Source organism: Corallococcus sp. AB018 (assembly GCF_003986945.1).
Lineage (GTDB): Bacteria > Myxococcota > Myxococcia > Myxococcales > Myxococcaceae > Corallococcus > Corallococcus exiguus.
In genome coordinates this window covers 1-49,835 of sequence record NZ_RAWR01000043.1, presented here as the reverse complement: position 1 = coordinate 49,835, position 49,835 = coordinate 1, and the positions used below count along the sequence as shown (strand labels likewise).

Genomic DNA, 49,835 nt, shown 5'->3' with positions numbered 1-49,835 from the left:
CCCCTGCCCTGACCCTCACCCCCCGCGGAGAAGACACGCCATGCAACGCACCAACCTCCAACTGGCCTCGCAGCACCCGTCGCTGGTCCCGCAGTCCCAGTCGCTTCCGGTGGTCTCCTCGCACACCGAATGGGATCCGCTCGAGGAGGTCATCGTCGGCGTCGCGGACGGCGCCACGGTGCCCTCGTGGCACGTGACCCTCAAGTCGACCATGCCCCGCAAGCACTGGGGCTTCTTCCAGGAGCACGGCGGCAAGCCCTTCCCCCAGGACATGGTGGACGCGGCCAACCGGGACCTGGACGAGTTCGCCCACATCCTGGAGGCCGAGGGCATCCGCGTCCGCCGCCCCGAGCGCGTCTCGCACACGAAGCCCTTCTCCACGCCGGACTGGCAGTCGCCGGGCGGCCTCTACACGGCCATGCCCCGGGACCTGCTGCTCGTCGTGGGCGACCAGCTCATCGAGACGCCCATGCCGTGGCGCTCCCGCTATTTCGAAGTACATCCCTACCGGAAGCTATTGAAAGAGTACTTCCACGCGGGCGCGCGGTGGACCTCCGCGCCCAAGCCGCAGCTGACGGACGAGTCGTTCGACGACACCTGGGAGGTGCCGGGTGACGACGAGCCCATGCGCTACGCCCTCACGGAGTTCGAGCCGCTCTTCGACGCGGCGGACTTCGTGCGCTGCGGCCGGGACCTCTTCTACATCCGCAGCCACGTGACGAACGCGTTCGGCGTGGAGTGGCTGCGGCGGCACCTGGGCAGCGAGTACCGCATCCACGAGCTGAAGTGCCGGGACACCAAGCCCATGCACATCGACACGACGTTCATGCCGCTGGCGCCCGGCAAGCTGCTGGTGAACCCGGAGCGCGTGGACGAGCTGCCGCGGATGTTCAAGTCGTGGGACATCCTCCGCGCGCCGCCGCCCTGCGCCTCGGACGACCTCATCCTCTACTTCAGCGGCAAGTGGCTGAGCATGAACATCCTCATGCTCGATGAGCAGCGCCTCGTCGTGGACAAGAACGAGCACACGCTGATCCGCGCGTTCAAGGACTGGGGCTTCAAGCCCATCACCTGCAACTTCACGAACTTCTACCGGCTGGGAGGTTCGTTCCACTGCGCCACGCTCGACGTGCGCCGCCGTGGCGTCCTCCAGTCCTACTTCTGAGCCAAGGCTGCGCGCCGCAGTCCCTCCTTCCGCCGACCATCCTCCCGAGGACCGCTCCAACATGTCGTCCACGCACCCCCGGCTCTCCGAATCCCCTTCCGAACAGCGTGAACCGCCGGCCCGAAACCTGACGCGGGAGGACGCCCCCGCCGCGTCCTCCCGGGAGCTGGTGGCCTACGTCGTCCCGCGCCAGGGCCAGACGGCGCCCACCGTCGAGGAGCTGCGCGGCTTCCTCAAGGAGCGGCTGCCGGAGTCGCTCATCCCCCAGGCGTGGATGCTGCTGGAGTCGCTGCCCCTCACCCTCAACGGCAAGGTGGACCTGCGCGCGCTGCCCGCGCCCCTGCGCCCCCAGGCGGCGCAGGCCTTCCTGCCGCCCCAGGGCGCGACGGAGGAGCTCATCGCCGGCACCTGGGCGAGCCTGCTGCGCGTGCCCCGCGTGGGACGGCACGACAACTTCTTCGAGCTGGGCGGCCACTCGCTCCTGGCCACCCAGGTGATGTCCCGCCTCAACTCCGCGCTGGGCACCGAGCTGCCGCTGCGCATCCTCTTCGAGTCGGCCACGGTGGCGGGGCTCGCCACCCGCGTGGACAGCGCGCGCGCCGAGGCTTCGGGGGACGCCCTGCCGCCGCTGGTCCCCGCGCCGCGGGACGCGGCCCTGCCGCTGTCCTTCGCCCAGCAGCGGCTGTGGTTCCTCGACCAGTTGGAGCCCGGCCTCACCGCCTACAACGTCGCGGGCGCGGTGCGGCTGTTGGGGCCGCTGGACGTCCAGGCCATGGCGAAGAGCCTCCAGGCGCTCGTGCAGCGCCACGAAACGCTGCGCACCACCTTCGCGCTGGTGGACGGACAGCCCGTGCAGCGGGTGCACCCCACGGTGGAGGTGCCGGTGCACGTGGAGGCCCTGTCCGGCGCCAGCGAGGACGCCGTGCGCCAGCGCGTGGAGGAGGAGGCGCGCAGGCCCTTCGACCTGGCCACGGGTCCGCTCCTGCGCGCGCGCCTGCTGGACCTGGGCGGCATGGAGCACGTGCTGCTCGTCACGATGCACCACATCATCTCCGACGGCTGGTCCATCAGCGTCTTCGTGCGCGAGCTGGCCGCCTTCTACGGCGCCTTCACCTCCGGGCAGGCCGCCGCGCTTCCGCCCCTGGCCGTGCAGTACGGGGACTTCTCCGTGTGGCAGCGCCAGTGGATGCGCGGCGAGCGGCTGGACGCGCAGCTGGCGTACTGGAAGCAGCAGCTGACCGGAGCGCCGCCCTCGCTGGAGCTGCCCACGGACCGGCCCCGCCCGGCCGCGCAGCGCTACCGGGGCGCACGCCACGCCTGGAAGCTGGGCAGGGCGCTGACGGACGCGCTCCAGCAGCTGTCGCGCCGCCAGGACGTGACCCTCTTCATGACGCTGCTGGCGGGCTTCAACGTGCTGTTGGGCCGCTACGCGCGCACGGAGGACGTCGTCATCGGCAGCGCCATCGCCAACCGCGGCCACGTGGAGACCGAAGGGCTCATCGGCTTCTTCGTCAACACGCTGGCCCTGCGCACGGACCTCTCCGGCGACCCGCGCTTCGTGGAGCTGCTGGGCCGCGTGCGCCAGACGACGCTGGGCGCCTACGCCCACCAGGACGTCCCCTTCGAAAAACTGGTGGAGGCGCTGCAACTGCCGCGCGACCTGAGCCGCCCGCCCCTCTTCCAGGTCATGTTCGCGCTGCAGAACATGCCCCCACCCCGCCTGGAGCTGGACGGCCTGACGCTGACGCCGGTGGACGTGGAGACGGGCTCCGCGCAGTTCGACCTGACCCTGAGCCTCACCGAGGACAAGGACGGCCTGGTCGCCTGGTTCGAGTACAACACCGACCTCTTCGAAGCGGCCACCGTCCAGCGGCTCGCGGGCCACTACCAGACGCTGCTGGAGGGCGCCGCGAGAGACCCGCGCCAGCGCCTCTCCCGGCTGCCGCTGCTCACCCCCGCGGAACACCAGCGCCAGCTGCTGGACTGGAACCGTACGGACGTGCCCTGGCGGCGCGACGAGTGCTTCCACCAGGTCTTCGAGGCCCAGGTGGACCGCACGCCGGACGCGCTCGCCGCCGTGTGTGAAGGCCGCTCCCTCACGTACCGGGAGCTGGACGCGCGGGCCAACCGGCTGGCGCACCACCTGCTGGCCTCGGGCGTGTCCACGGACCGCATCGTCGCGCTCTTCCTGGACCGGGAGCTGGAGTTCCTCATCGCCATGCTCGCCGTCTGGAAGGCGGGCGGGGCGTACGTGCCCATCGACCCGGCCCTGCCCCGGCACCGGCTGCGCTCCGTCGTGGAGCAGAGCCAGTGCGTGCTGCTGCTCACGGAGGAGCGCCACCTCGCGGACGCCCGGGACATCGCCTCCGGCCGCCCCGTGGCGCGGGTGACGGAGCTGCTGGAACAGGACGCCCCCTGGACGCGTCCGGACGTGCACGTGCCGCCGGAGGCGCTCGCGTACGTCATCTTCACGTCGGGCTCCACCGGCATGCCCAAGGGCGTGATGATTGAACACGTCGGCATGCTCAACCACCTGCGTGCGAAGCAGGACACGCTGGGCATCACCGCCCGGGACGTGGTGGCCGAAATCGCCACGCCCAGCTTCGACGTGTCGGTGTGGCAGTTCGTCTGCGCGCTGCTCGTGGGCGCGCGCACCGCCATCTTCAAGGACGAGTCCGCGTGGGAGCCCGTCCAGCTGCTGGCGAAGATGCGGGACGAACGGGTCACCGTCCTGGAGACGGTGCCCACGCACATGCGCATCATGCTGGAGGAGATGGAGGCCAACCCCGGCCGCTACGACCTCTCCGCCATGCGCTGGTTCATCGTGAACGGGGAGCCGCTCCTCCCGGAGCTGTGCGCGCGCTGGTTCAAGCTCTGGCCGGGCGTGCCCATGGTGAACGCCTACGGCGCCACGGAGGTCTCCGACGACAGCGCGCACTACCCCATGCGGTCCGCGCCCTCCATGCACTGGGCCAGCCTGCCCATCAACGGCACGCTGCCCAACCTCCAGGCGTACATCCTGGACACCTTCCTGCAGCCGGTGCCCATCGGCGTCGCGGGGGAGATGTACATCGGCGGCGTCGGCGTGGGGCGCGGCTACCTGGGGGACCCCCTCAAGACGGCCCGCTCGTTCGTGCCGGATCCGTTCGCCACGGAGCCCGGCCAGCGGCTGTACCGCACCGGAGACCTGGTGCGCTTCCTGGAGGACGGCAGCATCGAGGTGCTGGGCCGCATCGACCACCAGGTGAAGGTCCGCGGCTTCCGCATCGAGATTGGCGAAGTGGAGTCCGCGCTCGCCCAGCACCCGGACCTGCGGGACTCGGTCGTCATCGCTCGCGGGGACAAGGGGCACGCGAAGCGGCTGGTGGCCTACGCCGTCCTCAAGGAGGCGGAGGCCGTCACCCCGGCCGCGCTCGCGGAGTACCTGTCCAGCCGGCTGGCGGACTACATGGTGCCGTCCGCCTTCGTGCTGATGGACGCGCTGCCGCTCCTGCCCAACGGCAAGGTGGACCGCAACGCGCTCCCCGCGCCGGGAGAGGGTGACCTCGGGTCGCTCACCGCCTACGTGGCGCCCCGCACGCCGCTGGAGCAGCGGGTCGCGGACGTCTGGGCGGACCTGCTGGGCCTGCCCCGCGTCGGCGCGGAGGACAACTTCTTCGCGCTCGGCGGGCACTCGCTGGTGGCCATCCAGTCCAACGCGAAGCTGCGCGCCCTCACCGGCGTGGAGCTGTCCGTGCGCGACCTCTTCGAGGGCCAGACGGTGGCGCGCATCGCGCAGCGCATCGAGGCCTTGCGGAGCGTCCCCGTTGACGGTGCCGCGCCGGCGGTGGCGCTGCCGCCCCTGCGCAGGCTGGAGCCCCGGGCGCACTATCCGCTGGCCACGTACCAGTTCCCCGAGTGGTACATGCACGAGCTGGAGCCGGACAGCCCGTTCTACAACGTGTGCATCGGCGACCTGGTGCTCACCGGCGACCTGGACCTGGACGCCTTCACCCGCGCCTGGCAGGCGCTGGTGGACCGCCACGACATCTTCCGGCTGCACTTCGGCTACGTGGACGGCCAGCCCGTGCAGCGCGTCCGCCCGCACGTGGCCGTCACCCGCGAGTCGCTGTACCTGGACCGGCGCGACGTCCCGGATGCGGACTTCCACGCGGAGGTGCAGCGGCTGGCGCGGCGGCACAGCGGCATGTCGCTCGACTTCGAGAACGGCCCGATGTTCCACGTGAAGCTCGCGCACTTCTCCGGCGGCCGCTTCCTCGTCCTCTTCCTCGTCCACCACATCATCTGGGACGAGACCTCCACCATGAACCTGGCGCGGGAGCTGAGCGAGTTCTACAACGCCTTCCGCGCGGCGCGCGCCCCACGCCTGCCGGAGCTGCGGCTGGGCTACGTGGACTACGCCGCGTGGATCCACGACGCCGTGGCCTCTGGCGGCCTGGAGCCCCAGCGCCGCTACTGGCTCCAGAAGTTCGCCACGCTCCCGCCGCCCCTGGAGTTGCCGCTCGACTTCCCGCGCCCCGCCTTCCAGACGTTCAACGGCGCGGAGGTCCACCGGGTCATCCCGAAGGAGCGGAGCGCCGCCATTGACGCCTTCGCCCGCCGGCACCACACCACGCTCAACATCGTCTTCCTCTCCGCGCTGCACGCGCAGCTGCACCGGCTGAGTGGACAGCGGGACTTCGTGGTGGGCACGCCCATCGCCAACCGCGACGACGAGCGCGTGGCGCCGCTCCTGGGCCTCTTCGCCACCGCGCTGCCCATGCGCTGCACCGTGCGGCCGGGCATGACCTTCCAGCACCTGTTGGAGGACACGCGCCAGACGGCGGCGGAGGCGTATGACCACCACGTCTACCCCAGCGTGCTGGCCATCCAGGAGCTGAACCCGGACACGGACCTGTCCCGCAACCGCCTCTTCTCCGTGATGTACGGGTTGCAGAACAACAAGCTGCGGCTCGCCGACGAGGTCCGCTTCGACGGGCTCCAGCTGGAGTTCCTGCGCGGCATCGAGGTCGCCGAGAGCGAGACGTCCAAGTTCGACCTCACCTACATCGTGGACCACGTCGCCAGCGGCGTCATCGTCCGGCTCAACTACAACACCGACCTGTTCAAGGCCGCGACCGCGGAGCGGATGCTGGAGCAGTACCTCTCGCTCGTCGAACAGCTGGTGGCGGACCCCACCCGCGCGCTCGCGGACTACCGGATGCTGTCCACGACGTCGGAGCAGCGGCTGCTGCACGCGTTCAACGACACGGCCCTGCCCTTCGACGCGGACACCGGCGTGCACCGCCTGGTGGAAGCGCAGGTGGAGCGCACGCCGGACGCGGTGGCGCTCTCGTGGGAAGGCGGACACCTCACGTACCGGCAGCTGGACCGCGAGGCCAACCGCTGGGCCCACCACCTGCTGGCGCACGGCGTGGGCCCGGAGGACCGGGTCGGCGTGCGCCTGGAGCCATCACCGGAGCTGGTGCTCGCGCTGCTGGCCGTGCTCAAGGCGGGCGCCGCGTACGTGCCCGTCAGCCCGGAGCATCCCGAGGAGCGCCAGGCACAGGTGCTGGACGCCGCCGGAGCCCGGCTGCTCATCACCGCGGGGCCGCTGGCCCAGAGCCTCCAGCGCCCGGGGCTGACGGTGCTCTCCATGGACGCGGAGCGCGCTGGCGTGGCGTCCCGGCCCTCCACCACCCCGGCGGGCTCACCGGGGGGCCGGGCCCTGGCCTACGTGCTGTTCACGTCGGGCACCACGGGCGTACCGAAGGGCATCGAAATCGAGCACCGGGGCATCGCCAACGTCGTCGCCTCCACCCAGCGGGACTACGCGCTGGACGCGAGCGACGCGGTGCTGCTGCTCACCTCGTTCACGTTCGACCCGTTCGTGCTGGACCTCTACTGGCCGCTGACCGTGGGCGCGCGCGTGGTGATTCCGCCGCACGCCGCGGCCCGCTCGCCCCAGCACCTGGCGGAGGTCGTGCGCCGCGAAGCCATCACCCTGTTCCAGTGCGTGCCCCTGATGCTGGGGGAGCTGGTGGACGCGCGGCGTGCAGGGCGCATCCCGGAGCTGCCGTCGCTGCGGCGGGTCCTCTCCGGAGGCGCGTACCTGCCGCGCGAGCTGCGCGACGCGTTCCTCGCGACGTTCCCCACCCGCCTGGCGAACCACTACGGCCCCACGGAGGTCACCGTGGATGCCAGCCGCTTCGACTGCGCGCGGCCGGTGGAGGGCGACATCGTTCCGCTGGGCCGGCCCATCGCCAACACGCGCCTCTACCTGTTGGATGAAGCGCTGCGCCCCGTGCCCTTCGGCGTCACCGGCGAGCTGTACGTGAGCACGCCGGGGCTCGCGCGAGGCTACCTGGGCGACCCGGCGCGCACCGCTCGCGCCTTCCTGCCGGACCCCTTCCACCAGGAGCCGGGCACGCGGATGTACCGCACCGGGGACCTGGGCCGGTACACCGAGGCGGGCGACGTCGAGTTCATCGGCCGCGTGGACAAGCAGGTAAAGGTCCGCGGCAACCGCGTGGAGTTGGAGGAGATTGAATCCCGGCTCGCCGCGCACCCGGCGGTGGCCGGCTGCATCGTGCGGCACGCGAAGAAGCCCGGCGGCGGCGATGGCCTGGTGGCCACCGTGGAGCTGCACGAGGCCGCGATCACGCTCCAGGGGGAGGGCCTGCGCTACCGGATGTTCACGCTCGCCCAGCGCCCGGAGCTGAAGCGGGCCATGGACGACCTGCACGTGGGCGCGTGGCCGGACTTCTTCGCGGGGGACACCGTCCTGCGCGAGTTCTGGCCGCGGCTCGCGGAGGAGTTCGCCGCGCACCAGTTCGCGCTCGTCGACGAGGACGACGCGGTGGTGGCCGCCGGCAACGCGCTGCCCATCCGTTGGGACGGCACGCGCGAGGGCCTGCCCGCGGGCTGGGACGCGGGGCTGCGGCAGGGCTTCGAGGACGCGGCGCGCGGCGTGCCCGCCGACACGCTGATGATCCTCACCGGCGTGGTGGCCGAGGACGCCCTGGGCCGGGGGCTCGCCACGCTCATCCTGCGGGGCTTCAAGGCCCTGGCGCGCGCGCACGGGCTGGGGCGGGTGGTCGTCCCGGTGCGGCCCACCGGCAAGGCGTCGCGTCCCGACCTGTCCTTCGAACAGTGGTGCCACGCGCGCCGCGAGGACGGACAGCTCCAGGACCCATGGCTGCGCATCCACGAGCGCGTGGGCGGCCGGATGCTCCACGTGGAGTCGCGCTCGCAGTACATCCGCGCGGACCTGGCTTCGTGGGAACAGTGGAGCGGCCAGCGGCTCACCGCGTCCGGCGAGTACGCGCTCCCGGGCACCATGCAGCCGGTGACGGTGGACGTGGAGCGGGGCTTCGCCGAGTACCACGACCCGAGCGTGTGGATGGAGCACCCGCACGCGGAAGGCGAGCCCTCCGCCTGGCGACTCCTGGACGGCGCACGGCTCCAGGACTTCCTCGCGAAGACGCTGCCGGACTACATGCTGCCGGAGCGCTACCAGTTCGTCTCGCGCCTGCGCCGCAATCTCAGCGGCAAGGTGGATGAGCGCGCCCTGCCCCCGGCCTTTGGTGACGAAGGGCCCGCCGCGCCGCCTGTCGCGCCCCAGACGCCGCTCCAGGAGCGGCTGGCGGAGCTCTGGAAGGACGTGCTGGGCCTGCCCAACGTGGGCATCCACGCGGACTTCTTCGAGTTGGGAGGGCACTCCATGCGCGCCCTCCAGCTGCTGGCGCGCATGACCGATCAGTTCGGCGTGACGCTGGGCCTGCGGCAACTGCTCAAGCACCGCACCATCCACCGCCTGGAGAAGCTCGTCGGCGAGGCCCTGGCCACCCGGGCCCCCACGCCAGACACAGCGCTGGCCCTGTCTCACGAAGCCTCCATCACGGCCGTGCCCGTGGTGGAAGCGGCCCCTGCGCTCTCCCCCGAGGGCCGGGGTGACGCCGTGGGCCACCACGGGGAGCTGCTCCAGGGCGTGTTCCGCGACGCGGACGGGCGCCTGCACCGGGGGCTGCTGTCGCTGCCCTGCGGCATGCTTCGCTCGGACGCGCGCTTCCAGCTCACGTCCGGCGCGGGGCTCACCGTGGAGCCCGCGTGGAAGACCAAGGCGGCCCGGGCCGCGGCGCTCACCCTGGAATGGGCGGGCGTGGAGCCGCGCGGCGCGCACCTGGTGGTGCACAGCAACATCCCCGTGGGCTGGGGGCTGGGCTCCTCCACGAGCGACGTGGTGGCCACCATCCGCGCCGTGTCCGCGGCGCTGGGCCGGCCGCTGACGCCGGAGGACACCGCGCGGCTGGCGGTGAAGGCGGAGACGGCGTCGGACTCCACCATCTTCGGCAACAGCGCGCTGATCTTCGGTCATCGCGAGGGCGTGGTGCTCCACCGCTTCAGCGGCGAGGTGCTCGACCTGCGGGTGGTGAGCATCAACCTGGACCCCGGCGGCAAGGGCGTCGACACCCTGGCCCACGCGCCCGCTCGCTACGACAGCGAGGAGATCGAGGAGTTCCAGCGCCTGCGCGCATCGCTGGAGCGGGCGCTCGCGACAGGGGACTACCGGCTGTTGGGCGAGGTGGCCACGGCCAGCGCGCGCATCAACCAGCGCTTCCTGCCCAAGCCCCACTTCGAGCTGCTGCTGGAGGTGATGGAGGCCTCCGGCGCGGTGGGACTCCAGGTGGCGCACAGCGGAACGGTGGCGGGGCTGCTCTTCGACCCGCGCACGTCCGACGTGGAGGCGCGGCTGTCGAAGTGCCAGGCGCTCCTCGCGGAGCGGGGCTTCCCCAGCACGTGGCGCTTCTCCAGCCACGACCGGAGCCGGCCCGCCTCCGCCTGACGCGTGCTACGCGGGAGGCCGGTGCGCGGCGGCATGGCCGCGCATCACCTCCTGGAAGAAGCGCCGTCCGACGAAGAAGCCGCCCAGCGGAGCACCGGACCAGAGCGCTCCAGTGGACGGGTCGAGGATCCACGGCGTGATGTCGATGCCCTCCGCGCCCGAGGCCCTGCGCAGCGGTCCCAGCCGCGCCCGGTCCTCGGGCGTGGGCGGACTGCCCAGCTCGAACACCTCGATGGACGCGTGCCGCGCTGGGGAGCGCGCCGCGCCAGCATCCAGGCAGCGCGAAGCCAGCGCCGTCACCTCTTCGCGCGTCAGGGCGAAGCGCCGCTCCGGGTCGCGCGCGCGGTCCACCATGCACGCCAGCTTCAGCCCGCGTGCGTCCCACCGGTGCACCACCACGTCCGCGGCGCCCGCCAGGGCCTGGGCTCCGTCGGGGGCGCCCCACACGAAGCCGCGCTCGGCGACGGCGCGGTGGGCGAAATAGGAAGCGAAGGACGCGGCATCACCGCGCTGTTCAGGAGAGGTCGTCATGTGAGGCAGCACACGCCGCCTCGATTCTGTTTCCAACAGCCCCCCACGTCGGCCGAGCGAAGCCCACCCCTCTCGTCCCATCCGACGCTTGGATTCCGGCCGCATCACGCACCGACACCAGGCCCCAGGAGGCCCGCGCATGATGGACGACGCATCCCGGCTGTGGACCCGCAGGCGCATGCTGGAGGCCACGGGGGGACTCCTCACCGCGAGCGCGTGGATGCCCCCGGTGCTCGCCGCCGCGCCGCAGGTGAAGCTGCCGGACACCTTCGCCAAGACGGAGCGCGAGCGTCCCGGTCCACCCAACCCACAGCCTGAATCCGAGCGCGTGGGCTGGGCCGTGGTGGGCCTGGGCCACCTGTCGCTCGAGGAAATCCTCCCCGCCTTCGGACAGATGAAGCGCGGCAGAGTGGTGGCGCTGGTGAGCGGCGACCGAGCGAAGGCGCAGGCCATCGCGAAGCAGTACGGCGTGCCGGACAAAGGCCTCTACGACTACAAGTCGTTTGATCAGCTCAAGGACAACCCAGAGGTGCAGGCCGTCTACATCGTCCTGCCCAACAGCATGCACGCGGAGTTCACCGTGCGCGCGGCGCAGGCGGGCAAGCACGTGTTCTGCGAGAAGCCCATGGCCAGCACCTCGGCCGAGTGCCAGCAGATGATCGACGCGTGCAAGAAGGCGGACCGCAAGCTGGGCATCGCCTACCGCCTCCAGTACGAGCCGCACCACCGCGCGGTCATCCAGATGGCACGCAACAAGGAACTGGGCACGCTCAAGCTCTTCACCGCGAACAACGGCCAGAACCAGGGCGAACCCAACCAGTGGCGCCACAAGAAGGCACTGGCGGGCGGCGGCGCGCTGCCGGACGTGGGCATCTATTGCCTCTCCGCCGCGCGCTACTTCAGCGGCGAGGAGCCCACGGAGGTGCAGGGCTTCAGCCAAAGCACGCCCAACGACCCGCGCTTCAAGGAGGTGGAGGAGTCCTTTGCCTTCCACCTGCGCTTCCCCTCCGGCTTCCAGGCGCACTGCACCAGCCACTACGGCGCGCACGAGACCAAGGACCTGCGGCTGATGGGCACGGACGGCTGGGCGTCCATGGACCCTGGCTTCGCCTACAGCGGACTGCGCCTGCGCGTGGGAATGAAGTCCAAGACGTTCCCCAAGGCAGATGACACGGTGGAGCGAAGCTTCAGCCAGCCGAGCCAGTTCGCCCGGGAGATGGACCACTTCTCTCGCTGCGTGCAGGAGAACACCGTCCCGCACACGCCGGGCGAGGAGGGCCTCGCGGACGTGCGCATCATCGAAGCGCTCTACCGCTCCGCGCAGGAGGGCAAGGTGGTGAAGCTGGAGGCCGCGAAGAAGCTGGATGCCTTCCGCGGTCCGCCGCCCAAAGAAGAAGGCTGAGCCCCATGCAGGCCACCAGTAGTCCGTGACCAGGCCCTGCGCCCCGAAGTTCTCCGCGAGGACGCACGCCTCACGGAACGCTGCGATGGGGTGCGTGCACGGACGGCAAGTCGGGAAACGGGCAGAGGCATCTGCCCGGGCACCGCTGCCTCAAAACCTGCCCGACTGTCGGACAGATTTCCGCGGCGTGGGGCCTGTGGCCGCGCTGGTTCGTTCGGCAGGGCGCGACGTCGTGCGTGCGCGAACGCCAACATGGGTCACGGATGGAGGCGCCCGCCCGGGGCCGGTTGCCTCAAAACCTGTCCGACAGTCGGACAGGTTTTTCTCCGACCGGGCCCGGAGGGTGCCCCCTGGCTGGCAATGAGAAGGGTGGGCTCGCACGTCCATGTCAGACCCCTGTGGTTGGATGGCGATGCTGGGACGAGGAGGGGGAGTGGGGATGGAACGGCGAGGACTCGTGGCCTATGTGGAGGCGCAAATCGAGCGCGATATCGCGCTGGGGCGTCTGCACCCGAGCGGACAATTCGGCTCCGAAGCGAAGCTGGCGCGCCGCTATGAGGTGTGTCGGGGCACCATCCGTGAGGCGCTGCGGCGGCTGGCGGCACGAGGCCTGGTGGTTCAGCGTCCCGGACGCAAGACGCGCGCGGTGGCGTTGGATGAGTCGCTGACGCTGGAGAATCTGGGGCTGGCGCTGCATGACGCGAGCAACCCGGATGCCCGGTGGCTGCTGGAGGGCTACTTCAGCCTCAAGCGTCAGGTGCTGGTGGAGCTTCTGGCCGACTGCTGCGCGAGGGCCTCGGACCTCGACTTGGACCGGCTGGGGAGCACGTGCTACCAGCTCCAGGACGCGGCGCGCTGGGAGTCGGGCGAAGTCTGCGCGTGGGCGGAATTCGAGTTGCTGCGGCATGCGGCGCGGGTGGCGGCGCGTCCCGGGCACGTCCTCCTCGTTCAGTCCCTGCAGCGGGCCTTCCTGGGAGGAGCCGCCCAACTGCTGCCGCTCATGGGCGGAGAGGCGCTGCGCGAGTGGGCCTTCCGCGTGATGGCGATTCTGAACGAGCGCGACGTGCAGGCACTTCAGCATGAGCTGCCAGCGCTGCTGAAGGTGCGCGATGAGCGCGTACTGAATGCCTTTGCCCCTGCTTCCCAGGAGAAGGCTTCACCTGAAGCCCACGTTCCCCCCGTGACATCAGCCACGCAGGACTCTGCGCCAAAGACACACCCCTGCACGGAAGAGCGTGACCCCGGCGCTCCTACGTCAGCCCCTGGGCAGAACGCGTCGCAGACACACCACTGCGTGGAGGAGCATCGATTCGACGACCTCGTGTCGACCGCGGAGCAGGACACGGCACCCGAGGACCGCCTCGTGAAGCCGAACAGCGGGCAACCACCGCCTCCAGCCGCTCCGGGATGCTCCACCTGCGAGTTCCGAGGGGAATGCACTGAGAAGAGCGTGGCCGATGCGGCCTTGGAAGACCCGTTCGACTGTCGGTCAGGTTGAGGCATCGCGCCTCCAACGGACCGCTCACTCCCTACTCACGCCCGGCGGTGGCTGCGCCGATACGCGCCGGGAGCGGTCCCGTCCCAACGCTTGAAGGCCCGGTTGAAGGACGCCTCGCTCTGGTAGCCGATGGCGGGAGCGACCTCGCTCAAAGGCAGCTCGCTTTCGCGCAGGAGCTGGGCGGCCTTGATCATCCGCCATCCCACCAGGTACTCCAGCGGCGGTTCCCCCACGAGCTCGCTGAAGCGCGCGGCGAACCCGGACCGCGACAGGGCTACGGCGGACGCGAGGCTCTCCACCGTCCAGGGCTCCTCGGGGCGCTCGTGGATGAGCGCGAGCGCCTTGCCAATCTGCGGATCCGCCAACGCCCGCAGCCCGCTCTCCCGGCACGACACCTCCGACTTCATGATGTGCGCCCGCAGAGCCTGCACCAGCAGGATGTCCGCGAGCCGGCTCATGATGACGGTGGCGCCCGGGTGCGACGACGCGCTCTCCGTCAGCAGCAACTGCACCGTGGACGCCAGTGACGGCGCCGTCGCCGCGTCGTCCGCGGCCAGGTGGATGACGCGGGGAAGCTCCTTGAAGAGGAGCGTGCGCGGCGCGACGCCCAGCTGGAACGACGCCGCGACCAGCGTCGTCCGCTCGCCGTCGCCCCCCAACCGGATGGAACCCTTTCCTCGGGCGTTCGCGCAGGCCCCATGCGCCAGGACATGAACGGGGCTGCCTTCCGCGTCGCGCAGCGTGTGCCCTCCGCCATGCGGCAGCACCGCCAGGTCTCCCGCGCACAGCACCAGGGCCCCCGGAACACCCTCCACCTCCAAACGGGCCCCGCCGCGCGCGACAAGGATGATGTGCGCACCCGGGGACGTCCCGAACTGGAGCCCCCACGGGGCGAACAGCTCGAAGCGGCCGTGCATCCGGGTGGACAGGCGCAGGGTGTCCAGGACGTCCGCCAGGACATCCGCCCCCTGAGCCTCCAGCGAGTCTGGACGATCGGTCAATTTATTTGGACTGGATGCCATGGCACGTCCATAGCGCCTGGAGCATTCAACGGCCATGGCAAATACACTCAAGCTCCTCTCCCCTCTCCGCCTGGGCCGGCTCGAACTGAAGAACCGGCTGGTGATGGCCCCCATGACCCGCAGCCGGGCGCTGGTGGACGGCAACGTCCCCAACCCGCTGGCGGTGACCTATTACGAGCAGCGGGCGTCCGCGGGCCTCATCGTCACCGAGGGCACCCAGGTCAGCCCCCAGGGCGTCGGGTACATCCGCACGCCGGGCATCCACTCGCCAGAGCAGGTGGCGGGCTGGAAGAAGGTGACGGACGCGGTCCACGCGGCGGGCGGGCTCATCTTCGCGCAGCTGTGGCACGTGGGGCGCGTCTCGCACCCGGACTTCCACGGGGGCGAATTGCCGGTGGCGCCCTCCGCGATTCCGGTTGAGCAGGAGGTCTTCACGTTCCAGGGCAAGAAGCGCGCGGTGACGCCCCGGGCCCTGGAGACGCATGAGATTCCCGGCGTCGTCGAGCAGTTCCGCCAGGCCGCTCGCAACGCGAAGGAGGCCGGCTTCGACGGCGCGGAGCTGCACGGCAGCAACGGCTACCTGTTGGACCAGTTCCTGCGGGACGGCTCCAACCAGCGCACGGACGCGTACGGCGGCAGCATCGAGAACCGGGCGCGCCTCCCGCTGGAGGCGGCGCGGGCGGTGGCGGAGGTGTTCGGCGCGGACCGCGTGGGCTACCGGCTCTTCCCGCAGAACTTCCCGTACACGGGCATGCACGACTCCACGCCCACGGAGACCTTCACGTATCTGGCCCGCGAGTTGGGCAAGCTGGGCCTGGGCTACCTGCACGTGACCGAGCTCGTCACGGGCCCCGCCGCTCCGGCGCCCGAGCAGCGCATCACTCCGGCGATCCGCAAGGCCTTCCCGGGCGTCATCATCGCCAACGGGGGCTACGACGCGCAGGCCGGTGAAGCGGTCATCGAGCGCGGCGAGGCGGACCTCGTGGCGTACGGCGTGCCGTTCCTCGCGAACCCGGACCTGCCGGAGCGCTTCCGCCGGTCCGCCCCGCTCAACACGCCGGACGCGTCGACCTTCTTCCAGGGCGAGGAGCAGGGCTTCACGAGCTACCCGGCGCTGAGCTGAACCGAAAGGAGGGAACCGTCATGAGCACGCAGCGAATGGATGTCCTGGAGCGAAGGCTGGCGCGGATCATCGACCTGCCCGAGCCCACACAGGGGCAGTTCGGGCCCGCGCACACGGTGGTGCCGGTCATCTCACCGGAGGACTACGCGCGGTCGGATCCGTTCATCCTGTTGATGGATGACCGCATCGACGGCAAGCCCATTGGCGGGCCGCATCCGCACGCGGGCTTCGAGACGGTGACCCTCGTGGTGAAGGGCGGGATGACCCACGACAGCGGCAGCCTGGGCGAAGGCGACGTGCAGTGGATGACGGCCGGCAGTGGCGTCATCCACGGCGAGGGCCTGGAGGGCGACCTGGGCCAGGCTCGCATCCTCCAGCTCTGGCTCACCCTGCCCAAGGCGCAGCGCTGGGTGCCCGCGGGCTACCAGGACCTGCCGTACGCGGAGCTTCCGGTGCGGCGCGAGCCGGGCGTGGAGGTGCGGCTGTACAGCGGCACGTCGGGGACGGTGCGGTCAGCGACGAAGAACTATGTGCCCGTCACGCTGGCGGAGCTCCAGTTGGAGCCGGGTGCGTCCATCGCGCAGGACCTGCCCGCTTCGTACAACGGCTTCTTCTACGTGCTGGAGGGTGAGGTCGCGGTGGGGCCGGACCGCCAGGCGCTGAAGCCCGGGCAGGTGGGCTGGCTGGACCGGCCGGTGTCGAGCGGAGACAGCACGGTCCACGTCACCGGGACGACGCGGGCGCGAGTGCTGCTGTACGCCGGTCAACCGCAGCGCGAGCCGCTGGTGAGCCACGGGCCGTTCATCGGGGACACCCAGGAGGACATCATGAGGTCCTTCGCGGGGTACCGCGCGGGCCGCTTCGGTCCTCCACCGCAGAGGTAGTGGACCGAGGCTTCGCGAACGTCAGCGGCTTTCGACGGGGGCCGGCGCCAGGGTGGCGGCGGCCGTCACGCCAGAGTTCGCGCGCTCCAGGTGCGGACCCAGCTGGCCCATCAGCATCAGCCCGGCCATGCGGAAGTCGGAGATGAACGACCAGAGCGGGTACTTGAAGGTCGCGGGGCGGTTGTGCTCGATCTTGAAGTGGCTGGCCCACGCGAAGCCGTAGGCGCACACCAGGGCGGCGGGAATCAGCGCGCCGCGTCCGGTGACGGCGGCGGTGATACCCAGGCCCACGCCCAGGCTGGTGCCGGCGAGGTGCAGCCAGCGTGTCGACGCATGCGAATGCTCGCGCAGGTAGAACGGCCAGAACTCGGCATAGGTCTGGATGCGGTCGGACATGAAGTGAAGTTGTGTCCAGCTGCCCGCCTCTCGTCAACCCATGCGGGCCACCTTCGTGCCTGCACCGACGCAACCCGGACGGGGCCGAGGGCAGGAGAGCAGCCAGGCGGTCCCCGACGCGGCCCGTCGTTTTCGGACGGACCGGGAACAATCCGGTGAGGACGGCCCTGACGGAGGGAGGCGCGAACCGCGCGTGTCGTGAAAGACTCGGGGGCGCGCATGAGTGACTGGACGCCCAAGCTGAACCCGACGGTGGACCTGCGGCGGCTCCCGCTGAACGCGGAGGAGGGCTTCGTGCTGTCGCGGCTGGATGGCCACACGCGCGAGAAGGACCTGCCCGCCCTGACAGGGTTCCCGCCAGACAAGCTGCGGGACATCCTCGCGAGGCTGGTGTCCCAGGGAGCGCTGCTGCCGGGCACGGAGGTCGCGAGTCCCGTGAACACGGTGCGACCGCCGGAAGCTCCGGCCCCGTTCACGGATCATCCCGCGCCGTCGCTCGACGCGAGCGACACGGAGCCGCTGCCGGAAGCGGAGTCCTCGGACGGCGCCGACGACGATGACGCCGGTGCCACGGACGACGTGCCGGAGACGGTGCAGGGCGACTACCGCAAGCTCTTCGAGACGCGGCTGCACGCGCTGCCGGAAGACCAGCGGGTGGCGCTCGCGCATGGGGCGGAGGACCCGGAGCTGTCCGCGCTGTGCTTCGACCCGGTGCCCGCCGTCATCAAGGCCGTGCTGGAGAACTCGCGAGTGGGCCTCGCGCACGCACGGCTCATCGCGAGGCACCACCGCAACCCCGTGGGCCTGGAGGCGCTGGTGGCCCGAGCCGCCTTCGCCGCGGACACAGGCGTGCGCCGCTTCCTCGTGCGCAACCCACAGCTGCCGGCCGCCCTCTTCCGCCGCCTGTGGGCGATGCGCCGCCTGATGGAGCACCACAAGCTCACGGTGGACCGGGACGTACCGGAGCAGACCCGCCGCACCGCGCGCGAGCTCCTGCGCCAGCGCTTCTCCACCGGCCCGTCCGAGGAGAAGGTGGAGCTCATCCTCAACACGGAAGGCCGGGCCCTGGGCGCGCTCGTGGGCATGCCGGTGGACGGCAAGACGACGTCGCTCTTGTGCGGACGCACGTACCGCTCGCCCATGCTGGTGCAGAACATCGCGCGCTGGAGCGCCGCGCCGCCCGCGCTCATCGCACACCTGCTCAAGCAGGAGCTGGTCCGCCGTCAGCCCCAGCTGCGCATGATGCTCGCGCGCCACCCCAACGCCCCCGCGGACGCGAAGCGCGCCTGAGCCTCATGCCCCACGCCGAAGCCAGGGTCGTCCGCGAGTTGAAGCACCACCTGCTCAAGCACGGGCTGCGCAGGTCGCGCGTCCTGCACCTGCTGGTGGATGCGCATCCTTCGTATGTCCGCAGCCCGTTCGCCCGGGAGCTGGAGCCCATGACGCGGCTCACGCTGGAGGGCACCCGGCCGGACATCCTGTGCAGCGTGGCGCGGCCCGAGGGCGTCCTCGTCACGGGCATCGAGGTGAAGGCCTCTGAAAGGGATTGGGTCCAGGGCCTGGGCCTGGCGCACAGCTACCGCGCGGGCGTCCATCACGCGTACCTCGCGCTGCCGGCCTCCGCCGCCGACCTCCGCGCCCCCACCCTGGCGCAGGCGCGGAGCATCGGGGTCGGCATCCTCGCCCGGGACGCGAAGCACTGGGTAGAGGTCATTCCCCCCGCGGACCCCACCCCACTGCCTCGCGCCGTCAGCCAGGCCTCGTCGCTGCTCGAAGGCGTCCCCGCCGCGCGCAGCCTCCAGCTCAACCATCCCCTCAACTACCTCGCGGCCGCGTTCCTCGCGGACCGGGGTGCTCCTTCCGGAGCGCTGCTGAAGTCGCTCGCCGCGCACTGGAAGGACCTGGGGAGCGACAGCTCCCGGCGCCACGCGGCCACGGGCGCCAACACGCTCGGGCTGCTGGACCTGGACTGGAAGCCCACGCTCGAAGGCCGCACCGTGGCGGACCTCCTGTCCGCGCTCCAGTTCGACCCCGACACCCGCTACGACAAGCGCAAGCGCCTGCTGGACGTGCACGCGGCCTTCGCCGCCGTGGCGCGCTTCGTCCTCATCCGGCAGCCCGCGGTGCGCCTCATCCACCGGACCCTCACGGACCACGGCGGAAGCCTCACGCTGCCGGAGCTGGCCGTGGCGGCGGGCCATGACGACCCGGCGCTGGCGACAGCCCTCTTCCTCGCGGACCCCTCCGGAACGCTGAAGCCCGGGCTCCGGGGGCCGGACATCAACCCGTCCACCGTCTTCAAACTCAAACAGAACCTCTGGCACGCGGGCCTGCTCGACACCAAGGCCCACGGCACCGCCGGAAAGGACGCCCGCGCCTACCGGCCCGCTGAAGACATCTGGGCCCTGCCTCGCGACAAGGCCTCTTGACTACAACTGTAGCCATGGCATACCGCTCCTGACTACAACTGTCGTCACGAGGGATGCCATGGACAGGTCGTCAGCTCCGCCCCAGGAGTCGAAGCCGCTCCCGTCGTTCGCCCGGGAAGGGCTGGGCTGGCTGTTAGCCCTGCACCTCCTGCTCGCGTTGATGCCGTCCCTGCACCTGATGGAGACGCTGCAAGCCGGGGCACACAAGGCCCGCGTGTGGTGGAAGGTCGCGGACACCGTGCGCCGTCACGGGGCGCCGCTCCTCCCTGTCATGCTCAGGGCTTCCGCGCGGTGATGAGCGGCTGGTTGAAGCCCGTCTCCTCCGGCGTGTACCAGCGCGGATCCACCAGGCCCGCACGGGTGAGCGCCTGCTCCAGCTCCACGGGTTGCAGCAGGCGGTAGACGCCGGTGTGCTCGGTGGTGTGCCAGATGCCGGACTCCTGGCGCAGGATGAACTGGCGCACCGTGTACTGCCTTTCATCCACCGCCCAATCCCAGACCTGGAAGAGCACGCGGCGGCCCAGCGGCGTGTCCAGCACGCGCTCCGCCGTGAAGCGCGGCCGCTTCTCCAGCAGCGCCGAGTGGTCGCGCAGACTCGCCACCAGCAGACCTCCAGGCACCAGGCGTGACGCCATCGCGGTCGCGGCGTCGTCCAGGTCCGAGTCCTCCAACAGGTGCGCCATCGCGTTGTCGCACGACATCACCACGTGGAAGGTGCCCGGCACCTGCCAGTCCAGCATCCGCATGTCCGCCACGCCGGTGGTGATGCTCACGTGCATGGCGCGCGCTTCCCGCTCCGCGCGCGCCACCGCGGAGGGACTCAGGTCCGTGGCGTGCACGGAATAACCCCGCGCCGCCAGCCCCAGCGCCTGCGTGCCGATGCCGCACGCGCAGTCCAGCACCCGGCGCGGCGGCGGCGCCCCCGAGCGGCGCAGGAGCGCGTCCAGCACCGCGCCCTGCCGGTCCACCGACTGCTCCCAGTCCGCGAAGAGCAGGTGGTACTCCTCGGCCAGCCCTTCGTAGAAGTCCAGGACGCTGTCAGACATGACTGCCTTCCCTTTAACACCCCCATGCGGGCCGTCACGCGCATGGACGCCGGACGTCGCCTGTCCGTCATGTCGGAGCCACGTTGGGGCCGGGAGGTCTTCTCTTCTGGGAGCTGTTACCCGGAAGACGGGGCTCGGGAGGCCCGCGCGGGCAGGGGCGGACACCGGGCAGGATGCACCGTCATTCCCCGCGTGAAGCTCGCGCGCACCCGAGGCAAGGAGCACCGATGCTGTCGCTGACGCCGTCACAGGTCCGCCTGGGATGGTCCGCCACGAACAAGGCGGAGGCCATCCGCCTGGTCGGACAGGTGATGGTGGAGTCCGGCTTCATCTCGCCCGGCTACGTCGACAGCATGCTCAAGCGCGAGCAGGTGTCCGCCACGTTCCTCGGCCACGGCATCGCCATTCCGCACGGCCTGCCGGAGGCGCGCCACCTCGTGCTCCAGACGGGCGTCGTCGTGGTGCAGTTCCCCTCCGGCGTCGTCTGGAGCGAGGACGCCCATGCGCACCTCGTGGTGGGCATCGCGGCGAGGTCCGACGAACACCTCCAGGTGCTCGCCAACCTCACCGGCGTGCTGGACGACGAGGCCCGGGCCGTGGCCCTGGCCTCCACCCTGGACGCGGCCGCCATCATCCAGGCGCTCCAAGGCCCCGTCGCTCCGCTGGAGCAGCCAGCGGCTCCCGTGTTCGAGGGCCTCTCGCTCCAGGTCCTGTCCCCGTCACCGCACGGCCTGCACGCGCGTCCCGCCACCATGGTGGTGGAGGTGGTGCGCCGCTTCCATGCGGACGTCACCGTCCACCACGAGGGGCGGCAGGCGAACGCCCGCAGCCTCCTGTCGTTGCTGCGCCTGGGCGCCCGGGGCGGCTCGACGCTGACGCTCACCTCGGCGGGGGACGACGCGGCGGCGGTGCTCCTCGCCTTGCAGGAGGCCTTCGACGTCGGCCTGGGCGAGGGCCCGCTCGCCGCTCGCGCGCTGGCACCGGAGCCCGTGCCCTCCGCCGTGCTCGACTACGAGGGGACGCTGGTCGCGGGCCTGTCCGCGTCGCCGGGCATCACGGCCGGGCCCGTGTGGGCCTTCCAACGCGAACGGCTGGAGGTGGAGGAGCGGGCCGCCGACGCCGCGCGGGAACACCAGTTGCTGGAGGCGGCCCTGGCCGGAGCGGCGGCGGAGTTGCGCCAGCTGCACGAAGGCTTCCTCCAGAAGGCCGGAGCGCAGCGGGCCGCCATCTTCAAGGCGCACCTGGAGCTGCTCGACGACCCGGAGATGCTGAGCGAGTCGCACGGCCTCATCGACACCGGCCTGAGCGCGGGCGAGTCCTGGCGCCGCGTCTTCGAGAACCGCGCGGAGGCGCTGGCCGCTCTGGAGGAACCGGTGCTGGCCGCGCGGGCCGCCGACCTGCGGGACGTGGGCCGGCGCGTGCTGCGGCCCCTGGCCCGGGTGCTGGAGGGCGAGCCCACCTTCCCGGAGCATCCGGTGGTGCTGCTGGCGGAGGACCTGGCGCCGTCTGACACCGCGAAGCTGGACCCCGCCATGGTGCTGGGCCTGTGCACGGCGGGCGGCGGCACCACGTCGCACACGGCCATCATCGCGCGCTCGTTGGACCTGCCGGCGGTGGTGGCGGTGGGGCCGTCGGTGCTGGACCTGCGCAACGGGCAACACTGCATCCTGGACGGCGACGCGGGCGTGCTCGTCGTGGGCCCTTCGGCGCGGGACCGGGCCAGGGCCGCGCACCAGCGCGAGCGGATCCGCACACGGCGCGAGGCGGAGAAGCTGGAGCGCTACCGGCCCGCCATCACGCTCGACGGAAGGCGCGTGGAGGTGGCCGCGAACATCAGCGAGGCCGCGGACGCGGGCAAGGCCGTGAACGCGGGCGGCGAGGGCGTGGGCCTGATGCGCACGGAGTTCCTCTTCCTCGACCGTGACGAACCGCCCGGAGAGGAGGAGCAGCTCCACGCGTATCTCACGATGGTGCGCGCGCTGAACGGCCTGCCGCTCATCCTGCGCACGCTGGACATCGGCGGGGACAAGCACGTGCCATATCTGTCGCTGCCGGCGGAGGCGAACCCGTTCCTGGGCGTGCGCGGCATCCGGCTGTGCTTCGAACGGGAGGACCTGTTCCGCACACAGCTGCGCGCCATCCTGCGCGCGTCGATGGAGGGCCCGGTCCGCATCATGTATCCCATGGTGGCGATGCCCGAGGAGCTGGCGAAGGCGCGCGCCATCACCGAGTCCGTGCGCCGCGAAGTGGGCGCGGATCCGGTGGAGACGGGCATCATGGTGGAAGTGCCTTCGGCGGTGATGATGGCGGAGCAGCTGGCGCGGGACGTGTCGTTCTTCTCCATCGGGACCAACGACCTGACGCAATACCTGCTGGCCATGGACCGGCAGCACCCGGTGCTCGCGTCCCAGGCGGACGGCCTGCACCCGGCGGTGTTGCGCATGGTGGACCTCACGGTGAAGGCGGCGAAGAAGGCGGGCATCTGGGTGGGCGCGTGCGGCGGCATCGCGGGAGACCCGTCCGGCGCGGTGGTGCTGTCCGGCCTGGGCGTCACGGAGTTGAGCGTGGCCATCCCCAGCATCCCGGCGGTGAAGGCGCTGCTGAGGGGCATCTCCATGGCGGACGCGGAAGACGTGGCCCGGGCCGCGCTGGAGTGCGGCAACGTCGCCGAGGTGCGGGGGCTGGTGCGCGGCCTGCTGGCCCGGAAGGGAGCGAAGGCGTGAGGCCGACGAAGCCGGGCGTGGTGACGGTCACGTTGAACGCGGCCATCGACCAGACGCTGGAGTGTCCGGGGTTCACGGCGGGCGCGGTGAACCGCGTGGTGGCGGAGACGCGCACGCCGGGAGGCAAGGGCATCAACGTGGCGGCGTTCCTCGCGGGAGGCACGCGTCCGGTGACGGCCACGGGCTTCCTGGGCGAGGACACGGTGCCGTTGTTCGAGACGCTGTTCCGCGAGCGAGGCATCCAGGACCGCTGCCTCCGGCTGCCGGGCTCCAGCCGCGTGAACATCAAGGTCGTGGACCGCACGAGCGGCGCGGTGACGGACCTCAACCTGCCGGGCCTGCGCGTGCCGGAGGAGGCATTGGCCGCGCTGCTGGAGACGCTGGATGCGCTCGCGGAGGACAACGGCTGCTTCGTGCTGTCCGGCAGCGTGCCCGCGGGAGTGCCCGCGTCCATCTACGCCACGCTGACGGAGCGCCTGCGAGCGAAGGGCGCGGTGGTGGCGGTGGACACGAGCGGAGCACCGCTGCGCCACGCGGTGGCCGCGAAGCCGGACGTCGTGAAGCCGAACGCGCGCGAACTGGAAGAACTGGTCGAACGCCCCCTGAGGAACGCGGGCGACATCGCTCGAGCCGCACGCGAGCTGCACGCGACAGGCATCGGGTTGGTGGTGGTGTCGCTGGGAGCGGACGGCGCCCTGTTCGTGTCGGACGACGGCGCCTGGCGGGCCCTGCCGCCCCCCGTGGAGGTGGCGAGCACGGTGGGCGCGGGCGACGCGCTGCTCGCAGGAGTCCTGGCGGCGAGGCTGGACGGCCACGACCTGGAGACCTGCGCCCGGAGGAGCACGGCCTTCGCGGCGGGGAAGCTCGCGAAGGTGGGCCCGGTGCCACCCGCACCCGAGCGCGTGGCGGCGCTGCTCTGCGCGGTGCGGATGCACCCGCTGGGCACGGGCTGATCAACAGCCGCGAGGCCGGTGCACCCGGAAGGTGGTGCCCGCTTCCTCGGTGGACACCCCGACCACCGCACCGCCGTGCGCGCGGAAGGTCACGCTGTTGGACTCGGGGACGGGCCCGACGACCGCCCCTCCGCACGCTCAGTCCAACCGTCCCTCCAGCTTCTCGATGGCCGCCCGCACCCCGGGAGGAACCGGGACCTTCTCATGCGTGGCGTAGCGCAGCGTCACGACGATGGAACCGCCGCGCGTGTAGAGCACCCCGTCGTCCGCGCCCGCCACCACGTGCTCGAAGGTGATGGAGGAATTGCCCACGCGCGTGACGCGCGCGCCCGCCACCAGGTTCACCGGGAACACCACCGGCTTGAGGTAGTCCGCGTGCGTGTTCGCCAGGATGGGCCCCACCCCGTCCGCGGTCGTCGTGTCCGCGCCCGCGGCGGACGGCCCCACCAATCCAACGCGAGCCATGTACGCGATGCGCGCGGACTCGAACCAGGTGAACGTGCGGGCGTTGTTGACGTGCCCGTACGCGTCCATCTCGCTCCAGTGCACGGGGAAGGGCACGACGACGGGGAAGTCCTTCAGGGCGGCGCTCGACATGGCCCCCAGGGTCGCAGGGACCATCCCGCCAGGGAACGGAAACCACGCCTGCCTGCCCTCCAGGAGTCCCGTACAGGCATGCTAAGCCAGGGGTCCATGGCTCTCCGGTCCACGCTGGCGCCGCCCGCCGCCCCGTCCCCTTCCTCCGCCGTCCCGGGTCCTCGCGATGGCCGGTGAGCCCACGCGGCCCGAGGAGGACAGCCGCTACGACCCGCCCGAGCCCTGGGAAGAGCCGGGCCCCACGCCCCCGCCGCACCTGGTGCGCGAGCGGGGCACCGCCACCGCCACCCGGCCCCAGAAGCACGCGGACATGGTGCGCTGGCTGCACCCCGGGCAGGTGCTGCGCACGGGCCTGGACGCGGTGGTGGCCACGGTGTTCGGCGCGCGCGCGGACCACCGGCTCATCGAAGCGGTGGTGCGGCCGCAGCAGCCCTACTTCGACTATTCGGAGGAGTCCGGCGCGGACGGCGACTTCTGGCTCGACTACGTCTCCGACATCGGCGACGGCTGGGACTCCACCTACGCGGTGGCGCGCCTGCTGGCGCTGCCGGAGCTGCGGCTCCCAGAAGAGGACGGCAAGACCGCGCACATCACGCCCCGAGGCCGCGTGCTGGTGTTCGGCGGGGACGAGGTCTACCCCGGCGCCAGCCGCGAGACGTACGAGGAGCGCACGGTGCAGCCCTACGAGGCCGCCATGCGCCGCTCACAGGCGCCCCACCCGGACCTGTTCGTCATCCCGGGCAACCACGACTGGTACGACGGCCTGTCCGCCTTCATGCGGCTGTTCTGCGCGCAGCGGTGGCTGGCCGGACGCCGCACGCGGCAGAGCCGCAGCTACTTCGCGCTGAAGCTGCCGAAGAACTGGTGGCTCATCGGCACGGACGTGCAGCTCAACAGCGACATCGACGTGCCCCAGGTGGAGTACTTCCGCCACGTCGCGGAGCAGATGGGCCCCGACGACCGCGTCATCCTCTGCAACGCGGAGCCCGCGTGGGTGCTGGCGGCCGCGGCCCGGCGCCACAAGGGCAGCTACCTGGAGAACAACCTGGAGTACCTGGAGGAGAAGGTGCTCGGGCGGCGCATCGCCGTGTTCCTCGCGGGCGACCTGCACCACTACCGCCGGCACGAGGACGAAACCGGCCAGCACCGCATCACCGCGGGCGGAGGCGGCGCCTTCATGCACCCCACGCACGCGCCGGCGGCGCCCGTGCTGCGAGATGGCTCCACGCTGCGCAAGAGCTTCCCGACCGAGGACACGTCCCGGAAGCTCGCGCGCAAGAACCTGTTCCTCATCCGCTACAGCCCGCTGTTCGGGCTCATCACCGGCCTGTGGTACCTGCTGCTCGCGCTGGCGGCCTACGCGGAGGTGGGCTCGCTGGGCATCTCCCGTCTGCCGGAGGTGGTGACGGCGGTGGCCAACAGCATGGTCAACCGGCCGTGGACGCTCATCCTCGGGATGGTGACGATGGGAGGACTCGCGGGGCTGGCGGACGCGGCGCTGGGGAAATGGCGCGCGCTCATGGGCGGCCTGCACGGCGTGGCGCACATCGTGGCGGCGTTCTTCATCGCCTGGGGAGCCACGTACTTCACGGTGAGCCAGCTGGGCGTGTGTCCGGTGTTGTCACCGGATGGCGCGCACTGCGCGGACGGCTGGCTGCACCTGGCGGGCAAGTTCTTCTTCTCCTGCGCGTTCACCTTCGTGGGCGGCTTCCTCGTGGGCCCGTTCATCACCGGCCTGTACCTCTGGCTGAGCGTGAACTTCTTCGGCGCGCACTCCAACGAGGCCTTCGGGTCGCTCGCGCTGCCGGACTTCAAGAACTTCCTGCGCATGCGCATTGGCAAGGACGGGGCGCTGACCATCTACCCCGTGGGCCTGGAGCGCGTGCCGCGCAAGTGGAAGCCCACCGGAGCGGGGCCCATGTCGCCCGCGTTCGACCCGGACGACCCGAACGCCACCGAGCCGTTCCTCATCGAGCCGCCCATCCGCGTCTGCCGCTGACGCCCTCCCGCCGGACGCATGGCGGGAGGACATCCGGGACAGCGGGTTACCGGGACACGGTCTCGTTGGAGAGCGACACCGTCTTCGCCGTGCTCTGCACGAGCACCTGGTCGATGCCCTGGGCGCCCTCACTCGGCGCGTCGGAGATCAGCACCAGCTGATCCCCCACGACGATCCGCGGAGCCGCCTTGGCGGTGTCACCCACGGAGAAGGCGCCAAAGGGCGACTGGAACGAGAAGTCGAGGTAGGGATACTTGCCGTTGCTGAGCACCCATTCCTCCTGGTGCACGCTGCCGATGCACGGGACCCTGCAGTAGGCGCAGTCGATGGGTCCGCCCACACACAGCTTCATGCACGCCTTGTAGGTCAGGGTGGTGCAGGTCTTCTTGCCGAATCCCGCGATGGACCTGGCCCCCACGGAGCCGCTGGAAATTCCGCTCACGGAGGCCACGAGCTGGCCCTCGCGGAACACCATCGCCGAGTAGGTGGTCGGCTTGCCGTTCGCGTCCACGAAGCTCGCCGCGAACTCCTGCCCTTCAGACGTGTCCGTGACGACGGAGGCGGCGACCACCTTGCCGTCCGAGATGACCGTCTTGACGGTCGTCTCCCGGGCCTCGCCGGAGGGCTCGTGGGCCAGCCCCGCGCTCCAGCCCTTGGCCTGCGCGGTGTCCACGGCCACGCCGTCCTTGCCAGACGTGTCAGCGGACTGGACGAGCAGCTCCTTGCCGTCCACCACCAGCTTCGCGGCGCCCACGGCACAGTGCTTCATCCCGGAGAACTGGACACAGTCCTCCGCCTGGGCCTGCGCGAGCGGAAGGGCCAGGGCGAACAAGGTGGCAAGACCGGAGTGGGCAAGACGGCGGAACAGACGCATGGGGGGGCTCCTGACAGGTTCCGGGGGAAATCCCAGAAAGACGGCCAGCGCCCGTATTCACCCGCTATGCCAATGATTCTCCGTGCAGGAGCCCGGTCCCCACACCGAATGTGTGGCATTGGGAGTCACAGCCCCAGTCCGTCCTGTGACCCGAGGGGTTACAGGTCCTCGGAGTCCCGTGACGCGTCCTCCAGGAGCGGCGCGATGCCGGGCTGCTTGAGGGTAAGCGTCACGTAGTCCTGCACGGCGGCGTCCAGGCCCACGTCGCGCTTCGCGCGCTCGGACAGGAACCACTTGTGCTCCAGCACCTGGCAGTAGAGCTCCGCGGTGTCGGCCGCGCGGCCCAGGTCCTTCTGGAGGCGTGACAGCGTGGGGTGGTAGCGCTCGTCCAGCCAGCGGAACGCGGCCACGCTCAGGGGCACGCTGCGGTCCATCTTGCGAGTGAGCGTGGCCTTCATCTCCTGCATCTCGTTGAGCAGCAGGCTCGCCTGGCGCTCCTCGGCGACGATGCCGGTGAGCGAGTGCAGCTGGTGCCGGTGGTACTCGCGGTCCGTGACGATGGTGCGCATGCGCAGCTGGCTGCCCTGCCCGCTCGCCAGCAGCTCCACCTCGCCCACGGAGAAGCCCAGGTCGTTGAGCGTGCGGATCCGCTCGTGGATGCGGTAGCTCTCGTGCGGTTGGAGAATGAGCTCGCGGTTGATTTCGGCCCACAGCCGCTCGTAGCGCTGGCGGATGCTCGCGGCCGTCTCCTGCCACGCCTCCAGCTCCTGGGGCAACTCCTCCGCCAGCTCCACGCGAGCGGCCAGGTCCGCCAGGCCGCCAGCGATGTTCTCCTCCATGATCTGGAGGTCCATCTCCCGCTGGCCGGCGGAGAGCTGCTCGTGCAATTCGGACGTCTCCGCGTCCACCGCGTATGCCTGCAGCTCGCCCGCGTCGCGGCGGAAGAGCACGTTGGACAGCGAGCAGTCGCCCCAGAAGAACCCGCCCAGGTGCAGCCGCACCAGCAGGCCCGCCATCGCGTCCAGGAGCCGCGACCGGTAGCGCTCCAATCCCTGTTGCATGAACAGCGCGCGGTACGGCAGCGACGACGCGAGGTACTGGGTGATCAGCAGTCCAGGCCTGTCCCCGGGCGAGACCTCCAGCCCCTCCTCCGTCTGGACCGCCAGCCCCACGGGGCACACCGATGGCAACCGGCGCTCCTCCAGGCCGCGCAGCAGGTCGTACTCGCGCTGCGCCACGCGCGCGGGCGTCTCCTTGAAGGCGTAGATGGTGGCGCCGTAGCTGACGAACACCACCACGTGCCGGGACAGACCGCGCGGCACCTCCACCACGCGTGGTGAACGCTCCGTCCACGCCTCCAGCGGCAGCTCCCAAGGAAGGTCGAGGAAGTCCGGGTGCCCCTGCCGGATATGCAGGGAATGAAGGCGGCGAGCAGGGTGAGACATGTTGGCCACAAGCCTACCGTCCGGGTGAGCGCGCTTCATCCAGGCGGTGCGCTGGCCCGCGTGGAACGTTCGCTGTTAGAGGAAGAAGCCATGCGACCCCTCCGCGGACTCTCCCTCTGCAGCGCGGCCCTGCTGTCGGCCTGCGCCGGTTCCTCGCCTACGCCCGGGCCGACTCCCTCCGCGCCTGGAAGCATCACGCTCGCCGCGCCCGCGGGAGACGCGTGGTACCGGGGCGCGGTGTTCTACGAGGTGTTCGTCCGCAGCTTCCAGGACTCCAACGGAGACGGAGTGGGAGACCTGCCGGGACTCATCTCGCGGCTGGACTACCTGAACGACGGCAACCCGGCGACGACGGACGACCTGGGCGTGGACGCGCTGTGGTTGATGCCGGTGTTCGCATCGCCCAGCTACCACGGCTACGACGTGACGGATTACGAGCGCATCCAGACGGCGTACGGCTCGCTGGAGGACCTGCAGCGGCTGTGTGACGAGGCGCACCGCCGGGGCATGCGCGTCATCCTCGACTTCGTCATCAACCACACCGGTTCGACGCATCCGTGGTTCGTGGACTCGTCGTCCTCGGCACAGTCGGCGAAGCGCGATTGGTATCAGTGGCGAGCGAGCGACCCGGGCTGGAAGCAGCCCTGGGACATCTACTCGCAGACCAGCACGTGGCACCGGCAGGACAGCGGTTGGTACTACGGCGCCTTCTGGGGCGGCATGCCGGACCTGAACCTGCAGACGCCCGCGGTGCGCGAAGAGGTGAAGCGCCTGGCGACGCTGTGGCTCCAGCGCGGCGTGGACGGCTTCCGGCTGGATGCCGCGCGCTACCTCATCGAGACGGGCGGCGGCGCGGGGCAGGCGGACACGCCGGAGACGCACGCGTTCTGGAAGGAGTTCTCCGCGCACGTGCGTTCGGTGAAGCCGGATGCGGTGCTGGTGGGCGAGGCCTGGAGCGAGACGCCGTCGGTGGGGAAGTACTACGGCTCCACGGCGACAGTGCCGGGCGGGGACGAGCTGCCGCTCAACTTCAACTTCCCCATGTCCGCGAGGGTGCTTGAAGGCATCAACGCGGGCAACGGCGGAGGCGTGGCGGCGAAGCTGTTGGAGATGAAGAACAACTATCCGGCCGGCGTGGCGGACGCGCCCTTCCTCACCAACCACGACCAGGTGCGGCTGGCGACTCAGTTCGCCAACGACGGGGCGAAGCTGGGGCTGGCGGCGGCGGTGCTGCTGACGCTGCCGGGAGCGCCGTTCCTCTACTACGGCGAAGAGGTGGGCCTGGGGAACGGCAACGCCAACAACGACGAGTCCAAGCGCACGCCGATGCCCTGGAGCGGCGCGGCGGGCGCGGGCTTCACGACGGGCTCGCCCTGGTACGCGTTCTCCAGCGGAAGGGAGACGGCGAACGTGGAGGCGCAGCGGAGCAACCCGGGGTCGCTGTTGTCGCGCTATCGCTCGCTCATCCACGCGCGCCAGGGTTCGGAGGCGCTGCGCAACGGAGGCCTGCGGCTGTTCACGGCGACGACGGGGCTGTCGCGCACGCTCGCGTTCGTGAGGACGCTGGACGACGAGCAGGTGCTGGTGGTCCACAACTTCTCCACCTCGCAGGAGTCGGTGGGACCGTTCGACGTGGAGGCCACGACAGCGGAGCCACTGTTCGTGGACCCCGGAGTGACGCAGCTCTCGGGAGGCACGGGAGCATGGAAGGCCAGCATCCCGGCGCGCTCCACGGGCATCTGGCGGCTGCGCTAGCTGACGACAGGCTGACGCCACGAGCGGGAGAAATGGGTTTCTCCCGCGGCCTTGAAGCGGCGGATGAGCTCCGCCGCCGCGCCCTTGCCCTGGCGGAGCAGCCATTTCAGCTCCGCGGGCATCAGCACCTTCACGGTGAGGAGCCGGACCTCGCCCCCGGGAAGCGTGAAGCGAGAGGGCAGCGAATCCGTCTCCATGCCGATGAGCACGGCCACACGACCCTCGGGAGTGAGGAGGGTTTCGGGCATGCCCACGCCGTCGACCTCCATGGACAGCGTGCCGTTGGCCAGGGAGACACGGAGCTTCTCGAACTCAGCGACCTCGTAGGCGACACGTTCGAGGAGATGCGCAGGCCAGCTCTTCCACACCTCCCCGAGCGGCTCCGGCGTCTCGATGGCGAGCTCCAGTCCAAAGCCAGCCGTGGGCCGGTCCAGGATGTCGTTGAACGGATCGGACAAGCCGTCTGTGACGATGAGAATGCCGCCGTCAGGGCGTCGCATGGCCGTCCACCACTGCCGTTCGCCGGGCCATGGGCCGCCAACGACCGGAGGAATGTAGAAGTCGTCCGACATGGTGCCGAGCCCGCGCCACACGGATGCGCGAGCGTAGCGAGCCTGATCCCACAATTCGCCGCGCCTCTTCGTCTCCGCGCGCCGAACAGGGTCGAAGGTCGTCGGCCCTGTGACTGCTTCGAACTTCGCGCCCGTGATGCCCGCGCGCTCCATCGCGTCCTTGATGTCCTCGGAGACGATAAGGGAGACATCCCATTCCGAGGGGCGGAATACCTTCGCATCGCCCACCTTCGACGGGTCAATGCGCATGCCGTAGATGGACCTGAGGGTGCCGACCTTCTCCGGAATCCCATCCTCTTCGGTCCAGAAGTAGGCCTCTTCGGCAGCCTCGGTATCGACGCACGGAATGGTGCGGAGGGCATTGAGGATGAAGTACGGCCCTGCGTGGGAGTCGACCTTGACGGGGATCAATTCCACGTCGTTCGGAGCCAACTCCTGAAAAAGAGCCGCGAGCTTCGCGTTGATGACCGGAGTACCGAACGCCGCATGTGAGTAGTCACGGGATTCCCCCTCCAGGTCCAACGGAAGCCGAATCGGGTCCTTGAAGTGCGCGGGTTCTCCACCCGTGAACTGCCAGGGATCGTCGAGCTCGCGCCCTTGGAGGTCGAGCGGATGCCCCAGGCACCAGAATCCTTCCGCGACATCCGCATAAAGGTCGAAGTATTCCATGGTCCTCACGGGCTTCCCGCATCACTCAAGGCCAGTCACCCACCGATTCATGATGCTTTCTTTTCTGGTGATTTGACTGGCAAGACGTCTCAACTCATCGGTCAGCAGAGCCCTGCATTGCGCCATGCTGCGGCACTGGTTCGTTGCTCGGGAAAGGGACCTCAATACCCACTGGTGGTATGCCTCTGGATGCGGGCCTCTGTGTCCCGGGACGCGAACCTTGTTCGCGGGATCATCAAGCGACATCCCGGCCTTGTCGAAGATCTTCTGGAACTGGGGAGACCACGGGCCACCCCGGTTCGTGGCACTCCACCACTTGTTGGAAGCGATGTGGTGCTCATGTCCGCCCGCATCCGCGCCACTCGCGACGGGACTCTTCTCATCCCGAGCAGACATGGCCACCGCGTTCGGCGCCAGCACCAGGGTGACAACGCCCTCGGAGGACACGGCAGCGGACTCCACCTGCGCCGCCGCACCCAGCCGGAAGCCACCCATCTCCGCGGCCACCAGCGAGGCCTGCCCTGAGCCCGGGAGCGTGGCGACCTTCGCCGCGAACGTCTCCGCCGTGCTGCCCACCGCCGCCAGCGCCAGCATCACGAACGCCCGCGCTGCGTTCTTCCCCATCACCTCCCCGTACTCCTCCCCCGCGTCGCGAAGCTCATCGAACGTCCGAGCGACACGCGCCTGCTCGGACAACTCGAGCCATCCCTGGATGAGGTTCCACACCGTGTCGATGCCCAGGTAGGCGATGAGCACTACCGTCATCGTCGCCGCGATGCCCTTCGACACGGGCTCGGGCATCAACCAAAGCGCCAGGTAGACCGTTCCGGTCGCGACAATGGTCGTGAGCACCGCCCGCGGGTCCGTCATCCCCACCAGCGCTTCCGACGTCTCCTCCCACACCGAGTCCAACGCGATGGCGAACGCCAGCGAACGCCGCCCATCCTCATCCAGCGTGCGGCTGCCTTCCAGCAACTGAAGACAGTCCCCCGGTGTCTGCTTGCGCTGGCACCACCGCCCATAAGCGCTCGCCAGCTCCCGGCCGTCATCCTCCACCAGCAGCCGGGCACGAGGAGTCTCCTCCACGGAGACCAGCCCCAATCGCCCGCGCACATGCGCATAGGACTTCGAGGAGAACGTCCCCGCGAACAGCCGATACGCATCCTCACGATGACGCGGGGACACCGGCGCATCCTCCGCCAGCGTCCGCACCGCCTCCGTGAACACATCCCCGTCCAACTCCACGGGCTCGACATCCGCCCGAGGCACATGGACGACCGGGGCACCCTGCCCCGTCTTCAGCCGGACGCCACGCGTCGCTGAACACCCCGTGCCCAGCAGCACCAGCAGCACCACGACCGCCCAGCTCCGGCACGAAGACATGGATGCCTCCAAAGCACCCATCCTCGGCCGCGCGGACTCACCGCAACCAGGACCTCCCGCGCACAGCGCGAGAACCGGCCGTCACGGGGCGGGCGACGAAGGACCCACGACCCCGGCGTCCTCGGCCATGGCTCCCGCATCCGGCGCGTCCACCGTCACACCGGCGTCCTCCACCATGCCCGCCGTCGCCGGAGCCACGGCCTTCCCCGACGGCACCACCGCGCTCCACGCCGGCCTCGAAGCTCCCAGCACCTCCTCCTGCGTCGTCCCCTGCGCCACCAGCAGGTCCACCACCGGAGACTGCGAGGGGTCTCCCTTGCGCCCACCACCGAAGCGGTCACCCGACGGCGGCTCCCCGGGCACGATGCCCATCGCCATCAGCCGCGGGTTCGCGTTCGTGTCCCCACCAAACATCCCGCCCAGCGCCACGCGCCGCTCGATGGTCGCGCCCGTCACCGCCACGCCGTAGCCCCAGTCCGCGCTCGCATGTCCGCCCAGGAAGCGGTCCGGCACCCGGAACACCACCGTGCGCCCGCTCACCTGGATGAGGGTGGGGAAGAACACCCGCGCCTCCAGTTCCTGCTCCGTGGCCGCGTTCAGCTCCGCCTCCACCTTGCCGCCAATCCCTCCGGACTTCTTCTCGTACGCATCCAGCGCCGCCTGCCGCCAGGTCTTGCGCAGTGCCTCACGCGCCTCATAGGGACGCGGCGTCAGCACCACCGCCTTCTCCCACCCTGAGTCCTCCGCCAGCGTGAGCCCACGCCCCGGCAGCGTGTCCGTGCGCCCGGAGCCGGGCACCCGGTCCTGGTCCACGTACAGGTCCACGTTGAACGTGTAGAAGCCGTGCCGGGCCCGCTCCGCGACCGTCGCGCCCTCCAGGTCCACCGCCTGCGCGCGCGAGGGCTTCGCGATGGGGTGCGCGAACGTCACCTCGAACCGGGTCGCCTCGTCGTCCGCGAACGCCGCCACCGACACCACGTCCAAATCGCCGCGCCCCAGGTCCGTCCGGCGCGGATACAGCAGCTCGCCGTCGCCGTGGTCATCCCCCACTGGATCCGTCAGCCGGAACAGCAGCGCGTCCTCGCGCGTCTTGCCGCCGGAACACGCGGCCAGGGAGGAGGCGAGCAGGAGCGCGGACACGCGAGAGCACACGAACATGGAAGAGCACCTCAAACGGAGGAAACGCCCGTCAGGTGTACCGCGCGGTGCCCCAAACGCAAGGAGCCCGGAGTGCCTTCACAGGCGCCCCGGGCTCGCTCTCTCGTCAACCTCGTGCCCCGCCCGAAGCGGAGCGCGCGGTGACTAGAACTGCGCCTTCATGAACGCCTTGACGCGCATCTGCTCGAAGTTGCGCTCTTCCAGGCTGTTCCAGCCCTTGTTGCGGTTGACGAAACCGCGCGAACCCACCGCCACGTTGTGGTCGGCCGCGATGGTGTCGTCCGCGTACTGCACCACGAAGCCGTCGCCAAAGTCCGGGCGGAACGAGCCGAACGCGTACTGGCCCTCCAGGCCGAACTCCACGCCAGACAGGATGTAGCGCGCCTTCACCAGCACCTGGTTCTTGTTGTGCTTGCCGGACGCCATCTCGTGGTTGTTGTACGCCTGGAACGCCGTGTTGCCGTCCAGCAGATCCGCGAAGAACTTGGAGTAGCTGGCGGACACGTACAGGTCGTCCGTGAACTGGTAGCCCGCGCCGGCCGTGAACGTCGTGTAGTCCAGCAGGCGGTCGTCGTCCGCGATGTTGTCGAACGGCTTGAACTCGTAGCCCGTGTCACCCTGGCTGTTCGTGATGACGTCCGGGTTGCGGTAGAGGTCGGCGGTGCTGTTGCCCGGGCTGTACTCTTGGCGGAGCGAGTTGTCGCACGCCACGCCGCCGCCCACGCACGAGCCGGACGCGTACGGCAGGAAGCGCGGGTCGTTCAGGCGCTTGTCCGTCTCGTGGATGTACTTGAACTTGCCGAACACATCGATGCCCTTCAGCACGTCGACCACGTACTTGGCGCGCAGCGCGACCAGGTGCGTCTTCTTGTCCTGGAAGGGCTGGTAGGCCGTGCGGAAGTTGTGGCCCACGCCAGAGTCCAGCTCCGTGCCGGGGAACTGGCTGTCGCCCAGCGCCCGGTCCGCGTTGCCGTACGCCTGCCAGTTGGTGTTGTAGGTGATGAACGAGTACTCGCCACCCACCTCCAGCGCGCCGTTCGCATAGACCGGGTTCGCCGTCACGCCCTTCCAACCGATGGCCGTCTCCGCCATGGGCTCGTCGAAGTCCGTGAAGTCGTTGTCCACGTTGAGCGTGGCGACCTGCTGGGCCTCGCTCGTCCAGCCGCCGTAGCCGATGCGGGTGGGGTTGCCCTTGTAGATGCCGTAGGACGCGTTGGACGGGCCGGGGAACGCGAAGCTGCCGTCGTGGCCCTCCGTGAGGAGCACGTCCGCCTCGCGGCGGCTGGCCATGACCGCCATGTACTCCGCGCCAATGCTGAACAGCTGCAGGTTCAGCGACAGGCCCACGTCCAGCGGGTCGTTGAGGGACGCATTCAGCATGTACGTCTGGTCGGTGTGATGGCCGGCCAGCACCGGGCTGTAGCCGCCCACGCCGAAGCTCTTCGGCGACAGCACCGGGTCCGCGTTGGAGTACGACGTGTACGCGGCGCCGCGCACGTCCAGCCACGAGCCCATGTGCAGGGCCGCCTTCAGACCGCCCACGCCGTTGCGGTAGCGCGGCGTCAGGTCACGGCCGTCGTCCAGGTTGGTGTCCTCCGGGTTGATCTCCTGGTCGTTCGCGTACTGGAAGATGCCGCCCACGTCGAAGAGCTCGTTCGGGGTGACCTTCGCCTGGAAGCCGTACGCCGCGTCACGCGCGTGGAAGGCGCCCGTGCTGAAGTTCGGGCCGGCCCAGAGGCGGGGCAGCGAGATGCGCGCCGCGTCCCACGTGAGCTTCCGGTCGAAGTTGGAGCCCTGCAGCAGGATGGCCGCCGCGTTGTCGCGGTCGATGTAACGGACGCGGCCGATGACGAACGGGTCGAACTGGCCCAGGTCCGTCGCGCCGATGAGCGCCGAGTCGATGAGGTAGCCCGGACGCAGCGTCACGGACATGCCACGCAGCTTGATGTACTGGTTGGAGCGCGGGTCGAACTCGCCGCAGTCGCCCGCGGTGCAGTCCGGCGTCGGCGGGTTCCGGCCACCGAAGCCGCCGAAGTTCGTCCAGAAGTTCTGGTTGAAGCGGCTGTGGATGCGGCCGTTGACCTCCACCTGCGGAGAGATCTTCGCGTTCAGCAGGAGCTCCAGCTCCGTGCCGATGCCGTTGTCGCCGTAGCCTTCACCGGGCACCGTGGTGAAGTTGTACAGCGCGCCCTGGTCGCGCTGCGTGCCCCAGAGGTACTTCGTATAGGTCGTGCCACCAATGGTGAGCTTGGGGCCGCTGTCCTGCGCCATGGCCGCCCCAGGAATGAGGCCGGCCGCCACGGTGAGCGCACACGCTCCCCGCACCACGTTCTTGCGATTCTTCATGATGTCCGGAAAACCCTTCTCGAAAGCTTTTGAACCAGAGGGGGGTCATCCCCTCTCCCGGGCCGCCGCGGGACCTCCGCGGCAGCCCTCCCCGTGTTGCATCAAACCTTGAAACGGACTGTTTTGAACAGTCCGCCGCCGGCTACTTCGTCGGCGTGGCCGTCGTCGGCGCCGGAGCGACCGTCGTTCCAGCCGGAGCGGCCGGCGTGGGCGCCGGAGCCGGGGCCGGAGCCGCGGGCGCCGCCTCGGGAGCCGGGGCCGGAGCCGCCGCCGCGACACCCTGCGCCGCCGGGCGCTTCTCGCCGGAGACCATCTTCAGCGTGGCCTTCTTCGTCGCGGAACCGTCACCCGCGCACTCGTACGCGAGCATTTCGTACTGCGCCTTGATTTCAGAGCTGTCGCCCTTGCCCTGGCCCGCGAGCACGTCAATCACGTGCGGATCGCAGTTGAAGTCGGAGCCGCCGCCGAAGCGGTGCTGGCCCTCGTACTCGTTGACGCGGCGGGTGAGCAGGTCGTTGTCCGCGGGGAAGCCCTCGTTGGACTGCATCACGACCTGGTAGCCCCACGTGGAGGGGTTACCGGCGCCCAGGTCGGAGTTCATGACCGTGGCGGTGATCTTGTTGCCGGAGGCGCGCACCTTGGTGGGCACCACGACGGCGCCCTTCATCGCGCCGGCCTTGTTGTTGGCCTCCGCGCGCACGCGCGACGAGCCCTGCGGCGAGATGATGATGACCTTGTCCCACGCGTCTTCCGGCGCGAAGGAGACGTTCAGGCCCGGGGGGCTGTCCGTGAAGCCGCTGCCGACCTTGTGGTCCGTGTCGATGAAGATGAAGACCTCCTGCACGGAGAAGCCGTCCGCCATCTTCCAGGGGTTCTCCAGCGACGCCTTCAGCTGGATCTCCACGTCCGTCTTGTTGCCGCCCTGGTCCAGCTTGAAGCCGGTCAGGTCGAACGAGCCCGGCTTGTACACGGGGTCCGTCGGGTAGGTGTACTTGCCCGGGCCCTTGTCGTCGCCGGTGGGATCCTTGAACTGCACCTTGTCGGCCAGGGCCGGCGCCGCGGACAGGGAAGCGGCCAGGGTGAGGACTGCGATGCGGGGGTTGATCATGGGGGTGCTTGCTCCTTGCAACGACAGACGAAAGGACTGCGAAGAAAGACCGCGGGACTAACCCTTCACGCCACCGGCGGTGAGCCCGGAGACGAGGTACTTCTGCAGGAAGAGGAAGAGGAAGACGACGGGCACGGACACGATGATGGAGCCGGCCGCGAAGTAGCCCCACTGCTGGCTGAAGCCGCCCACGAAGAAGCGCAGGCCCACCGGCGCCGTGTACATGGCTTCCTGGTCCATGAACGTCGCCGCGAGGATGAACTCGTTCCACGCCGTCATGAAGCTGAACAGCGCCGTCACCGCCACCGCGGGCTTCGCCAGCGGCAGGATGATGCTCCAGAAGATGCGCCCCGGAGACGCACCGTCCATCAGCGCCGCCTCCTCCAGGTCCTTGGGGATGGTGTCGAAGTAGCCCTTGAGCATCCACACGCTGAACGGGATGGACGTGGTGGCGTACACGATGATGAGGCCCAGCCGGCTGCTGCCCAGGCCCAGCCACTGCACCAGGATGATGTAGAGCGGAATGAGCATCAGCGTGCCCGGGAACATCTGGGACACGAGGAACGCCATCATGCCCGCCCGCTGGCCGGGGAACTTGAAGCGGCTGAAGGCATACGCCGCCGTGCACGCCATGAAGACGCCCAGCACCGTGGTGCCAATGGCCACGATGGCGCTGTTGAGCATCCACCTGGCGAACGGCTGATCCGCCATCACCGACGCGAAGTTGGAGACGCTGAAGGTCTCCGGCCACGGCGTCACCGCGCGCAGCCGGTCCCAGAAGGTGGGGTTCTCCGGCAGCGTGGCGATGGCCAGGCTCTGCTTGCCGGAGAAGGCCAGGCTCACCACCCAGAGGATGGGGTAGATGGTGAAGAGGGTGAAGGTCACCAGCACCACGTGCAGCGGCAGGTGGGAGATGCCTTCGCGACGTTCAGAGAAGAGCGCCATGGGTTACGCGGCCTCCGTGGCGCGGCTCATGCGGTTCTGCACCATGCTGTAGAGCAGCAGGATGCCGAAGATGACGGTGGAGTACGCCGCCGCGTAGCCGTGGCGGTAGCGCTCGAAGGCGAACTTGTACGCCTGGGTGACCAGGATTTCGGTGGAGCCGCCCGGGTCACCGCCCGTCACCAGGAAGATGATGTTGAACATGTTGAAGGTCCACACCACCGACAGGATGACCGCGGGCACCAGCGCGGGCTTCAGCGCGGGCAGCGTGATGGCGGTGAACTGCTGCCACCGGTTGGCGCCGTCCACGCGCGCCGCTTCGTAGAGCTCACCCGGGATGGACTGGAGCGCGCCCAGCGACACCACCATCATGAACGGGAAGGACAACCATCCGTTGGTGGCCAGCGCCGTGAAGAACGACGTGAGCGGCGAGTCGAACCACGCCAGGCCGTCCCCACCGAACATCCGGATGACGTGGTTCACCACGCCGAACTGCTGGTGGAACATGCCCTTCCAGATGAGCGCGGTGATGTAGTTGGGCATGGCCCACGGCAGGATGAGCAGCACGCGGTACACCGGCCGCATCCTCAGATTCGGCACGTTGAGCGCCAGCGCGAGCAGCAGGCCCACCGTCACGCCGATGGTCACGTTCGTCACCGTCCACACGATGGTGAACAGGAGCGTGTAGTAGAAGTTCAGGTAGTTGAAGACCAGCGAGCCGTCCGCCGCCGTCTTCGCGAAGCTGAAGTCGCCCAGGATGTCCACGTAGTTGCGGAAGCCCACCCACAACTCAGACAGCGGCTGGCTGCTGTTGTAGAGGTTGGCGTCCGTGAACGACAGCGTGATGCCGTAGGCGAAGGGGAAGAACACCAGCACCACCATGCCCACCATGGCGGGCAGGATGTATGCGTAGGCCTGCCGGTGCTCCACCGCCGTGGCCACCGCGCGGTGCAGCGCGCCCAGGCCAATGAACAGCAGCACCGCCAGCCCCACCACGCCCAGCGCGCCCAGCGCCTTGCTCGCGTTGCCGCGCACCTGCGCGCCCGCCGCCGAGAGCTTGGCCTCATCCGGCGCTCCAGACTCCGTCAGCTTGCCCAACGGGCGGCGCATGGCGTCCGCGTCCCACGCGCCGGGCTTCAGCGCGGGCTCCGCGTTGAGAGTGTTCGCGGTGATGAGCGCCTGGGCCTTCTCGCCGCGCGTGCGCAGCTCCGCGCTGACCGCGTCCTCCGTCTGCCGCAGCTCCGCGTCCAGCGCGCGCAGCGAATAGACGGTGTAGCCACCCAGGCCCGCCAGGAACAGCGCCGCCGCCACCGCCACGCGCACGCCCTGGCGCGACAGCGCGAACACCGCCGCCGCGCACGCCGCCAGCGGCAGCAGGAACGCCAGCAGCACCGGCGTCCACGAAGGCGTTTCACCCTTCACCACCGCCGGGGTGAGGGACTCCACGGAGCCCACCACCTGCCCGTCCACCTCCACGGGCGCGGAGAGCAGCCGGCTCGCGCCGTTGTCGAGCAGCTCCGACTCCACCTCCGCCTTGCGCGCGCTGCCCTCCTCGCGGTTCGTCTCCACCGCGGCGCGCAGACGCTGGCCGCGGTCGTACAGCGGCTTCTCCTCGCGAGACAGCCGGCGCGGCGCCGCCTTGTCCCCGGTGTCATCCGGGAAGGTGGACGCCTCCAGCTTGATGCCGCTGAAGGCGATGACGCGCACGGAGCTTCCCGGCACGCCCGGCCAGCCCGCCACCACGGCCTTCACGCCGTCGCCGGTGCCGCCCGCGCGCTGCACCAGGTCCGCCAGCCCCAGCAGGGACACGGTGGCCGTGCGCTGCTCGCGCTCCGCCGCGCGCTCCTGGTTGGCGCGCGCGAGCAGGCCGTGCGCCAGGAACAGGGACACGCCCAGCGCCAGGGCGAGCCCCACCAGCACGCGCCCCCGGTAGCCGCCCGCACGGCCGGAAGGCCCCGGAGTCGAAGGGTCCTTCACGGAACTGCTCGGGGCGGTGGAGACCGGCGTGGGGGCACCGGCCGCGGAAGGGGGCTGCTGGGGGACGTTCTGGCTCACTTCAGCTCCTCACTTACTTCTTGCGCAGGCCGGCGACGTCCTTCGCCACGCTCTTCTGGGCCGAGTCCAACGCCGCCTTGGGGGTGGCGGTGTTCTTGAACACGGTGTTCATCGCGCTGGTGGCCGGGGTCCAGACCATCGACATCTCCGGCAGGTTGGGCATGGGCACCGCCACGTCCACCTGGTCCTTCATCGCCTTGAGCAGCGGATCCGCCGCCACCTTCGCGTCCTGGTACACGGCCTGGTTCGCGGGGCTCTGGCGGCCCTCCAGGGCCAGCGTCTTGCCCGGGCCCGCGTCGGTGAGGAACTTCGCGAAGTCGTAGGCCGCTTCCTTGTTCTTCGACGGGGCGGCCACGTACACGCCCTCCACCGTCATCCAGGGCTTCAGCGGCGTGCCCTTGTTCTCATCCAGCGTGGGCAGCCGGGCCAGGCCGTACTCCACGTCCTTGGAGACCTCGCCCAGGAACCACGGGCCGGAGAACACCATCGCGGCCTTGCCCTCGTTGAAGAGCGAGGTGATGAGCGCGCTGGAGGGCTCCGCGGGGAGGATGCCGTCCTTGTTCTTCCACTTGAGGACCTGCTCCACCGACTTCACGTTGGCGGGCGAGTTCATCGTGGGGGCGTTCTTCGCGTCGAACACGCCGCCGCCGAAGCCGTTCATCACCGCCGCGTGGTAGTAGAAGTCGTTGTACGCGTACGCGAGCCCGAAGCGGCCCGCCTTCGCGTCGGTGAGCTTCTTGGCCATCGTCACCATCTCGCCGGACGTCTTGGGCGGCGTGGGGACCAGCTTCTTGTTGTAGATGAGCGTGATGACCTTGTAGTTCAGCGGCAGGCCGTACGCCGTCCCGCGGTAGGTCATCGCCTCCATCGTCGTGGGGATGAAGCGCTTCTTCGTCGCGTCATCCAGGAAGAAGTCGATGGGCTCCACCGTGTTGCCCGCTTCAATCCAGCCGCCCAGGCGGTCCTGCGCGAAGATGAAGAGGTCCGGGCCCTTGCCGCGCGGCACGGTGGCGGAGATCTTGTCCGCGTAGGCGTCGTACGGCACCGCCAGCGTGGTGACCTTGACCTTGCCTTCGTTCGCCTTGTTGTACTCGGCGACCACCTTCTCCAGCGCGGCCTTCTCCTCCGCGCGGTAGGCGTGCCAGAGCACCAGCTCCGTGGCGGCGAAGGACGGGACGGGCAACAGGCCGACTGCGCACAGACAGAGGGCCGCGAGCAACGTTCGCAGGTGCGTCATTGAGAAAATCCTCCGGGATATCAAACGGAAAGCCGCAGCTCGGATTCAGCGTCGAAGAGATGCAGGGACTCCAGCTCCACCGTCACGGGAAGAGCGGCGCCAGGCTCCGGAGTCGCCTGGGGCGGCAGGCGGAAGACCAGCGGGTTGTCTCCCAGGCGGGCGTGCACGATGAGCTCGTTGCCCAGCGGCTCCACCAGCTCCACGCGCGCCTCCGCGGGCGCGGACTCGCCGCGCGCGACGTTCCCCGCGGGCAGGACGTTGTCCGGGCGCAGGCCCACCTTCACCTTGCGGCCGCCCTTGCCCGCCGTGGCCGCGCGCAGCTTCTGCGGCACCGGCAGCTTGAAGCCGTCACCGGTGAACGACGCGCCGTCCGCGTCCAGCGTGGCGGTGAGCATGTTGATGGGCGGCGTGCCGATGAACTGCGCCACGAACACGTTGACCGGCTTCTCGTAGACCTCCAGCGGGGTGCCCAGCTGCTGGAGCTTGCCGTCCTTCATCACCGCGATGCGGTGGCCCATGGTCATCGCTTCGATCTGATCGTGCGTGACGTAGACGGACGTGACCTGGAGCCGGTGCTGGAGCTTCTTGATCTCCGAGCGCATCTGCACGCGCAGCTTCGCGTCCAGGTTGGAGAGCGGCTCGTCGAAGAGGAACACCGCCGGCTTGCGCACGATGGCGCGCCCCAGGGCCACGCGCTGACGCTGGCCGCCGGACAGCGCCTTGGGCTTGCGGTCCAAGAGGTGCGTGATGCCGAGGATTTCCGCCGCCTCGTCCACCAGCTTGTCCATCTCCGGCTTGGGCGTCTTGCGGATCTTGAGGCCGAACTCCAGGTTCTGCCGCACGGACATGTGCGGATAGAGCGCGTAGTTCTGGAACACCATGGAGACGTCCCGGTCCTTCGGCGGCAGCGTGTTCACCGCGCGCTCACCGATGGAGATGGTGCCTCCGGAAATCTCCTCCAGGCCGGCGATCATCCGGAGCGCCGTGGACTTGCCGCAACCGGACGGCCCCACGAGGACCATGAACTCATGGTCGCGGATATCGAGGTTGAGCCCCTCGATGACCGACACGTCTCCGTAACGCTTCGCCACGTCCTTGAACGACACGCCGGCCATCAGGCCCTCCAGCAAGAGCCCCGCTCGCGCCGGTGACAACAGCACGTCCGGGTCAGGTTCTGCGCATGCACCGCCGGGTGCCTCACGGCACGCGTCCGAGGATGCGCGCGGACAGCGGCGGAAGCGCCAGGTCCAGCGTGGCGCCAGCCTTCGTCCGCCCTCCGTTCAGCAGATCCTCCACCTCGCCGACGCCCGTCCACGCTTCCGGCCACGGCACCGACACCGCGCCCTTCGTCTTGGCGCGGTTCACCGCCACCACCACCGTGTCGCCGGACGCTTCGTCGCGCCGCTGGAAGACATACACGTCGCCTTCCGTGGAGAGCGGCGAGTGCGTGCCCCGCGACAGGGCCGGGTGCGCGCGGCGGATGGCGATGAGGCGCTTGTAATAGTCGCGCAATGCCTCGTCGCGCTTCTTTCCCGCGCCGGGCTTCACCGCCTGCTTGCCCCACGGCATGTCGCCGCGGTTCTGCGGCCAGTCACCGCCCGCGCGGCCCACTTCCTCGCCGTAGTAGATGACGGGGATGCCGCTCGTGGTGAGCTGCAGCGTGGCGGCCAGGCGGAAGAGGGGCACGTTGCCCTGCAGCTGGTGCAGCGCCCCGTCCACGTCGTGCGACGACAGGAAGTGCGACAGGTGGTGGCCCGGCGTCACCTTCGCGCGAGACTGGAGGTAGCGGTCGAACGCCACCGCGCGGCCACGGCCCTGCACGAAGCCCAGCGCGTTGCCCTGGAAGGCGAAGTCGAACCCGGCGTCCATCTCATCCGGAGTGAAGTACGGCGCCAGCCCCTCCACGTCGCCGCCCCACAGCTCGCCCAGCAGGAAGAAGTCCGGGGAGATCTCCGCGCGCGTACGGCGGCGGTGTTCCTTCCAGAAGTCGTGGGACACGTGCTTCACGGTGTCCAACCGGAAGCCGTCCACGCCGGAGCGCTTCGCCCAGTCGATCTGCGCGTCCAGCAGGTACTTCGCCACCTCCGGACGTTCGGTCTTGAAGTCCGGCAGGCCCGCCACGCACGACGTCAGGTCATCCGAGCCGCAGGTGCCCTTGTCTTCCGAGCGCAGCCAGTCCGGGTGGTCCTTCAGGTAGCGCGAGTTGTAGCCCGGGTGGTTGTAGACGACGTCCAGCAGCACGCGGATGCCGCGAGCGTGCGCCGCGTCCACCAGCGCCTTGAAGTCCTCTTCCGTGCCGAAGCGCGGATCCAACGCCTGGAAGTCGTCCGCCCAGTAGCCGTGGTAGCCCCAGTCCGGGAAGCCAGAGCCGGTGACGAAGCCCGGAATCTGCTTCAAGAGCGGCGTCACCCACAGCGCGGTCACGCCCAGCGACGACAGCTCCTCCAGCTTCGCGGTGAGCCCCTTCAGGTCGCCGCCGTGGAAGGTGCCCGCCGCCTTCACGTCGCCCTTCTCGTTGTTGGAGGGATCACCGTCCGCGAAGCGATCCACCACCACGAAGTACAGCACCTCGTCCGCCCAGGGCCGTGCGGGCTCCTTCGTCGCCGGAGCTTGGGGGGAAGCCGGAGCAGCCTCCTTCACGGGTTCGGGGGCGGGGGTCGTCCGAGCCTCGGGAGCCTCCGGAGCGGGCGCGGCGGGCTGCGTCGCGGCGGCCTCCGGCACGGGCTGCGTCGGCGTCGGAGGGGCCGTGGCGCACCCCGCCAGACACAGGGCCACAAGGCCCTGGAACATCGGGCGCCACCCACCCCGGTGGGAGGCAGCGTTCGGTTGTGGGCAGGGGAGGCTGGAGGACATCTAGGCGCGGCACTGTATCCAACAGTCTGGAAAGGGGTGAAGGGTCGTCGGAACAATCGGCTGATGGCGCAATGCGCCATGTTCCGGATGTCTTCCTCTGCACACCCGTGTGACGCATGGCGCGGGCGGACTCAACGGAGCGCGCGATTCCTGCCGCACCGCGTCTCGGTTGGATGCCTTTTCCATCCGACGTCCTGGGGTGGATGTGCGGGTTCCAACGCTGATCATCCAGGGGGTCACGTAAACCCTGAAGACGACCCAAGGGTCACCCCCGACAGGACCGGCTGGTACCGTGCCGGGGATTTACACCCCCCTTGGAGGTTTCCCCTGAGAGTTCCATTCGCGGTTCCCCGCATGACGCGAGCGCTCGCGTTAGGCGGGCTCCTGGCGGCGCTCGTGCCGCTGTCGGCGCTGGCGGCGCCCACGTCGGTGACGGTCGTTGGCGATCTGCAGAGCGAGGCAGGCTGCGCCTCCGACAACGACCCCACCTGCGCGCAGACGGCGCTGACGTACGACGCGGCGGACGACAAGTGGCAGGGCTCGTTCAACGTGCCGGTGGGCACCTGGCACTTCAAGGTCGCGCTGGACGGTTCGCTGGCGCAGACGCACGGCGGCCCCGGCGGCGCGAACGTGGTGCTGACGCAGACGACGGCGGGCGCGGTGAAGTTCTACTTCGACGCGAACACGCTGTACGTGACGAGCAACCGCTCCAGCACCATCGCCACGGTGGCGGGCACGCTCCAGGCGAAGCTGGGCTGTCCCGGTGACTGGTCGCCGGATTGCCTGCGCACGATGATGCAGGACCCGGACGGCGACGGCATCTACACCTTCACCACGACCGGGCTGACGGCGGGCATCTACGAGTGCAAGGTCGCGCTCGACGAAAACTGGGGCACCGCCTACCCGGGCAGCAACGCGGCCTTCGAGGTGGAGAGGGACAACCAGGAGATGATCATCACCTTCGACTCGGGTGCCTCCAAGAAGGTGACCATCCGCGCCGCGGACGCTCCGGCGGGGGACCTGCTGCTGGCGCGGGCGCACTGGATTTCGCGCGACACGGTGGTGTGGAGCCCGGAGGTCGCGGTGCCCGCGGGCACGGTGTTCAAGCTGCACACGGCGCCCACGGGCGGCATGACGCTGAACAGCACCGGCGTGCAGGGCGGCACGGCGGTGACGCTGACGGTGGACGCCGCGGGCCTCACCCCCGCGCAGGCGGAGCGCTTCAAGAACCTCCAGGGCCGCACGGTGCTGAAGCTCGCCGAGGCGGACGTGGCCAACGCGGCCACGTGGCTCAAGGGCCAGGTGGCCCTGTCCGCGACGAACACGGCGGGCGTGATGCTGGACGCCACCAGCGCGCAGCTCGCGGGCGTGCTGGACGACCTGGACACGTATGACGGGCCGCTGGGCGCGACGTTCGAGAACGGCATCCCCACGCTGCGCCTGTGGGCCCCCACGGCCAAGAGCGTGAACCTGCTGCTCTTCGCGGACGGCACCCCCACGTCCACCTTCACCCGCGTGGCCATGACGGCCGGCGACAAGGGCGTCTGGAGCGCGACGGGCGACGCGACGTGGAAGAACCGCTACTTCCTCTACGAGGTGGAGGTCTACGCCCGCAAGGAGGGCAAGGTCGTCACCAACCGCGTCACGGACCCCTACTCGGTGTCCCTCTCCATCAACAGCGAGCTGAGCCAGATCGTGGACCTTTCGGACCCCGCGCTCGCGCCGCAGGGCTGGAGCACGCTGGCGAAGCCCGTGCTGGAGGCCCCGGAGGACATCGTCCTCTACGAGCTGCACGCGCGCGACTTCAGCATCAACGACCTGACGGTGCCGGAGAACGAGCGCGGCACGTTCAAGGCGTTCACGCGCGAGTCCGACGGCATGAAGCACCTGACCCGGCTGGCGAAGGCGGGCCTGACGCACGTGCACCTGTTGCCGGTGTTCGACATCGCGACCATCAACGAGGACCGCGCGGCGCAGCAGCACCCCGCGGGCGACCTGGTGTCGCTGCCGCCGGACTCCGACCAGCAGCAGGCGGCGGTGAAGGCCGTGGCGGACCTGGACGGCTTCAACTGGGGCTATGACCCGTACCACTACACGGTGCCGGAGGGCAGCTACTCCACCAACGCGCAGGGCACGACGCGCACGGTGGAGTTCCGGCAGATGGTGCAGGCGCTCAACCAGCACGGCCTGCGCGTGGTGATGGACGTGGTCTACAACCACACCAACTCCTCCGGGCAGAACGCCAAGAGCGTGTTGGACCGCATCGTCCCGGGCTACTACCACCGCCTCAGCGACGACGGGAACGTGGAGACGAGCACCTGCTGCCAGAACACCGCGTCCGAGAACGCGATGATGGAGAAGCTGCTCATCGACTCCGTGGTGACCTGGTCCAAGGCGTACAAGGTGGACGGCTTCCGCTTCGACCTGATGGGCCACCACATGAAGTCCAACATGGTGAAGCTGCGCGCCACGCTGGACGCGCTCACCATGGAGAAGGACGGCGTGGACGGCAAGGCCATCTACGTCTACGGCGAGGGCTGGGACTTCGGCGAGGTGCAGAAGAACGCGCGCGGCACCAACGCCACGCAGCTCAACATGGCGGGCACGGGCATCGGCACGTTCAATGACCGCCTGCGCGACGCGGCCCGCGGCGGTGGCCCCTTCAGCGGGCTCCAGGACCAGGGCTTCATCAGCGGCCTGCTGTCCGACCCGAACAGCTCCAACCAGGGCACGGAGGCGGCGCAGAAGGACCGGCTGCTGCTCTACGGCGATTGGATCCGCGTGGGCCTGACGGGCAACCTGAAGGACTACACGCTGGTGGACGCCACCGGCAAGTCCGTCACTGGCGCGGAGGTGAAGTACAACGAGGGGACCCCGGTCGGCTACACGCTGGACCCGCAGGAGGTCATCACCTACGTCTCCGCGCACGACAACGAGACGCTGTTCGACGCGGTGCAGTTGAAGGCGCGGCGCGACCTGCCCATGGCCGAGCGCGTGCGGATGAACAACCTGGGTGTGTCGCTGGTGGCGCTGAGCCAGGGCATCCCGTTCTTCCACGCGGGCGACGAGCTGCTGCGCTCCAAGTCGCTGGACCGCAACAGCTACAACTCCGGTGACTGGTTCAACCGGCTTGACTGGACCTACCAGTCGAACAACTGGGGCGTGGGGCTGCCCATCGTGGAGGACAACGACGACGGCCGGGCCCGCTGGGCGCTCTTCAAGCCCATGCTGGCGGACGCGGCGCTGAAGCCGGCGAACGCGGACATCGTCCGGGCACGCGACCACTTCGAGGAGATGCTGACCATCCGCAAGAGCTCGCGGCTGTTCCGCCTGCGCACCGGTGACGAGGTGAAGCAGCTGGTGCGCTTCGAGAACACCGGTCCGGACCAGATTCCGGGCCTCATCGTGATGGCCATGCAGGACCACGGCACGAACGCCGAGGGCAAGCGCGCCATCGTGCTGTTCAACGGCACGGACGACGCACAGACGTTCAAGGCGGACGGGTACAAGTCCCTGAAGCTCAAGCTGCACCCGGTGCTTCAGGCCTCCACGGACCCGGTGGTGCGCACCTCCGCGTACGACGCGGCCACGGGCGGCTTCACGGTGCCGGCGCGCAGCACCGCCGTGTTCGTCACCGACGACGCGGTTGTGGACCCGGATCCGGATCCGCAGGACCCCCAGGACCCGGACGAGTCCGACGGCTGCAACTGCCAGAGCACGGTGCCCGGTCCGCTGGGCGCCACCAGCCTGCTGATGCTCTGCGGCCTGGCGCTGAAGCTGCGCCGCCGCCGCGCTTAAGGCCGAAGTCTCCGGCTGGAAATGAAGCGGGCCCCGGATGCGAAGCGCGTCCGGGGCCCGTGGTGTTTCAGGGGTTGGAGAAGCTCAGGGGACGGTGAGGATCTCCGCGCCCGTGTCGGTGACGAGCAGGGTGTGCTCGAACTGGGCGCTGCGCAGGCCGTCCGCGGTGACGACGGTCCAGTCGTCGTTCCACGTGCGGTGGTCCCAGTGGCCCTGGTTGATCATCGGCTCCACGGTGAAGATCATCCCGGGCTGCATGACGGTGTCGGCTTCGGGCTCGTAGTAGTGCGGCACCTGGAGCGCGGTGTGGAACGTCTCTCCGATGCCGTGGCCGCAGTAGGCGCGCACCACGCTGGTGCCGTTCTTCACGGCGTGGGCCTCCACCGCGCGGCCAATGTCGCTGATGGGCCGGCCCGGCTTCACGGCGGCGATGCCGATGTCCAGGCACTCCTTCGCGATCTGCACCAGGCGCTGGTGCTGGGGCTCCACGTTGCCCACCAGGTACGTGGCCGAGCAGTCGCCGTGGACGCCATCCAGGTAGATGGTGATGTCCAGGTTGACGATGTCGCCGTCCTCCAGCGCGCGGCTGTCGGGGATGCCGTGGCAGATGACCTCGTTGACGGAGGTGCAGAGCGACTTGGGGAACTTGTGGTAGTTCAGCGTGCTGGGGTAGCCGCCGCGCTTGAGGTAGGCCTCGTGCGCGATGGCGTCCAGTTCGTCCGTGGTGATGCCCACGCGCACGTGCTGCGCGGTCTCCGCCAGCACCTGGGCGGCGGCCTGGCAGGCGCGGCGCATGCGGGCGATGACGTCCGCCGACTTCACGTCCGGCTCGTTGCGCGAGCGCGAGGGACGGCCGGCCACGGAGTCCGCATAGTCCGGCCGGCCGATGGTGAGCGGCACCACGCGGCGGGGGCCGACGATGCCGGGGCGGATGCCCTTGCGGTGGGTGTCGGCGCCCTTGCGGCGGGCCTCCACGGTGTCCGCGCCGCGGTGGCACTTCTTGTACTTGGAGCCACTTCCGCACCAGCAGGCGTCATTGGGCCCGGGG

Annotated in this window: 32 protein-coding genes; 14 read left to right on the top strand and 18 right to left on the bottom strand. The window is 69.8% G+C overall.

Features of this window, described 5'->3' with window-relative positions; genetic code table 11:
• Positions 1-40 precede the first annotated feature (40 nt).
• The gene (locus D7Y11_RS11865; RefSeq protein WP_172810176.1) at positions 41-1,165 is read left to right on the top strand and encodes an amidinotransferase; all 1,125 of its coding nucleotides are present in this window, start codon (positions 41-43) and stop codon (positions 1,163-1,165) included.
• A 61-nt stretch (positions 1,166-1,226) separates the two neighbouring features.
• Entirely contained in the window at positions 1,227-9,989 is an 8,763-nt protein-coding gene (locus D7Y11_RS11860; RefSeq protein ID WP_126933744.1) for a non-ribosomal peptide synthetase, read from the top strand.
• 6 nt (positions 9,990-9,995) lie between these two features.
• Here the strand turns inward: D7Y11_RS11860 and D7Y11_RS11855 are convergent, their stop codons facing one another.
• Positions 9,996-10,520, bottom strand: a complete 525-nt coding sequence (locus tag D7Y11_RS11855) for a hypothetical protein (protein WP_121754925.1) — start codon at positions 10,518-10,520, stop codon at positions 9,996-9,998.
• Between the two features lie 139 nt (positions 10,521-10,659).
• Between D7Y11_RS11855 and D7Y11_RS11850 the strand changes: the two genes are divergently transcribed.
• Positions 10,660-11,922 carry a Gfo/Idh/MocA family protein gene (locus tag D7Y11_RS11850; RefSeq protein ID WP_121754924.1) on the top strand — a complete coding sequence of 421 codons (1,263 nt, stop codon included), beginning with the start codon at positions 10,660-10,662 and terminating at the stop codon, positions 11,920-11,922.
• Positions 11,923-12,355: 433 nt separating this feature from the next.
• Positions 12,356-13,420 carry a FadR/GntR family transcriptional regulator gene (locus D7Y11_RS11845; RefSeq protein WP_121754923.1) on the top strand — a complete coding sequence of 355 codons (1,065 nt, stop codon included), beginning with the start codon at positions 12,356-12,358 and terminating at the stop codon, positions 13,418-13,420.
• A gap of 35 nt (positions 13,421-13,455) precedes the next feature.
• On the opposite strand, the gene D7Y11_RS11840 is transcribed toward D7Y11_RS11845, so the two are convergent.
• Positions 13,456-14,421, bottom strand: a complete 966-nt coding sequence (locus D7Y11_RS11840; RefSeq protein WP_233597232.1) for an AraC family transcriptional regulator — start codon at positions 14,419-14,421, stop codon at positions 13,456-13,458.
• Positions 14,422-14,476: 55 nt separating this feature from the next.
• On the opposite strand from D7Y11_RS11840, the gene D7Y11_RS11835 reads away from it, so the two are divergent.
• On the top strand, positions 14,477-15,565 hold the full coding sequence (locus tag D7Y11_RS11835) for an alkene reductase (protein WP_120578989.1): 1,089 nt from the start codon (positions 14,477-14,479) through the stop codon (positions 15,563-15,565).
• A gap of 20 nt (positions 15,566-15,585) precedes the next feature.
• Complete coding sequence (locus tag D7Y11_RS11830) at positions 15,586-16,449, top strand: pirin family protein (RefSeq protein WP_121754922.1); 864 nt, start codon at positions 15,586-15,588, stop codon at positions 16,447-16,449.
• A 21-nt stretch (positions 16,450-16,470) separates the two neighbouring features.
• Here the strand turns inward: D7Y11_RS11830 and D7Y11_RS11825 are convergent, their stop codons facing one another.
• The gene (locus D7Y11_RS11825) at positions 16,471-16,845 is read right to left on the bottom strand and encodes a DUF962 domain-containing protein (RefSeq protein WP_120578987.1); all 375 of its coding nucleotides are present in this window, start codon (positions 16,843-16,845) and stop codon (positions 16,471-16,473) included.
• 219 nt (positions 16,846-17,064) lie between these two features.
• Here D7Y11_RS11825 and D7Y11_RS11820 point away from each other — a divergent pair, with 219 nt between their 5' ends.
• The 3 genes from D7Y11_RS11820 to D7Y11_RS11810 are packed head-to-tail and all read left to right on the top strand — an operon-like array spanning position 17,065 to position 19,569.
• Entirely contained in the window at positions 17,065-18,135 is a 1,071-nt protein-coding gene (locus D7Y11_RS11820) for a hypothetical protein (RefSeq protein ID WP_167547781.1), read from the top strand.
• Between the two features lie 5 nt (positions 18,136-18,140).
• On the top strand, positions 18,141-19,274 hold the full coding sequence (locus tag D7Y11_RS11815; protein ID WP_121754920.1) for a hypothetical protein: 1,134 nt from the start codon (positions 18,141-18,143) through the stop codon (positions 19,272-19,274).
• A 58-nt stretch (positions 19,275-19,332) separates the two neighbouring features.
• Positions 19,333-19,569 carry a hypothetical protein gene (locus D7Y11_RS11810; protein WP_121754919.1) on the top strand — a complete coding sequence of 79 codons (237 nt, stop codon included), beginning with the start codon at positions 19,333-19,335 and terminating at the stop codon, positions 19,567-19,569.
• Here the strand turns inward: D7Y11_RS11810 and D7Y11_RS11805 are convergent.
• A complete protein-coding gene (locus D7Y11_RS11805) occupies positions 19,550-20,320 on the bottom strand; it encodes a bifunctional 2-polyprenyl-6-hydroxyphenol methylase/3-demethylubiquinol 3-O-methyltransferase UbiG (RefSeq protein WP_120578983.1) in 771 nt (256 codons plus the stop codon). The genes D7Y11_RS11810 and D7Y11_RS11805 overlap by 20 nt on opposite strands.
• A gap of 227 nt (positions 20,321-20,547) precedes the next feature.
• Here D7Y11_RS11805 and ptsP point away from each other — a divergent pair, with 227 nt between their 5' ends.
• Both ptsP and pfkB read left to right on the top strand, forming a co-directional pair.
• Positions 20,548-23,043 carry a phosphoenolpyruvate--protein phosphotransferase gene (gene ptsP, locus D7Y11_RS11800; protein WP_126933743.1) on the top strand — a complete coding sequence of 832 codons (2,496 nt, stop codon included), beginning with the start codon at positions 20,548-20,550 and terminating at the stop codon, positions 23,041-23,043.
• Entirely contained in the window at positions 23,040-23,996 is a 957-nt protein-coding gene (gene pfkB / locus D7Y11_RS11795; protein WP_126933742.1) for a 1-phosphofructokinase, read from the top strand. Before ptsP ends, pfkB begins: the two co-directional genes overlap by 4 nt.
• Positions 23,997-24,134: 138 nt before the next feature.
• Here pfkB and D7Y11_RS11790 read toward each other — a convergent pair whose 3' ends face one another.
• On the bottom strand, positions 24,135-24,593 hold the full coding sequence (locus tag D7Y11_RS11790) for a thioesterase family protein (RefSeq protein WP_120578994.1): 459 nt from the start codon (positions 24,591-24,593) through the stop codon (positions 24,135-24,137).
• 310 nt (positions 24,594-24,903) lie between these two features.
• Here D7Y11_RS11790 and D7Y11_RS11785 point away from each other — a divergent pair, with 310 nt between their 5' ends.
• Complete coding sequence (locus D7Y11_RS11785; RefSeq protein ID WP_121754903.1) at positions 24,904-26,592, top strand: metallophosphoesterase; 1,689 nt, start codon at positions 24,904-24,906, stop codon at positions 26,590-26,592.
• Between the two features lie 46 nt (positions 26,593-26,638).
• Here the strand turns inward: D7Y11_RS11785 and D7Y11_RS11780 are convergent, their stop codons facing one another.
• The gene (locus D7Y11_RS11780) at positions 26,639-27,466 is read right to left on the bottom strand and encodes a hypothetical protein (protein ID WP_120578596.1); all 828 of its coding nucleotides are present in this window, start codon (positions 27,464-27,466) and stop codon (positions 26,639-26,641) included.
• A 158-nt stretch (positions 27,467-27,624) separates the two neighbouring features.
• Positions 27,625-28,911 carry a DUF4032 domain-containing protein gene (locus tag D7Y11_RS11775; protein ID WP_120578597.1) on the bottom strand — a complete coding sequence of 429 codons (1,287 nt, stop codon included), beginning with the start codon at positions 28,909-28,911 and terminating at the stop codon, positions 27,625-27,627.
• A 90-nt stretch (positions 28,912-29,001) separates the two neighbouring features.
• Between D7Y11_RS11775 and D7Y11_RS11770 the strand changes: the two genes are divergently transcribed.
• A complete protein-coding gene (locus D7Y11_RS11770; protein WP_126933741.1) occupies positions 29,002-30,666 on the top strand; it encodes an alpha-amylase family glycosyl hydrolase in 1,665 nt (554 codons plus the stop codon).
• Here the strand turns inward: D7Y11_RS11770 and D7Y11_RS11765 are convergent.
• The 10 genes from D7Y11_RS11765 to D7Y11_RS11720 form a co-directional block, all read right to left on the bottom strand.
• Positions 30,663-31,907, bottom strand: a complete 1,245-nt coding sequence (locus D7Y11_RS11765) for a DUF1629 domain-containing protein (RefSeq protein ID WP_120578594.1) — start codon at positions 31,905-31,907, stop codon at positions 30,663-30,665. The two genes, D7Y11_RS11770 and D7Y11_RS11765, sit on opposite strands and share 4 nt — an antisense overlap.
• A 21-nt stretch (positions 31,908-31,928) precedes the next feature.
• Complete coding sequence (locus D7Y11_RS11760; protein WP_126933740.1) at positions 31,929-33,290, bottom strand: AHH domain-containing protein; 1,362 nt, start codon at positions 33,288-33,290, stop codon at positions 31,929-31,931.
• Between the two features lie 81 nt (positions 33,291-33,371).
• A complete protein-coding gene (locus tag D7Y11_RS11755; RefSeq protein WP_126933739.1) occupies positions 33,372-34,448 on the bottom strand; it encodes a glucodextranase DOMON-like domain-containing protein in 1,077 nt (358 codons plus the stop codon).
• A 144-nt stretch (positions 34,449-34,592) separates the two neighbouring features.
• Entirely contained in the window at positions 34,593-36,794 is a 2,202-nt protein-coding gene (locus D7Y11_RS11750; RefSeq protein WP_120578591.1) for a hypothetical protein, read from the bottom strand.
• Positions 36,795-36,936: 142 nt separating this feature from the next.
• Positions 36,937-37,902, bottom strand: a complete 966-nt coding sequence (locus tag D7Y11_RS11745; protein WP_120578590.1) for a glucodextranase DOMON-like domain-containing protein — start codon at positions 37,900-37,902, stop codon at positions 36,937-36,939.
• 57 nt (positions 37,903-37,959) lie between these two features.
• On the bottom strand, positions 37,960-38,847 hold the full coding sequence (locus D7Y11_RS11740) for a sugar ABC transporter permease (RefSeq protein WP_120578589.1): 888 nt from the start codon (positions 38,845-38,847) through the stop codon (positions 37,960-37,962).
• A gap of 3 nt (positions 38,848-38,850) precedes the next feature.
• Complete coding sequence (locus tag D7Y11_RS11735; protein ID WP_126933738.1) at positions 38,851-40,899, bottom strand: carbohydrate ABC transporter permease; 2,049 nt, start codon at positions 40,897-40,899, stop codon at positions 38,851-38,853.
• Between the two features lie 13 nt (positions 40,900-40,912).
• Positions 40,913-42,136: an extracellular solute-binding protein gene (locus D7Y11_RS11730; RefSeq protein WP_120578587.1), complete on the bottom strand. Its 1,224-nt coding sequence runs from the start codon at positions 42,134-42,136 to the stop codon at positions 40,913-40,915.
• Positions 42,137-42,156: 20 nt separating this feature from the next.
• The gene (locus D7Y11_RS11725; RefSeq protein ID WP_126933737.1) at positions 42,157-43,251 is read right to left on the bottom strand and encodes an ABC transporter ATP-binding protein; all 1,095 of its coding nucleotides are present in this window, start codon (positions 43,249-43,251) and stop codon (positions 42,157-42,159) included.
• Positions 43,252-43,333: 82 nt separating this feature from the next.
• Positions 43,334-44,926, bottom strand: coding sequence for an alpha-amylase family glycosyl hydrolase (locus D7Y11_RS11720; protein ID WP_126933736.1), 1,593 nt, complete (start codon positions 44,924-44,926; stop codon positions 43,334-43,336).
• 417 nt (positions 44,927-45,343) lie between these two features.
• Here D7Y11_RS11720 and pulA point away from each other — a divergent pair, with 417 nt between their 5' ends.
• Positions 45,344-48,787, top strand: coding sequence for a pullulanase-type alpha-1,6-glucosidase (pulA, locus tag D7Y11_RS11715; RefSeq protein WP_126933735.1), 3,444 nt, complete (start codon positions 45,344-45,346; stop codon positions 48,785-48,787).
• Between the two features lie 84 nt (positions 48,788-48,871).
• On the opposite strand, the gene map is transcribed toward pulA, so the two are convergent.
• Positions 48,872-49,835: type I methionyl aminopeptidase (gene map, locus D7Y11_RS11710; protein ID WP_126933734.1), on the bottom strand; the 964-nt coding region annotated here is incomplete at its 5' end.

Excerpts from the sequence above, each read along its gene's own strand:
- D7Y11_RS11865 (WP_172810176.1), top strand. The coding sequence starts at position 41 with ATGCAACGCACCAACCTCCAACTGGCCTCGCAGCACCCGTCGCTGGTC.
- D7Y11_RS11860 (WP_126933744.1), top strand. The coding sequence starts at position 1,227 with ATGTCGTCCACGCACCCCCGGCTCTCCGAATCCCCTTCCGAACAGCGT.
- D7Y11_RS11855 (WP_121754925.1), bottom strand. The coding sequence starts at position 10,520 with ATGACGACCTCTCCTGAACAGCGCGGTGATGCCGCGTCCTTCGCTTCC.
- D7Y11_RS11850 (WP_121754924.1), top strand. The coding sequence starts at position 10,660 with ATGATGGACGACGCATCCCGGCTGTGGACCCGCAGGCGCATGCTGGAG.
- D7Y11_RS11835 (WP_120578989.1), top strand. The coding sequence starts at position 14,477 with ATGGCAAATACACTCAAGCTCCTCTCCCCTCTCCGCCTGGGCCGGCTC.
- D7Y11_RS11830 (WP_121754922.1), top strand. The coding sequence starts at position 15,586 with ATGAGCACGCAGCGAATGGATGTCCTGGAGCGAAGGCTGGCGCGGATC.
- D7Y11_RS11825 (WP_120578987.1), bottom strand. The coding sequence starts at position 16,845 with ATGTCCGACCGCATCCAGACCTATGCCGAGTTCTGGCCGTTCTACCTG.
- D7Y11_RS11820 (WP_167547781.1), top strand. The coding sequence starts at position 17,065 with ATGAGTGACTGGACGCCCAAGCTGAACCCGACGGTGGACCTGCGGCGG.
- D7Y11_RS11815 (WP_121754920.1), top strand. The coding sequence starts at position 18,141 with ATGCCCCACGCCGAAGCCAGGGTCGTCCGCGAGTTGAAGCACCACCTG.
- D7Y11_RS11810 (WP_121754919.1), top strand. The coding sequence starts at position 19,333 with ATGGACAGGTCGTCAGCTCCGCCCCAGGAGTCGAAGCCGCTCCCGTCG.
- D7Y11_RS11805 (WP_120578983.1), bottom strand. The coding sequence starts at position 20,320 with ATGTCTGACAGCGTCCTGGACTTCTACGAAGGGCTGGCCGAGGAGTAC.
- ptsP (WP_126933743.1), top strand. The coding sequence starts at position 20,548 with ATGCTGTCGCTGACGCCGTCACAGGTCCGCCTGGGATGGTCCGCCACG.
- D7Y11_RS11790 (WP_120578994.1), bottom strand. The coding sequence starts at position 24,593 with ATGTCGAGCGCCGCCCTGAAGGACTTCCCCGTCGTCGTGCCCTTCCCC.
- D7Y11_RS11785 (WP_121754903.1), top strand. The coding sequence starts at position 24,904 with ATGGTGCGCTGGCTGCACCCCGGGCAGGTGCTGCGCACGGGCCTGGAC.
- D7Y11_RS11780 (WP_120578596.1), bottom strand. The coding sequence starts at position 27,466 with ATGCGTCTGTTCCGCCGTCTTGCCCACTCCGGTCTTGCCACCTTGTTC.
- D7Y11_RS11775 (WP_120578597.1), bottom strand. The coding sequence starts at position 28,911 with ATGTCTCACCCTGCTCGCCGCCTTCATTCCCTGCATATCCGGCAGGGG.
- D7Y11_RS11770 (WP_126933741.1), top strand. The coding sequence starts at position 29,002 with ATGCGACCCCTCCGCGGACTCTCCCTCTGCAGCGCGGCCCTGCTGTCG.
- D7Y11_RS11765 (WP_120578594.1), bottom strand. The coding sequence starts at position 31,907 with ATGGAATACTTCGACCTTTATGCGGATGTCGCGGAAGGATTCTGGTGC.
- D7Y11_RS11760 (WP_126933740.1), bottom strand. The coding sequence starts at position 33,290 with ATGTCTTCGTGCCGGAGCTGGGCGGTCGTGGTGCTGCTGGTGCTGCTG.
- D7Y11_RS11755 (WP_126933739.1), bottom strand. The coding sequence starts at position 34,448 with ATGTTCGTGTGCTCTCGCGTGTCCGCGCTCCTGCTCGCCTCCTCCCTG.
- D7Y11_RS11750 (WP_120578591.1), bottom strand. The coding sequence starts at position 36,794 with ATGAAGAATCGCAAGAACGTGGTGCGGGGAGCGTGTGCGCTCACCGTG.
- D7Y11_RS11745 (WP_120578590.1), bottom strand. The coding sequence starts at position 37,902 with ATGATCAACCCCCGCATCGCAGTCCTCACCCTGGCCGCTTCCCTGTCC.
- D7Y11_RS11740 (WP_120578589.1), bottom strand. The coding sequence starts at position 38,847 with ATGGCGCTCTTCTCTGAACGTCGCGAAGGCATCTCCCACCTGCCGCTG.
- D7Y11_RS11730 (WP_120578587.1), bottom strand. The coding sequence starts at position 42,136 with ATGACGCACCTGCGAACGTTGCTCGCGGCCCTCTGTCTGTGCGCAGTC.
- D7Y11_RS11725 (WP_126933737.1), bottom strand. The coding sequence starts at position 43,251 with ATGGCCGGCGTGTCGTTCAAGGACGTGGCGAAGCGTTACGGAGACGTG.
- D7Y11_RS11720 (WP_126933736.1), bottom strand. The coding sequence starts at position 44,926 with ATGTTCCAGGGCCTTGTGGCCCTGTGTCTGGCGGGGTGCGCCACGGCC.
- pulA (WP_126933735.1), top strand. The coding sequence starts at position 45,344 with ATGACGCGAGCGCTCGCGTTAGGCGGGCTCCTGGCGGCGCTCGTGCCG.